Here is a 54,387-nt window from a genome sequence, read left to right on the forward strand (position 1 = left end):
GGTGAAGCCGGTGACGGAGTAGCCGGCCTTGATCAGGTTCTCCGCCATCGGGGAACCCATGATGCCCAGACCGATCCACGCGACCTTGGGAAGAGCACTCATTGAGGTAGGAAATCCTTTCCGTAACGGGATGTTGAGAGGGAGAGAAGGCCAGGCTCAGGCGTTGCGCAGCCAGCCGAAGGACTCATGGCTCGGGCGGTCGCCGGGCTTGTACTCCAGGCCGATCCAGCCGTCGTAACCGGCCTTCTTCAGGCGGCCGAGCAGGTCGGTGAAGTCCAGCTCGCCGGTGCCGGGCGCGCCGCGGCCGGGGTTGTCGGCGATCTGCACGTGCCCGGTCTTGTCGGTGTACGTGTCGATGACCTCGTTGAGGTCCTCGCCGTTCATGGCCAGGTGGTAGAGGTCCATCAGGAACCTGGCGTTGCCGAGCCCGGTGGCGGCGTTGACCTTGTCGACGACCTCGATCGCCTTGGGCGCCGAGACGATCGGGCAGAGCGGCGACTCGGGCTGGTTCAGCGCCTCGATCAGCAGCGTCGCACCGATCCGGTCGGCGGCGCGCGCCGCGAGCACCAGGTTCTCCAGCGCCAGGGTGTCCTGGACCTGCGGGTCCACGCCTTCGACCCGGTTGCCGTAGAGCGCGTTCAGCGCCGTGCAGCCCATCGTGCGGGCGAACTCCGCGGCGACATCGATGTTGGCGCGGAACCTGTCCGACTCCTCGCCGGGCAGCGAGAGCGCGCCGCGGTCGGGGCCGGGCAGCTGACCTGCGTAGAAGTTCAGCCCGACCAGCTGAGTACCGGCGTCATTGAGCGCGTCCCGCAGCGCGTCCAGCTCGGACTGCGCGGGCACCGGCGCATCGACCCACGGCCACCACAGCTCGACCGCCGTGAACCCGGCGGCAGCCGCCGCGGCGGGCCGCTCCAGCAGCGGCAGCTCGGTGAAGAGGATCGACAGATTGACGTCGAAACGGTTGTCGGTGAAGCCCATGAGGGGTGGGTTCCTTCCGGTGCAGTCGGTCCGGAGGCGTACGGGTACCGGCCTCCGGCGTACAGGTACGGGCCCCGCCCGTACGGCTGCGGGCCGCCCGCCCGCGGGGTGCGGGCGGGCGGCCCGTCGCGGTCAGCTCTTGAGCGGCACGATCGCGCTCGGCGCGTGCCACGGCTCGGTGGCGATCTCCTCGAACTCCGTGACATCGCTGATGTCCGCGGTCTTGCTCATCGCGATGTTGGTGATGCGCTCCAGGATCGCCTCGACGACGACCGGCACCCGGTGCTCGGCGGCGAGCTTCTTGGCCTGCTCGAAGGCGGCGCCCAGTTCGCTCGGGTCGGTGACGCGGATCGCCTTGCAGCCCAGGCCCTCGGCGACCTTGACGTGGTCCACGCCGTAGACGCCCAGCTGCGGCGAGTTGATGTTCTCGAACTCCAGGTTGACCTGGAAGTTGATGTCCAGGCCGATCTGCGCCTGGCGGATCAGGCCCAGGTAGGAGTTGTTGACGAGGACGTGGACGTAGGGGATGCGGTGCTGGGCACCGACCGCCAGCTCCTCGATCATGAACTGGAAGTCGTAGTCACCGGACAGCGCGACGACCTGCGCGTCGGGGTCGGCGGTGGCGACACCCAGCGCGGCCGGGATGGTCCAGCCCAGCGGGCCCGCCTGGCCGCAGTTGATCCAGTGGCGCGGCTTGTAGACGTGCAGCATCTGCGCGCCGGCGATCTGCGAGAGGCCGATGGTGGAGACGTACCGGGTCTCCGGCCCGAACGCCTTGTTCATCTCCTCGTAGACGCGCTGCGGCTTCATCGGGATGTTGTCGAAGTGCGTACGGCGCTGGAGGGTGGCCTTGCGCTCCTGGGTGGAGGCGGCCCACTCGGCGCGGTCGGGCAGCTTGCCCGCGGCCTTCATCTCCTTCGCCACCTCGACGAAGAGCTCCAGCGCGGCCTTGGCGTCGGAGGCGATGCCGTAGTCCGGGGCGAAGATCTTGCCGATCTGGGTGGGCTCGATGTCGACGTGCACGAACTTGCGGCCCTGGCGGTAGACGTCGAGCTTGTAACCGGTGTGACGGTTGGCCCAGCGGTTGCCGATGCCGAGGACGAAGTCGGACGCCAGGAAGTTCTCGTTGCCGTAGCGGTGCGCGGTCTGCAGACCCACCATGCCGGCGTTGAGCTCGTGGTCGTCGGCGAGGACGCCCCAGCCCATCAGCGTCGGGATGACCGGGGTGCCGGTCAGCTCGGCGAACTCCACGAAGAGGTCCGAGGCGTCGGCGTTGATGACACCGCCGCCGGCGATCAGCACGGGCCGCTCGGCCTCGTTCAGCATCGAGATGGCCTTCTCGATCTGAGCCCGGCTGGCGACCGGCTTGTAGACCGGCAGCGGCTGGTACGTCTCGGGGTCGAACTCGATCTCGGTCTGCTGGACGTCGATCGGCAGGTCGATCAGGACCGGGCCCGGGCGCCCGGAGCGCATCAGGTGGAAGGCCTGCTGGAAGACGCCGGGGACCTGCGCGGCCTCCAGGACGGTGGTCGCCGCCTTGGTGACCGGCTTGGCGATCGAGGCGATGTCGACGGCCTGGAAGTCCTCCTTGTGGATCACCGAGGTGGGCGCCTGCCCGGTGATGCACAGGATCGGGATCGAGTCACCGATCGCGGAGTACAGGCCGGTGATCATGTCGGTGCCGGCGGGGCCCGACGTACCGATGCAGACACCGATGTTGCCGGGGTGAGTACGGGTGTACCCCTCGGCCATGTGGGACGCGCCCTCCACGTGGCGGGCGAGGGTGTGGGCGATTCCGCCGCCGGCCTTCAGGGCCGCGTAGAAGGGGTTGATCGCCGCACCCGGCACGCCGAAGGCGTTCGTCACACCCTCGCGCTTGAGGATCTCCACAGCCGCACGCGCGGCGGTCATACGAGGCATCGAGTACTCCTGCGTCGTCATCGGTCTGTCAGGCGCGCTCCGGCCATGAGGCCCGGAACTCGCTACTTCCGTATAGCGGAAATATTGTTTTGCTTTATGGAAGAAGAAAGTAGAGCGCGTCACGGCAGGCGTCAAGACCGGACCGCCTCCTTCAGCCGAGCCGGGTCCGGGCAGTACGACGCCCTCCCCGGCAGGTGGGCCGGGGAGGGCGTGGAAAGTCTGGAGTCGAGGTGGGCGGCTCGGGAGGGTCAGCCGCGCTTGACGCGGCCGCGGACGGTGAGCACCGGTAGGGACGCGCGGGCGTGTCCGGCAGCCCGAACACCATCATCAGCACGATCGTGGCCGCCATGGCGAGGCCGAGGGCGCGGGAGGCGCGCAGCCCGTACCCGGAGAGCAGCCAGTACGCCTGCAACAGCCAGCGTTCCGCCTTGCGCCGCCCGAAACTGTACCGGCGCATCTCCATCTCGCCGCAATAGAAATCCGCCGCGCCCGGCTCGTCTTTCGCGTCTTCGCAAGCTTTACGGAGCTGACGGTAGGTCGTTGGTGAGCGTGGCGAGTCCCGGTACGCTCACCGGCGGTTCCGGCGGGTCACCCCCGGCGTGCCGCGCCGGGTGGCGACGACGGGGCAGCGTACGCCATTGCCGCTCTTCTTCGATGATCTGGCGCTTGGTGCACCAACGGGGAATTCCCCGGCTCCAGCGGACGCCCCGGGGAGCGGCGGAGAGCCGCCATTTCCCCTCGAATCTCAGCTGGTCGAGGTGGTGTGCGCCGGAGAAGCGGCAGCGGCTCGGGTCCACGTCGCTGAGCAGCAGCATCGAGGCGTCGACCCCGCGGATCGAGGCGATCGGCACTTCTATGTCATGGGCGTCCGAGAGCGCTTCCTCGGCGGGACGGCGGGGCGTGGACAGGTCGGTCGTCATGGAACTCGGGAACGGCAGCACGGCATTGGTGAGATCGACTGTCGCCCATCGCGCACGCAGTGCCAGGGCTCCCTCAAAACGCGCGGAACGGGCATCGATCCGCGCGGCCATCACGGATGGCCGCAGGGCGTTACGGAATTCCGCCTCGTACAGCGAGAGGTTTCCGTTCACAAATGATCGGGCCCACCCAAGCACCGGCGAAAACAGCTCGCAGGAAGCTCGCGTCACCGTGGAAAGCCGTCTTCCCGAACCACACCCGGCCGTCGAAATGGGCGCCACCGGACCACGCGCCGGCGCGGAAATCCGCCGACCCGAATCCGGCGTCCTCCGCGAACCGTACGCCACCGAATCCCGCGGCCCCAGCGAACGACGCCCCGCTGAACCAGCCGCCCCGCTCGAAACGCGCGCCGTCGAAGACCACCGACGCCCCGAAACGCGCCCCTCGAAGACGCCCGCGCCATCGAACCGTACGCGCGAGAAGTACGTGTCCTCCGTGAACCGCGCCTGCTCGAACACAGCGTCCCCGCACACCGGACGCCCCTCGTCGTCGCGCAACCGCGCCGGCAGATCCCTGATCGACTCCGCGTCGAACGTCACCCCGCGGCAGTCGGGATCCGCGCCGGGCCGCAGCACCGCCAAGTACGCGTCACGATCGGCGGGTTCGAGGTGTGCCAGGCACCGGCCCGCGTCGGTCCGTACGCCCCGGCACCCGATCGGATCGTCAGCGGACGCCCCGATCCCGCAGTGGTCCCAGCCCGGTGAAGTCGTGTCCATGCCGGTGATCCGACCAGCACGGCTCGCGCAGCGCAACGGGCCGGTACGTGGCGTACGTACCGGCCCGATTACGTGAGGTGCGTACCGCCCGGGAGCGTCAGCGGATCGGCATGCCCGCCAGCGTCCGGGCGATCACCAGGCGCTGGATCTCGCTGGTGCCCTCGAAGATCGTGTAAATGGCAGCATCCCTGTGCATGCGCTCCACCGGGTACTCGCGGGTGAAGCCGTTGCCGCCGAGGATCTGGATGGCCTGGCCGGTGACCTTCTTCGCCGTCTCACTCGCGAAGAGCTTGGACTGGGAGCCCTCCGCGGCGGTGAAGGGCTTGCCGTTGACCGCCATCCAGGAGGCGCGCCAGACCAGCAGCCGGGCCGCGTCGATCGAGGTGCGCATGTCGGCGAGCTGGAAGGCGACGCCCTGGTTGTCGATGATCGGGCGGCCGAACTGCTCGCGGGTCTTCGCGTACTCCAGGGCCTCCTCGTACGCCGCGCGGGCGGTGCCCACGGCCATGGCGCCGACGGCCGGACGGGAGGCCTCGAAGGTGGCCATCGCGGCGTTCTTCACCCGCTCGCCGCCCTTCTTGGCGCGCTCGCGGGAGCGGGCCAGCCGCTCGTCCAGCTTGTCCTTGCCGCCGAGCAGGCAGCTGCCGGGGACGCGTACGTCCTCCAGGACGACCTCGGCGGTGTGCGAGGCGCGGATGCCGTGCTTCTGGAACTTCTGGCCCTGGGAGAGGCCCGGGGTGTTCGGCGGGATGATGAAGGAGGCGTGGCCCTTGGAGCCCAGCTCGGGGTCGACGACCGCGACGACGACGTGGACGTTGGCGATGCCGCCGTTGGTCGCCCAGGTCTTGGTGCCGTTCAGCACCCACTCGTCCTTGGCCTCGTCGTAGACCGCACGCGTGCGCATCGAGGCGACGTCGGAGCCGGCGTCGGGCTCGGAGGAGCAGAAGGCGGCGACCTTCACGTCCTGTACGTCGCCGTACATCTGCGGTATCCAGGTACCGATCTGCTCCTCGGTGCCGTTGGCGAGGACGCCGACGGCGGCGAGGCCGGTGCCGACGATCGACAGGGCGATGCCCGCGTCGCCCCAGAACAGCTCCTCCATGGCCATGGGGATGCCGAGGCCGGTGGGGTCGAAGTACTGCTGAGCGTAGAAGTCGAGGGAGTAGATTCCGATCTTGGCCGCTTCCTGGATCACCGGCCAGGGCGTCTCCTCCCGCTCGTCCCACTCGGAGGCGGCGGGGCGCATGACGTCCGCGGCGAACCCGTGGATCCAGTCCCGGACTTCCTTCTGCTCGTCGTTGAGTTCCATGATGAACTCGGCCATGACCCCTCCAGCAGTGCGTTACTTGCGGTAACCGCAGTCTGTTACTCACGAGTAAGGACTGTCAACCTCAGCGACCGATATCTCCCCTCCGATGGCATGGTGTTACGTTGCGCGAACAGCACGAATTCACCAGGGCGGGGAGCCGGACGATGGAAATGACACAGGAGAGCCGCCGTACGGCCAGCGAGCGCCGACGACGCGAGCTGCTGGAGGCCGCCGACCGCGTGGTCCTCCGCGACGGGCCCGAGGCGTCGATGAACGCCATCGCGGCCGAGGCCGGGATCACCAAGCCGATCCTCTACCGCCACTTCGGCGACAAGGGCGGCCTCTACCGCGCGCTCGCCGTACGCCACACCGACGCCCTCCTCGCCGGACTGCGCGCCGCGCTGGACTCCCCCGTACCGCGAAGGGACCGGGTCGAGGCCACCCTCGACACCTACCTCTCGGCGATCGAGGCCCGGCCCCAGGTGTACCGCTTCCTGATGCATCCGTCCGACGAGGGCCAGACCCCCGACCGCGGCTTCGACGTCGGCCGGCACTCCGCTCCCCTGCTGCGCCGCCTCGGCGAGGAGCTGGCGCAGGTGATCGCCGAGCGGGTGGACCTGGGACCGGCCGGCGGCGAGCTGGCGCGGGTGTGGGGCCACGGCATAGTCGGCATGATGCACGCGGCCGGCGACTGGTGGCTGCGGGAGCAGCCGTGTTCGCGAGCGCAACTGGTACAGCATCTCGCGGACCTGCTCTGGGGACGGCTCGCCGCGGCGGGCGACCGCCCCGGCGGCCCCGGCTTCTAGGAACTACGCGCGCCCCGCCGCCCACGGCGCCTTGGCCGCTGCCCGCAGCGCGCGGCGGCGGCGCAGGCCCGTGAGGTGGTCGACGTACAGGCCGCCGTCCAGGTGGTCGCACTCGTGCTGCAGGCACCGGGCGAAGAAGCCGGTACCGGAGATCCGGCAGGGCTCCCCGTCCACCGTGACGCCCTCGACCACCGCCTCGTCGTGGCGCGGCGTACCGGCCTCGATGCCCGGCAGCGACAGGCACCCCTCGGGGCCGCGTACGAGATCGCCGTCCACCGCCACCAGCCGCGGGTTGACCACGTGCCCGAGGTGCCGTACGTCCTCGTCGTCCGGGCAGTCGTAGACGAACACCCGCCGGTCCACGCCGATCTGGTTCGCGGCGAGGCCGACACCCCGGGCGGCGTACATCGACGCGAACATGTCCTCCACCAGCCGGGCCAGCGCCGGCCCGAAGTCGGTGACCTCCTCGCACGGCGCGTGCAGGGTCGGATCGCCGAGCAGCCGCATCGGGCGGACACGGCCGGAACTGCCGGGGAGGGAGCGGTTTCGCATGACGGAAAGGGTACGTTCCGGCCGACGACCAGCGACGTTCCGGTCCCCGCCGGCGGCCCCGCAGGACCGCGCCGAAGATGGTCCGAACGGGAACCTTCACACTTCCTCACGGGTGGTCTGGTTCGGGCTCCGGCGCGGAAATCGATAGGCTGATCCCCAACCACAGCCTCCCGGCCGGCCGGGCCGGTACGGAGGGGCGTTCCACCGGCGGCCCCAGGGGGCAGGAGGGCGCCGGATGCAAGGAGGATCTAGGACGATGGCAGGCAACACGGACCCGCTGTCGCCGCGGGCCAAGCTGGCCGTGACGGCGGGCAGGGCCGCGGCGGCGGCGTCGCGCGCGGTAGGCCGCGGCAGCGGCTCGGTGATCGGTGGCAAGGTCGCACTCCGGCTCGACCCCGACCTGCTGGCCCGGCTCGCAACCCACCTGGACGTGGTCCTGGTGTCCGCGACCAACGGCAAGACGACCACCACGCGGCTGATCGCGGAGGCACTGCGGGCCAGCGGCCCGGTCGTCTCCAACGCACTCGGCGCGAACATGCCGGCCGGCATCACCTCGGCGCTGGCCGGAGGTTCGGACGCGAAGTACGGCGTCATCGAGGTCGACGAGAAGTACCTCGCGGGCGTCGCCCGGGACGTCACCCCCAAGGCCATCGCGCTGCTCAACCTTTCGCGTGACCAGCTCGACCGCGCCGCCGAGACCCGCATGCTCGCGGAGAAGTGGCGCGAGGGGCTGGCCGGCTCCAAGGCGCTCGTCGTCGCCAACGCCGACGACCCGCTGATCGTCTGGGCGGCCTCCTCGTCCGCCAACGTCGTCTGGGTCGCGGCCGGCCAGGAGTGGAAGGACGACGCCTGGTCCTGCCCGTCCTGCGGCGGCGTGATGCAGCGCCCCGGCGACGACTGGTTCTGCGGCGAGTGCGGCTTCCGCCGCCCGACGCCGAGCTGGGCGCTCTCCGGCGACCACGTACTGGACCCGCACGGCTCGGCCTGGCCGATCAAGCTCCAGCTGCCCGGGCGTGCCAACAAGGCCAACGCCACGACCTCGGCCGCGGTCGCCGCCGCGTTCGGCGTACCCCCGCAGATCGCCCTGGAGCGGATGTACGGGGTGCAGGCGGTCGCCGGCCGGTACGACGTGGTCTCCTTCATGCAGCGCGAGCTGCGGCTGCTGCTCGCGAAGAACCCGGCCGGCTGGCTGGAGACGTTCTCGCTGATCGACCCGCCGCCGACCCCGGTGATCCTCTCCGTCAACGCCCGCGGCGCCGACGGCACGGACACCTCCTGGCTCTGGGACGTCGACTACACCCGGCTCGCCGGCCACCCGATCTTCGTGATCGGCGACCGCAAGCTGGACCTGGCCGTCCGGCTGGAGGTCGCGGGCCTGGACTTCCAGGTGTGCGAGGACGTCGACGAGGCCGTACGCCAGGCGCCGCCCGGCCGCATCGAGGTCATCGCGAACTACACCGCCTTCCAGGACCTGCGCCGCCGCGTGGGCAACTGACCGGCTCCGCAACGGACAAGGACGAGCAAGCATGAGTGAGAACAGCCTGCGTCTGGTGTGGATCTACCCGGACCTGCTGAGCACGTACGGGGACCAGGGCAACGCACTGGTGGTGGAGCGCCGCGCGCGCCAGCGCCGGCTGGACGTCCAGCGCCTGGACGTCCGCTCCGACCAGCAGATCCCCACCTCGGGCGACATCTACCTGATCGGCGGCGGCGAGGACCGGCCGCAGCGCCTGGCGGCCGAGCGGCTGCGCCGGGACGGCGGCCTGAACCGGGCCGTCTCCAACGGCGCGATCGTCTTCTCGGTCTGCGCCGGGTACCAGATCCTGGGCCACGAGTTCATCAACGACCTGGGCGAGCGCGAGCAGGGCCTCGGGCTGCTGGACGTGGTGAGCACCCGCGGCGAGGGCGAGCGGTGCGTCGGCGACGTACTGGCGGACATCGACCCGCAGCTCAACCTCCCGCCGCTGACCGGCTTCGAGAACCACCAGGGCATCACGCACCTCGGCCAGACCGCCCGGCCGTTCGCGAAGGTGCGGTTCGGCAAGGGCAACGGCGTGGGCGACGGCTTCGAGGGCGCGTGGAACGACACGGTCTTCGGTACGTACATGCACGGTCCCGTGATGGCCCGTAACCCGCACATCGCCGACCTGCTGATCAAGCTGGCGCTGGACGTGAACGCGCTGCCGCCGGTGAACGACCACTGGTACGAGGCGCTGCGCCAGGAGCGGATCGCGGCGGCGACGCAGCCGGCCTAGGTCACTGTCCGGCGGCCGGGAGCGGCTGCGGGGCAACGTTTCGGCATGCGGCCCCCCTTGCCTTCAACGGGTGAGGGGGGTTTCGTGTGCCCGGGTTCGGGGGGCTGGTTAGGTGGGTGGTTCTCGATGGATGGGGGGCTCTCGACGGGTGGCGGGGCTCCCGTGGGTTTTCCGGGTCGCGGCGCGGCAGGGCGGGGTTTCGGACGTCCTGGTCCGTAGTGCGGGCAACGGCACTACGGGGGGGCCCGGCGCTTGTAGGGTGACGGCATCCAACCGGACGACGGGGTCCGGGCATCCGGTTGAATCGCAGAGGGTTTCTACGAGCAATGCGTATTGGTGTACTCACCTCCGGAGGCGACTGCCCCGGTCTGAACGCCGTCATCCGCTCCGTCGTCCACCGCGCCGTCGCCGACCACGGTGACGACGTCATCGGTTTCCAGGACGGCTGGCGCGGCCTCCTGGAGTGCGACTACCGCAAGCTCGACCTCGACGCGGTGGGCGGCATCCTGGCCCGTGGCGGCACCATCCTCGGGTCCTCCCGCGTACAGCCCGCGCATCTGCGGGACGGCGTCGAGCGCGCCCGCGGCCACGTCGCCGACCTCGGCCTGGACGCCATCATCCCGATCGGCGGCGAGGGCACGCTCAAAGCGGCGCGGCTGCTGTCGGACGCCGGGCTGCCGATCGTCGGCGTACCGAAGACCATCGACAACGACATCGCGTCCACCGACCTGACCTTCGGGTTCGACACCGCGGTCGGCGTCGCGACGGAGGCGCTGGACCGCCTCAAGACCACCGCCGAATCGCACCAGCGGGTGCTGATCGTCGAGGTCATGGGCCGGCACACCGGGTGGATCGCGCTGCACTCCGGCATGGCGGCCGGCGCGCACGCCGTCGTGGTGCCCGAGCGGCCCTTCGACATCGAGGAGCTGTCGGAGCGGGTCGCGGCCCGGTTCGACGCCGGCAAGAAGTTCGCGATCGTCGTCGTGGCGGAGGGCGCGAAGCCGCGGCCGGGCTCGATGGACTTCGAGGTCGGCGGCAAGGACATGTACGGCCACGAGCGCTTCGCGGGCGTCGCCCGGCAGCTGGCCGTCGAGCTGGAGCAGCGGCTCGGCAAGGAGGCCCGTGCGGTGATCCTGGGGCACGTGCAGCGCGGCGGCACCCCGACCGCTTACGACCGTGTGCTCGCGACCCGCTTCGGCTGGCACGCGGTGGAGGCGGCGCACCGCGGCGACTTCGGGATGATGACCGCGCTGCGCGGTACGGACATCACGCTGGTGCCGCTGGCCGAGGCCGTCGAGACGCTGAAGACCGTGCCGGGCGACCGGTACGCGGAGGCCGAGTGGGTGCTCTGAGCGGCGGAGATCGCTCCAGGTAGTCGCACCACGTACGAGCCGCCCCCGGTCACCGTTCGCGCCGGGGGCGGCTCTAGGCTGGTCGCGGAGCATTGGTGCGAATCAGGAGCGAGCGGATGGATCACAGCGGGCACGGCATGATGATGGATCTGCCGCCGTTCACGCTGGGGCGCGGGCTGGAGTTCGGCGGCGACGCCTTCTTCCTCGTCGGCTGCCTGCTGGGGCTGGCGCTGTACGGCTGGGCCGTGCTGCGGCTGCGGCGGCGCGGCGACACCTGGCCGGTGGGCCGGATCGTGGCCTGGGTCGTGGGTGTGCTGAGCGTCGCGCTGGTGATGTGCACGAAGCTGAACGACTACGGCATGGCCATGTTCAGCGTCCACATGGTGCAGCACATGGTGATCAGCATGCTGTCGCCGATCCTGCTGCTGCTCGGTGCGCCGGTGACGCTGACACTGCGGGCGCTGCCGACGGCGGGGCGCGGCCGCAAGGGGCCGCGTGAGCTGCTGGTGGCGCTGCTGCACAGCCGGTACATGCGGATCATCACGCATCCGGCTTTCACGATTCCGCTGTTCATCGCGAGCCTGTACGCGCTGTACTTCACGCCGCTGTTCGACTTCCTGATGGAGTCGCGGGCCGGGCACATCGCGATGATGGTGCACTTCCTCGCCGTGGGCCTGGTGTTCTTCTGGCCGATCATGGGCGTGGACCCGGGGCCGCACCGGCCCGGTTACGTGATGCGGATGCTGGAGCTGTTCGCGGGCATGCCGTTCCACGCGTTCTTCGGCATCGCGCTGATGATGGCGTCGGAGACGATGGTCAAGACGTTCCGGAACCCGCCGGCGTCGCTGGGTGTGAACGCGTTGTCGGATCAGCAGGCGGCGGGCGGTATCGCCTGGGCTTTCAGTGAGATTCCGTCGGTGCTGGTGCTGATCGCGCTGGTCTTCCAGTGGTACACGACGGAGAAGCGGCAGTCGGTGCGGAAGGACCGGGCGGCGGACCGGGACGGTGACAAGGAGCTGGCGGCGTACAACGCGTATCTGGCGTCGCTGAACGCACGCAGTCAGGGCAGCCGGGGCTGAGAACGGCCCGGTCGGGGGGCCGGGCGAGCGCGGCGGAATCCGGCGAAAGCTGGCGGTACGGGCCGCGGCCGGGGAACATGTTCCCAAGGCCGCGGCCCGTGGCATATCCGTGTCCGGGCTGCCGTGAGGAGGTCCAGGATGCCCGGATCGGCCAAGGCAATGGCAGGGTGCACGGTGGGCGGGCTGATTCTGGCCACGGCCTACACGGTGGCGCTGGGCAGCAGTGGCTGGCTGTGGTTCGCGTGGGTGGTGCTGGCCCTGGTGACGGTCGGGGTGGTGACCGGCAAGCGCTGGTGAGCCCGTGTGCGGCCGGTCCGGCGGGCGGCGGAGGTCAGCGGCGGCGCACGGTGGCGTGCAGGGGTGCGGCCGGCTGGAGGAGCAGGCCGACGCTCGGGTTCGGGTCGGCGGGTGCGACGTCGAGGTGGCACCGCTGGGCGAGGGTGGCGAGCAGGAGTGCGGCCTCGACCTGGGCGAAGCGGGCGCCGAGGCAGGTGCGCCGGCCGCCGCCGAAGGGGTACCAGGCGTGGTCCGGTACGGGGTCGGGGGCGTCGGGGTCCCAGCGTTCGGGGCGGAAGCTCGTGGGTTCGGGGAACCATCGCGGGTCGCGGTGGGTGGTCCACTGGCTGCACCACACGACGGTGCCGGCGGGGATGCGGGTGCCCGCGAGTGCGGCGCCGTCGAGGGCGACGGCGGGGATGAGCCAGGCTGGCGGGTAGAGCCGGAGCACTTCCTTGATGATCTGGCGGGTCCACTGCAGGCGGTCGTAGTCGTCGATGGTGGGCGGGCGGCCGGCGAGGACCCGGGCGAGTTCGGCGGTCAGCCGTTCGCGGGCCTCGGGTGCGCGGGACAGCAGGTACCAGGTCCAGGTCAGGGCGGTCGAGGTGGTCTCGTGTCCGGCGGCCCAGAGGGTGGCGGCCTCGTCGCGTACCTCTTTGGCCGTGAGCGGCCGGCCCTCTTCGTCGCGGGCGGCGAGGAGCCTGCTGAGCAGGTCGTCGCGGTCGGCGGTGTCGCCGGACCGCTGCCGGGCGCGGATGAGGCGGTGGACTTCGGCGTCGATGGTGGCGACGGCGCGGAGGAAGCGGCGCCGGCCGGGGGTGCGGACCCAGCCGGGGAGGAAGAGGCTCATGTTCCGCAGTTCGGCGCCGATGCCGTGCTCGGCCTCGGCCATCGCCTCGCCGAGCGCCCGGGTGCGGTCGCCCAGGTCGTTGCCGAAGAGGGTGCGCAGCACGATCCGCTGGGTGATCAGCGTCATCTGCTGCCGTACGTCGATGCGGTCGCCGTCGTGCCATTCGTCGGCCGCGGTCCGCGCGCATTCGACCATGGCCGAGGCATGGGCGCGTACCTGGCGGGGGCGGACGGTGGGCTGGACCAGGGACCGTTTGCGGCGCCAGTCGCTGCCCTTGCTGAGGATGAGGCTGTCGCCGATGAGCTGTTTGAAGGCCCAGCCGATCTCCAGCAGCTCGAAGGTGCGTTCCCGGGCTGCCAGGAATTCCGCGATGTGTTCGGGGTGGAAGAGGAACAGGCTGCGCTTGGGTCCGAGGGACCAGGTGACCGCGTCCCCGAAGTCGTCGCGCAGCCGGACGAGGAAGCCGAGGGGGTCCCGTCCGAAGGCGGGGAGGTTGCCGAGCAGGGGCGCGCCGCGCGGTCCGGGGACGGGCCTGAGGGGGATGGTGGACACGGGCATGGGAGCTCCCGGAACACGAGGAGGCGCGGAGGGGGCCGGTCCGATGTGCTTGCGGAGAGTATCGCAGGGTTTGCCCCGTTGATCATGGGTTCCACGCGGGCGCATCGGTATACGCCTTCGCGCCGGAGGGGGACGCGCGGGTAGCTTATTGCATGCAGGTTGCAATTGCAGGGACTAGGCGAAAGAGGCTGTCGTGAGCTCTCCGGTGGTGCTCGGGATCGAGTCGTCGTGCGATGAGACCGGCGCGGGGCTGGTGCGGGAGGGGCGGCTGCTGGGCCACGCCGTGGCGTCGAGCATGGCCGAACACGCCCGGTTCGGCGGGGTGGTGCCGGAGATCGCCGCACGGGCGCATGTGCACTCCTTCACGCCGGTCGTCCACGAGGCCCTGGACCGGGCCGGGCTGCGCATGGCGGACATCGGCGCCGTCGCGGTCACCACCGGGCCGGGGCTGTCGGGCGCCCTCCACGTGGGCCTGGCCGGCGCGAAGACGCTGGCGTACTCCCTCGGCGTGCCGCTCTACGGTGTGCACCACCTGGCCGGGCATGTCGCGGCCGACACCCTGGAGCACGGGCCGCTGCCCGATCCCTGCATGGTGCTGATCGTCTCCGGCGGGCACACCTCGCTGCTGCTCGTCCGCGACCTGGCCCGCGACCCGATCGTGCACCTGGGCGACACCGTCGACGACGCGGCGGGCGAGTGCTTCGACAAGGCGGCACGCGTCCTCGGGCTGCCCTACCCCGGCGGCCCCGCCATCGACCGCACAGCACGCGACGGTGATCCTCATGCGGTGGCGTTCCCCCGCCCGCTGACCGGGCCGCGCGACTCCCGCCACGACTTCTCCTTCTCCGGCCTGAAGACCGCCGCAGCGCGCTGGGCCGAGCGGCACCGCGCGCGGGGCGCGGCCGTGCCGGTCGCCGACGGTGCCGCCGCGCTCCAGGAAGCCGTCGCCGACGTGCTGACCCGCAAGGCGGTGGCCGCCTGCCGCGAGTACGGTGTCGCCACGCTGGTCGTGGTGGGCGGCGTGGCCGCCAACTCCCGGGTGCGGGCGCTGGCCGAGGAGCGCTGCCGGGCCGCCGGCATCGCCCTGCGGGTGCCGCCGCCGCGGCTGTGCACCGACAACGGCGCGATGATCGCCGCCGTCGGTGACCTGCTGGTGCGCGCCGGCGCCGCGCCCGCCCCGCTGGACGTCTCCATCGACCCCTCGGCGCCGCTCGTGCACGCGGCCCTGCATCCGGTCGCGCGCACGCCCGCACGAGCGGCATGACCACCGCCGCCGCCCTCCCGTCCGCCGGACCCACCCACCGGAGCGCCGAACCTTGCGTACCGCCGACATCCGCAGCCGCTTCCTCGACTACTTCGCCGCGCGCGGCCACACGGTCGTGCCCAGCGCGCCCCTGCCCACCCCGGACCCGACGCTGCTCTTCGTCAACGCCGGCATGGTGCCCTTCAAGCCGTACCTGACGGGCGTGACCGCTCCCCCGTGGCCACGGGCCACCAGCGTGCAGAAGTGCGTCCGGACACTCGACATCGAGGAGGTCGGCAGGACCACCAGGCACGGCTCGTTCTTCCAGATGAACGGCAACTTCTCCTTCGGCGACTACTTCAAGGAGGAGGCCATCGAGTACGCCTGGGAGCTGTCCACGGCCGCACCGGCCGACGGCGGCTTCGGCCTGGACCCGGACCGCGTCTGGGTCACCGTCCACCACTCCGACGACGAGGCGCGCGTCCTGTGGCGGCGGATCGCCGGGCTGCCCGACGAGCGGATCGTGGCGCGCGGCGACGAGGACAACTTCTGGTCGATGGGCGTGCCGGGGCCCTGCGGGCCGTGCTCCGAGCTGTACTACGACCGCGGCCCGGCGTTCGGCCCCGAGGGCGGTCCGGCCGTCGACGAGGACCGCTTCATGGAGTTCTGGAACCTCGTGTTCATGCAGTACGAGCGCGGCGAGGGCGGCGGCAAGTCGGGCTACCCGATCCTCGGCGAGCTGCCCCGCCGCAACATCGACACCGGCATGGGCCTGGAGCGCATGGCCACCCTGCTCCAGGACAAGGACAACCTGTACGAGATCGACGAGACCCGGCCCGTGCTGGACCGGGCAGCGGAGCTGGCCGGGGTGCGGTACGGCGCCGAGGAGGGCGCCGACGTCCGGCTGCGGGTGGTGGCCGACCACGTGCGCACCGCGCTGATGCTGCTGGCCGACGGCACCACGCCGGGCAACGAGGGCCGCGGGTACGTGCTCCGCCGGATCCTGCGCCGCGCCGTCCGGTCCATGCGCCGGCTCGGCCACCACGACCCGGCGCTGCCCGAACTGCTGCCCGTGGCCCGGGACTGCATGGCCCCCAGCTACCCGGACGTCGCCGAGTCGTTCGCCCGGATCGCCGACCAGGCGTACGGCGAGGAGGACGCCTTCCGCGCCACCCTCAAGCAGGGCACCACCGTCCTGGACACCGCGATCTCCGAGGTGAAGCGGCAGGGCCGGCGGGCGCTGCCCGGCGACCGGGCGTTCCTGCTGCACGACACGTACGGCTTCCCCATCGACCTCACCCTGGAAATGGCCGCCGAACAGGGCGTGGAGGTGGACCGCGAGGGCTTCACTGCGCTGATGACCGAGCAGCGCGAGCGGGCCCGCGCCGACGCCCGTGCCCGCAAGGCCGGTGCCAGCGCCGACACCTCGGCGCTGCGCGGCGTGCTGGACGCGCACGGCCCGACCGACTGGCGGGCCTGGGAGGCCCTGGCCACCGAATCCCGCGTACTGGCCGTCCTCGGGGCCGAGGGCCCGGTGCCCGTGGCGCGGACCGGTGAGATCGTGACCGTCGTCCTGGACCGCTCGCCCTTCTACGCGGAGTCCGGCGGCCAGGAGAGCGACGCGGGCACGCTGTCGGGGACATCGGTGGAGGCCGAGGTGCTCGACGTCCAGCGTCCGCTGCCAGGGCTGGTCGTCCATCAGGTGCGGGTCACCGCGGGCGAGCTCGCCGCCGGGGACGCGGTGCACGCGGCCGTCGACGCCGAGTGGCGGCTCGGCGCCCGGCAGGCGCACTCCGGCACCCACGTCCTGCACGCCGCCCTGCGCGAGGTCCTGGGCCCCACGGCCCTCCAGTCCGGCTCGTACAACCGGCCCGGCTATCTGCGCCTGGACTTCCCCCGGCGCGGCGCCCTCGCCCCCGCCGTGCGCAGCGAGGTGGAGGAGGTCGCCAACCGGGCCCTCCGCCGGGATCTGCCCGTGGAGGTGAAGTGGATGCCGCTCCCCGAAGCCAGGGAGCTGGGGGCGCTCGCCCTGTTCGACGAGACGTACGGGGACAACGTCCGCGTCGTGGAGATCGGCGGGGCCTGGTCGCGGGAGCTGTGCGGCGGCACCCACGTCGCGCACGCCTCCCAGATCGGCACCATCGCGCTGACCTCCGAGGGGTCGGTCGGTGCCGGGATGCGCCGGCTGGAGGCGGCGGTCGGCATCGAGGGCTTCGCGTACCTCGCCCGGGAGCGGGACCTGGTCACGGGGATCGCCGAACAGCTCGGGGCGCCGCGCGCCGAGCTGCCCGACCGGATCGCCGGACTGCTGGACCGGCTCAAGGCCGCCGACCGGGAGAACGCCCGGCTCAAGCAGCAGGCCGTCGCGCAGCGGGCCGGCGAGCTGTCGGCCGGTGCGGTGGACGCCGGCGGGGTGCGGGTCGTGACCGCGACCGCCGAGGGCGGCACGGACGAGGCCCGGTCCCTGGCCACGGCCGTACGCGACCGGCTGTCGGCCGCGGTGCCGGGCGTGGCCGGTGTCGGTACGGCTTCCGGGGTGGTCGTCATCGCGCTGAACAAGGCCGCGCGGGAGGCGGGCCTGGACGCGTCCGCGCTGGTCAAGCAGCTGCTGGGCGGCCGGGGCGGGGGCTTCGGCGAACTGGCGCAGGGCGGCGGCGTGCCCGCCGAGCAGCTGGCCGGCACGCTGGCGGAGCTGCCCCGCCTGGTCGGCGACCGCTGACCCGCCTCGTCGGCGATCATTGATCAGGCACCGGCCGCTCGGCGGCCGGTGCCTTCGGCTGCCTGCTGGTTACAGCGCCGAGACCGTCGTCAACTCGCGCTCCGCCTCGCGCTGCCGGGCGGCGAAGGGGCACTGCCAGTCGGCGGGCTTGGGGCGGCCGGAGTAACGGCGGGCTTCGGAAAGCTGCTCGTACTCGTACAGGTTCGGATTGATATCGCCCTGCAGCTTGATGTCCTGCTTGCGAATCTTGTCCGCCAGCCGGTCCCACATGCCCGCGCCCTTGATGCTGGCGAACTGCTCGTGGGAATTGAAGGCCAGCATCGGGAAAGGAGGCCGACGGCCCCAGCGACGGTGGGTCTCGTGCAGGCCGATCACGAAGAAGGGATGGCCGGCCACGGAGAACGCGAACTCACCGGACTGCGGATCGGACGAATAGCCCTCGGCCCAGCGATGACTTTCCGCGTCCTGTTCGTGGAGCAGCTGCAGCTGTTCCCAGAGCAGCTCTTCGAACCGCAGCTCATCGACCCCGCGGGGTTCCTCGAAGGTCGCGATGAAGCTGGTGAAGGTGCGGGCGCTCCAGTCCGCCGAGCCGACGAATTCCGCGAGATCCAGCGCCATCAGCCGGGCGGATTCCTCGGTGCCCATCCGGTCGTAGTGCCGGTGCGTGATACCGCCCCGACGCCAGGCCGAACGGCCCGCCAGGCAGGAGAACCGGTCACCCAGTATGAACTCCTCGACCTCGCCACGCGCATCCGTCGTCATGGCCAGCCTTCCTTCCAATTACGTGCCTCCTCAGCGGGAGCCGTTCCTGCGTGCGTGCAAATGCGCCCACCCTGTACCGGCGGCTCCCGGGATCCGCGTGCGAGGGCAAGTCGTCGCCGCACGCGGGCAGGACCGAGTCCGCTGGAAACGGGGAAGGGTCGCTGAGTGATTGTGACGGCCAAAGGCCGGTCAAAGAAAATCCGCGGGAAAATTGCCCACGACGAATCGCTCACATCTCGGGACGACCACGGCGTTTCACGGACGGTGAGCGGGCGGTTCGGCGTGGCGGACGGGCCGAAACGGGCAGGCGTCCCGCGAACGGGTCCCTGTGCGGGGAGCCGTGGAGTGAGAGCCCGGTGCCGTCCCTGAGACCTTCCGGCGGCAGGCCGCGGGTCAGGTGGCGCTGCGCTCGCTCTCGCTGCGGAGTTCGCGGGCGACGGCACGGTTGCGGGCGTCGTCCGGCCGCCCGGCGGCGCTGCCGGGGCGGCCGGCCCTGAGCAGCTCGCGCCATCGTTCGGGGCTCCAGTCGGCCGGCCGGGTCGTGGCGAGGAAGTGCTCCACCGTGGCCAGGAAGCGGGTCGGATCCGCGGTGAAGGGGAAGTGCCCGGCGCCGTCGAAGACCTCCAGCCGGCTGCCGGGCATCGCGGCGTGCGCGCGATGGGCGTGCCGTACGGGGATCACGCCGTCCCGGGCGCCCCACAGGAGCAGCGTCGGCATGCCCTCGGCCAGGTAGCAGCGGTCCAGCATGGTGACGACCTGGCCCCGCCAGTCCACCACCGCCCGCAGGGTGTGCACGAAGGCGCTGCGGGACGCCGCGTCCGGCAGCGCGTCGACCAGCCGCATCAGGACCGCCGCGTCCTGGCCCAGGTCCGTGCCGAGCGCCCTGAGCAGCCCGAGGGCCAGCCGGGTCTGGCAGCGCATGCCCGGAAGGCCGAGCACCGAGAGCAGCGCGGCCGCCACCGGCATCGACACGACCCGCAGGACGGGAGTGACCTCCCGCCCCACTCCCCCGGCGCTGACCAGCACCAGACGCTCGGTGCGCTCCGGGAACTGGTACGCGAACTGCATCGCCACCCCGCCCCCGAGCGAGTGCCCGATGAGGCTCACCCGGTCGATGCCGAGCACGCCGAGCAGGTCGCGGATGCCGTTGGCGTAGGCGGCCACGGAGTAGTCGGCGCGTGGCTTGTCCGAGGCGCCGTGGCCGAGCAGGTCGGGGGCGATGACCGTGTGGTTCCGGGCGAGCGCCGGGATGATGCCGGCCCAGGTCGCCGAGGAGTCGCCGATGCCGTGGACGAGGACGACGGCCGGGCCGCGGCCCGCGCAGCGGTAGGCGCGGCGGTAACCGTGCACCACGTGGTAGCGCAGCTCCACGTCCTCGGGCACGGCGGCGTGCAGCCGCCCCGCGCGGGGCGGACGCGGTCCGATGGCCACGGGCACCACCTTCCCGGGCGGCCGGCAGGGTCCGCGTACGAGCGTAGAAGCTGCCGCGCCCCCGCACCGTTACCGGAGCGTTTCCCGTCCGCTCCGCCGCCCGGCCCGCGAGGCCCGCCGCGGTGCGGGCCGGTACGCACGGCGTGCCTTCCGGCCGTGCTCCTGCGTGGCGGGAGGCGCCGGACGGCGTGTTCGCCCCGGACCGGCGGGCGCGGCGCGTGTGCGGCCGAAGTACGCCGTAGCGCTCGACGCTCCTGGCCGGGGATATGACGAATAGCTGTGCACGATCTGATGGTTCGCCTCACTCGTCCGGGCGAGATCGACTGACACCCCCGCACGAATGGCGCAACGCTCATCGCACGGCCGGGTCACCCACTGCTCGGCCCTGGATTCTCTCGACAAGGAGTTCCGCCATGAGCGTTCGCCGTTTCCTGACCGGTGCCATCGGTGCCGCGGCCCTCGTCCTCGGCATGTCCGTCGCGGCCGCCCCCGGTGCGGCCGCCGATCCCTGCGGCTTCTACGAGACCGGCAGCGACGCGTACTACAACCACTGCACGAACGACGGCTCGCACGTGGTCATCGAGGTGGAGGTGTGGGGCCCCAACTACGAGCGCTGCGTGGGCCCCGGCGTGACGTGGCTGGGCTCCTCCGGGAAGATCGACGGCGCGCACTACGTCGGCCGCACCTGCTGATCCGGTACGACGGCGGGGCCGGCCGGCGGAAGCCGGCCGGCCCCGGTCTCGCGCCGGTACCGGAGTAGGGCTGACGCGGCGTGCGGGTTCAGTCCTTGCGGCCCGTGGCGGCGACCGTGACGCCCAGGCCGATCATGGCGAGCCCGCCCACGCCGCCGACCGCCGCGAGCCGCCGCGGCGAGCGGGCGAACCAGCTCCGCGCCGCGGCGGCACCCAGTCCCCACACGCTGTCGGAGGCCACCGCGATGGCGTTGAAGACCAGCCCGAGCAGCAGCATCTGCGCCACGACGTGCCCCTGCCCGCGGTCCACGAACTGCGGCAGCACGGCGGCGAAGAACACGACCGTCTTGGGGTTTGCCACCCCGACCGCGAACCCCTCGCCCAGCGTGCGCAGGCTGCCGTGCGCGGGCCCGTCACCGGCGAACGCGGCCGTCAGGGAGCGGCGTTGCCGCACCGCCTTCACGCCGAGGTACACCAGGTACGCGGCGCCCACGAGCTTCAGGGCCGTGAAGACGAGGAGCGAGCGCTCCACCACGGCGCCGATCCCGAAGGCCACGGCCACGACGAGGACGTACGCGCCGAGCGTGTTCCCCACGACCGTGGTCAGCGCGGCCCGGCGCCCCTGCGCCAGCGCCCGTCCGATCACGAACAGCACACTGGGGCCGGGCACCACTATCAGCAGCAAGGACATGAGCGCGAAGGCCGGCAACCGGTCGGTGGACACCATGGCGCTCATATAAGCAGCCGGGTCACCAGAGGGGGAGCGAATTCTGTTCGCCCGCCGGGCGCGGGCCGGACAACCGCCGCTCCTCCGCGCCGATGCGGACGTCGTTGATGCTCGCCTCCCGGCGGCGCATCAGCCCGTTCTCGGCGAACTCCCACAGTTCGTTGCCGTAGGAGCGCCACCACTGGCCGGCCGCGTCATGGCACTCGTACTGGAAGCGGACCGCGATCCGGTCGCCCTCGAAGGCCCACAGCTCCTTGCGCAGTACGTAGTCCAGCTCCCGGGCCCACTTCTCCCGCAGGAAGGCCGTGACCTCGTCCCGCCCGGTGAGGTACCGGTCCCGGTTCCGCCAGACGGTGTCCTCGGTGTAGGCGAGCGCGACGCGTTCGGGATCGCGGGTGTTCCACGCGTCCTCAGCAGCCCGGACCTTCTGTCGCGCGGTCTGCTCGTCGAAGGGCGGGAAGGGGGGCCGGGCTGCTGACATGGCGGTCTCCTGTCGTCGTGCGTCTTTCGCGCACCGGTGCACACCGGTGGAGAACGTGCGTTCTCCACGTCTCTCGACTAGCTTAGAGAACGCACGTTCTCCGCGGCCAGTGAATGGCCGGGGAGGGGACACAGGAGACGCCGTGAATCATGACGAGGCCCGCACCCGGCTGCTCGACGCCGCCGACCGGCTGTTCTACGAGCGCGGCGTCCAGGCCGTGGGCATGGACGAGCTCCGCGCCGCCGCCGGGGTGTCGTTGAAGCGGCTGTACCAGTGTTTTCCCGCCAAGCGTGAGCTGGTGGAGGCGTATCTGCGGCGCCGCGACGAGCGCTGGCGCGCCGCTTTGGCGGAGTACGTCGCCGCGCACGGGGCCACGCCGGCGGACAGGGTGCTGGCGGTGTTCGACTGGCTGGCGGAGTGGTTCGCGGGCCCCGGCTTCCGCGGCTGCGCCTTCGTCAACGCCTACGGCGAGCTGGGTGCGGTCTCGGACGGCGTGGCCGGGGCCGCGCACGACCACAAGTACGCCGTCCGGGGATACACGACCGGGCTCGCGGCGGCCCTGGGAGCAGCCGAACCGGACGTACTGGGCGGGCAGTTGGCGCTGCTGATCGACGGCGCCGTCACCACGGCCGCGATCAACGGCGACCCGTCGGCCGCCCGCCTCGCCCGTGACACGGCCGCGGCCCTGCTCGTGGCCGCGGTGCCCGCCGGTTCCTAGCCGCCGGCCCGCGCGGCCGGGAAGATCCGGTCCAGGTGGTGGTCGAGGACGGCGGTGGCGGACCGTGGACTGCGGTGGCCGACGAGGACGCTCGTACCGAGCCCGGCGGACAGGGCGAGCAGGCCGGCCGCCTCCATCCGCGCGTCCAGGCCCTCCGGCGTGCGCCCGGCGTCCCGCGCCTGCTGGAGCAGGCCGGTGAGGGTGTCCTCCGCCGCCTCTGGGTTCTTCAGGAACGGCTGGGCGGCGAGCGCCTCGTCGGTCACGGCCAGCACGGCGTACGAGGTGTAGAGGAGGTGGAAGGTGCGGCTCTCCTCGTCGGTCGGCAGCGCCGCCTTCAGCAGCGCCTCGACCGTCGCGCGCGGCCCGGGCTCGGCACCGGCGGCCCGGACCCGGGCGGCGACCCGCGCGCCGAACCCCTCGACCAGGTGCTGCAGCCCGTGGAGCAGCAACTTCTCCTTGGTCTCGAAGTAGTACTGCACCAGCCGCAGCGACACCCCCGCCTCCGCGGCCACGTCGCGCATGCCCACCGCGTGCAGTCCGCGGCGCCCGGCGACCCGCACCAGGGCCTCGGCGATCTCGGCGCGCCGTACGTCGTGGTCCACGCGTTTGGGCATTGCCGCGCCTCCGCTCACCGATGTGTCCGCCTGCCGTCGTGCGGCGGGCCGCACCGGAGCGGACCCGCCTTTTGATGATACGCACGTACCATCATCATGGTACGGTCGTATCACAAAAACTGGATGCTCCCCGGAGGTGGCCGACCATGCCCGAGACCACGACCCGCACCCGGAAGGACGTCGGCCGCTATGTGAACGCGGCCCTGCGCGACCGCTACTTCGCCGCCTGCGACGCGGTGTTCGCGCTGGGGGCGCGGGCGTGCGCGGAGACGGACGTGGAGACGGCCTTCGGCACCACGCACGTGTACCGGTACGCCCCCGAGGACCCCGCCGCGCAGGCCCGCACCCCGGTCGTCCTGGTGCACGGCGCGGGCAGCTGCTCCGCCATGTGGTACCCCAACACCCCCGCGCTCAGCGCCGATCGGCCCGTCTACGCGATCGACACCCCCGGCGACCCGGGCCGCAGCGTGCAGCGCGCGCCACTGCACCGTCCGGAGCGGGCCGCGCAGTGGCTGGAAGAGACGCTGGCCGGGCTCGGGCTGGACCGGGTGCACCTCGTCGGCGCCTCCTACGGCGGCTGGCTCGCCCTGAACCAGGCGCACCGCGGGCCCGGCCGGCTGGCCTCGGTCACCCTGCTCGATCCGGGCGGCCTGGAGAAGGTGGGGCTGCGCTTCTTCGTCTGGATCTTCGCCGGCCTCTTCGCGACCTTCGCACCCGAGGCGCTCCGTCCGCGGCTGGCCGCCTGGCTGGAGCAGCCGGTCCTCGTCGTGCCGGAGCTGCGCGCGATGATCAGGGCCGGCGTCCGCGCCCACCGCATCCGCCGCCCGGCCCCGCTGCCGCTCACCGACGACGAACTCCGCACCGTCCGCACCCCGCTGCTCCTCCTGATGGGCAGGCGGAGCCTCCTCGTGCATCCGCGGCGGCAGGTCGAGCGCGTCCCGCGGCTGGTGCCGGGCGCCTGTGCCGAGATCGTCGCGGACACCGGCCACGGGCCGTGGATCGATCACGCGGAGCGGATGAACGCCCGGATGCTCGCCTTCATGGACACGGTCGACTCGCGGCCGGCGGCCGGGTAACCGGCCCGCGCCCGGGGCCACTTCTTCGAGAGCGCTCTCACCAACTTATTGACAGGCTCGCGCCAACAGCGCTTCACTTCCCGAAGACACGACAGGTCCGGACCATATCGGACCGCACCCACCCGCACCGGTCGGCGTCCCTCGCGCCCCTCGTACGGCCGAGCCCTCGCCCGGCCGCGCGGTCCCCCTCTCCGCCCCCACACCCCGAGGGAGTCAGATGTCCCTACGCGTGCCCATACCGAGACACCGGCGCTTTCTCCGCGGCACGGCGCTGGCCGCCGCCGCGCTCACCGCCGCGCTGAGCTGGGCGCCCGGCTCCGCCGTCGCGGCGGCCCCGCCCGCCGAACGCACCGCGTCCACTCAGGCGGTGACCTTCGAGGACAACTTCGACGGCCCGGCCGGATCGGCCGTGGACGGCGGCAAGTGGCAGCTGGAGACCGGCGACAACGTGAACAACCACGAGCGCCAGTACTACACCGCCGGCAACTCCAACGCCGCCCTGAACGGCCAGGGTCAGCTGGTCATCACCGCGCGCAAGGAGAACCCCAACAACTACCAATGCTGGTACGGCCGTTGCGAGTACACCTCGGCCCGGCTGAACACCTCCGGGAAGTTCACCGCACAGTACGGCCATGTCGAGGCCCGGATGAAGGTGCCGCGCGGCCAGGGCATGTGGCCGGCGTTCTGGATGCTCGGCAACGACATCGGTCAGGTCGGCTGGCCCAACAGCGGCGAGATCGACATCATGGAGAACGTCGGCTTCGAGCCCGGTACGGTGCACGGCACCATCCACGGCCCCGGCTACTCCGGCAGCGGCGGCATCGGCGCCGGGTACACCCTCCCGAACGGGCAGGCCTTCGCCGACGCCTTCCACACCTTCGCCATCGACTGGGCGCCGGACTCCATCACCTGGTCGGTGGACGGCAACGTCTACCAGCGCCGCACCCCCGCCGACCTCGGCGGCAAGCAGTGGGCGTTCAACAAGCCGTTCTTCCTCATCCTCAACCTCGCCGTCGGCGGCTACTGGCCCGGCGACCCCGACGGGTCGACCTCCTTCCCCCAGCAGCTCGTCGTCGACCACGTCAAGGTCACCACCTCCGACAGCGCCGGCACCACCGGCACCTTCCGGGGGCTGTCCGGCAAGTGCCTGGACGTGGCGAACGCCAGCACCGCCAACGGGACGAAGGTGCAGCTCGCCAACTGCAACGGCAACGCCGCGCAGCGCTGGACGACGGGCGCCGACAGCACCGTACGGGCGCTCGGCAAGTGCCTCGACGCCGCGAGCGCCGGTACGGCTGACGGCACCCGCGTACAGCTGTGGGACTGCAACGGCACGGGCGCGCAGCGGTGGTCGTACAACGCGTCGAGCAACGACTTGGTCAACCTCCCCGCGAACAAGTGCCTGGACGTCGTCGGCAACAACCCGGCCGACGGCACGCCGACCCAGCTGTGGACGTGCACGGGCGCCGCGAACCAGAAGTGGTCACTGGTGACGTGAGAAAGCGGTCACCGGCGGCGCAGGGAAACGGGAGTCCACACCGCTGGTGACAGGTGGCAGCGACGCGCTGCCGCGTACCACTGTCTTCAACAGTCGTACGCGGCAGCGCGTTCGGCATGTCACCACTCCAGCGGGGTCGGCCCCTCCGCCCCACCCTCACCGGACAGCCGCTCGGCCACCGCGGGCGGCAGTGGCGTGGACCCCAGAAGGCCCGTGACGAGCGAGACGGTGAGCCGGTGCCAGTCGCCGGCTCTGCGCAGCATGGGGTGGTCGCCGCCCCGCATCGTCACGGTGCACGGGCGAGCGCCCGCCTCGGCGGCCCGGGCGGCGAACCGCCAGGAGTCACGCGGATCGGTCGTACGGTCCCGGTCTCCGTGCACGAGGACCAGGCGGCGGCCGTCCAGCTGCGCCACCGGCTCACCGGCGGGGCACCACGGGGCGAGGGCCACGACGGACCGTACGAGCGGGTGCCCGGCGGCCCGCAGCGCCGCACGGCCGCCCATGGAGTGCCCGACCAGCACGACGGGCACCTCCCCCGCGAGTTCGATCAGCTCGTCGACCGCGCGCCGGGCGTCCAGCGCCGCGTCCTCCCGGTCGCCGTTCCACCCGCGGTGGCGGTACCGCACCTCCCCCACGAACACGCTGTCCTGCGCCGTCGCCCGCGCGATCGCCCGGGTGAAGGGGCGCATGCGGGCGGCCGCCAGGTTCCCCCGCCGGGGCGCGTCGAGCCCCTCTTCCCGCCCGCCGTGGAGCACGAGCACAGCGGCCGCCGCCGTCCGGGCCGTGGCGGCCCGCGTCACCAGCGCGGAATCCACGCCGCGCACCCCCGTCTCCTGCACCGTTCCCGCCTCGCCTCGCTCGTCGACATCTGTCGGCCAGTCCTGCCCACCATGTCAGCACCTCAAGCAGAACGCTCCTCCTGGCGCCACCCGCTCCTGCCACCCTTTTGTAACTACTAGTATGTACATTCCTGACCCGGGCTCCCGCCCCATCCCCGAGGAGAAACCCCATGCCACTGGTCCGTATCGACGCGATGGGCACCGCCGGCGAACACCTCGACGCGCTCGGCCGCGCCGTGCACGACGCCCTCGTGGAAACGCTCGGCTTCCCGCCCGACGACCGCTTCCAGATCCTGACCGGCCACGACGGCACGCACAGCACACTGCGCTACGACGACTACCTCGGCGTCCACCGCGACGACGGCATCGTCTACGTCGCCCTCACCATGCGCGCGGGACGCACCGCCGAGCAGAAGAAAGCGCTGTACCGGCGCATCGCCGAACTGGCCCAGGAGTACGCCGGGACCGAGCCGCGGAACGTGTTCATCACCCTCACCGAGAACGCACCGGTCGACTGGTCACTCGGCAACGGCGAGGCGCAGTACGCCGCTTCCCCACCGGCTTGACCGGGCCCTCACGGCGTCAGGACGCGTCGGCGAGCCGGCCGCGGAGCATGGACTCCATGACCGCCAGGTAGCGGTCCGTCCGCCGGCGGCCGAGGACGAACGGGTTCGGGCCGTCGGGGGCTGCGCGGAGCTGCTCGGCGCGCTGGAGGCCGTGGTCGTTGGGGTGATTGGAGAGTTCCACGTCGGCGCCCGCTCGGCGCGTCCGGTGCCGGAAGGTGCGGAGGGACGCCAGGTAGGCGCGGAGCTCCGCGGGCGTGCCGGGCGGGTTGGTGCCGCCCCACAGCATGGCCGTGTGCCGCGCGCGGCCGGCCCGTACGGGGAGGACGGGTGAGACGGTGCCCGGGGTGTGGCCGGGAGTGCGGTGCAGCCGGATCGTCGTGCCGCCGAGCGTGAGGCGCTGTCCGTCCGTGATCTCCAGGTCCCGGTCGGGGGCGTGGTCCGGGCGGGTGCGGGCGACGAGGTCCCAGTCGGCGGGCGTCATCAGCACGCGAGCCCCGTAGCGGTCGGCCAGGTACTGCGCGCCGCCGATGTGGTCCCCGTGGCCGTGGGTGGCGATGACGTACTTGATGGTCTGCGGGCGGGCGCCCAGTTCGCGGAGCCCGCCGACGATGACGCTCTCGGCCTCTGCAGGGGAGGTGAGCGCGTCGATCAGTACGATCCCGTCGTCGGTCAGCACCGCCATGGCGGAGACCCAGCCCGCGCTCAGGAAGGCGAGATTGTCGAAGAGCCGGAGCGGGGCCGGCGCGGGCGGCCGGGGGAACTCGACGCCGGGGGTCAGTGCGGAGGCGACGGCACGCAGGACCGGGTCGCGTCCGGCGAGCCTGCGCGCCCGGTCGTAGTGCGCCTGCGCGTCCTCCTCCGCGGCCACGGCCGGCGCGGCGAGGGCAGACGTTCCGGCACCGGCTCCGGCGGCGAGGCCGAGGGCGGCCAACTGTCCGAAGCGACGCCGCGAGAGCTGTCGGCCGGCCGATCCGTCAGGGCGGTACGAGGACGTCATGGGCAGCTCCCGGGCCGTGACCGGCAGGTGAGTGGCGACCGTCCCGGCACCTGCGCCGAGCCGCACTCACGATACGGGAGCCCCGCGGTGGACGGGCGTGTTCCGCCTCCCCGACATCACGGCCGTGGGTTCGTACGGTGCCAGCGGGGGCGGGCGTCGAGGCCGCTGCGGCCGGCCACGGACGCGCAGCGGGGGCAGACACGTTGGACGCGGTCCGCGGCGCCGCCGGACTCGGGGAGGATGTCGGGCCATCCGACGTGCGGGAAGCGTGCCAGCTGCGAGCGGCTGAGGGAGAGGCCGCACACGGTCTGGTTCAGGCCCTGTTCCCAGGCGTGCACCTCGCCCGCGGGAAGCCGGCGGCGGCCGTCCTCCTCGTCCGTCCACTGCCCCGATGCCGCTACCGCGTACCGCTTCACCGCCGCCATGTGCTGCCGCTCCTCCTCCCGTCGCTCGGGGTACGGCTCCGCCGGGTGTCCGGCGGAGCCGCGGCCCGGAGCGTCGTCCGTCCGCTCACGGGTGCCCGTCAGCGGGTGACGACATGCCGCTCATCGGGGACGCAGTGCGTCATGGTGAGGCCGGAGACGTCACGCGGCGGATTGTCGCCGAGGTTCGACAGCCGCTTGCGGTCCTCGTCCGTCAGGTCCTGGCCGGCCAGCGGCTTCAGGTGGGTGACATCCTGCGGACCGATGCCCAGGCCCTTGCCGACCCGCAGGCCCAGGTCGTTCTCGACCAGCAGGAAGTGCCACACCATCCGCTCCTGGACCGCGCGGTCGGCCTGGGAGATCAGGGTGATGAAGTTGTTCACCAGCTCGTCGCGCTCCCAGTCCTCCATGAGGCAGTACCGCTGGCCCGCCTGGAGGTAGTCGTTGGCGCGCGGGATGCGCTTGCGGGTGAGCCGGCCCCGGATCTCGGGCCCCTGCTCGTCGTGGGTGGGGTACTGGCCCTCGTGCAGCCCGCCGGTGATCGACGGCTCGTAGTTGACCTCCGGGTTGCCCCCGTGCTGGTCCTGCTCGTACGCCATGAGGCCGTCGCGCTGGTTGGTGTGCACGGTGGCGTTCTTGGCGCGGTTGACCGGCAGCTGAAGGTAGTTCGGGCCGACGCGGTACCGCTGGGTGTCGCTGTAGGAGAAGGTGCGTCCGACGAGCATCTTGTCGTCGGAGAAGTCCAGTCCGTCGACGAGGACGCCGGTGCCGAAGGAGATCTGCTCGTTCTCGGCGAAGTAGTTGTCCGGCATGCGGTTCAGCACCATCCGGCCGACGGGCTGCGGCGGGAAGTCCTGCTCCGGCCAGGTCTTGGTGTCGTCCAGCGGGTCGAAGTCCAGCTCGGAGTGGTCGTGGTCGTCCATCATCTGGACGAGCAGCTCCCACTCGGGGTGGTCGCCGCGGCCGATCGCCTCGTACAGGTCCTTGGTCGCGTGACCGAGCTCCCCGGCCTGTACGTTGGCCGCGTCCTCCTCGGTCATGCTGCGTACGCCCTGCTTGGGCATCCAGTGGTACTTGACCAGGACGGTCTTCCCCTCGCCGTTGACCCACTTGTAAGTGTTGACGCCGAAGCCCTGCTGGTGGCGGTAGTCGGCGGGGATGCCGCGGGGGCTGAAGAGGTTGACGAGCATGTGCATCGACTCCGGGGTCTGCGACATGAAGTCGAAGATCCGGGCCGGCTTCTGCTCGTGCGTGACCGGGTCGGGCTTGAGCGCGTGGATGACGTCGGGGAACTTGATGGCGTCCCGGATGAAGAACACGCCCAGGTTGTTGCCGACCAGGTCCCAGTTGCCGTCCTCGGTGTAGAACTTCACCGCGAAACCGCGCGGGTCGCGGGCGGCCTCGGAGGAGTCCCGGCCGCCGATGACGGTGGAGAAGCGCACGGCCACGTCGGTGCGCTTGCCGGCCTCCTGGAACAGCTTGGCCCGGCTGTACCGGCCGATCGGCTCCTCGCCCCACTTCCCGTAGCTCTCGAAGTAGCCGTAGGCCGTCACACCGCGGGCGTGCACGACGCGCTCCGGGATGCGCTCGCGGTCGAAGTGGCTGATCTTCTCCAGGAACTGGTAGTTCTCCAGAGTGGCGGGTCCGCGCGCGCCGACCGTCCGCTGGTTCTGGTTGTCGTAGACCGGGTGGCCCTGACGATTGGTCAGCACGGGGCGGTCGTCGCCGGGGGCCGGCCCCTGGCTTGCTACGTCTGTCACTGCTCTCGGTTTCCTTCAGCACTCGAAGACGCTCGGTCCGCGCCGTATGGGTAGGGCTCGGGTGGAACAGGGGTACCCATTCGGGCGGAATCAGTGCAGAAGTTCACCATCTTGGCCTGCACCCGGTCGGCGCAGCGGCGCTATCGGTCACAGCGGGGCACTGCCCATGTCTCGCGCACCGGTCAGGAACAGGGCGGGCCGGGCGGCGTCCCGGCCGGCAGGAGCCTGCGCTCGGCCGCGGTGTAGTCGCGCCCGGCGGCGGCGCGCAATGCCCGGAACTGGGGGCCGGGGCGGAGGGTGAAGGTGCGGCGGTGGTCACGGTTCCGGTCCGGAATCCGGTGCGCCGAGCGCAGCTCTCGGGGTGTACGCGGCCTCGGGTGAACCGGGCCTCACCGTCAGCGCGGTCACCAGAGCCAGCGGCGTCAGCCCGGGCAGCCTGTACCACCACTTCGGCAGCATCGACGGCCTGGTCACGGCGCTCACGCTGCGCTGGCTGGGGCGGCTGCTCGACCGCCTGTCCGGGGCCCTGGAGCGGACCCGCACCGCCCGCTCGGGCATCCGGGCCGTCGTCCGTGCCTACCTGGATTTCCTCCGGGAGCATCCGGACGCGGCGCGGCTCGTGCACTCCGCGAGCGCCGACCGTTACGGCATGGCGCACGCCCCGCAGATCCGTGCCGCCCCGGAGGCCCGGCTGTCGCCGATCGCCGGCTGGATCCAGGGCCGTACCGACGCCGGTGAACTCGCCCCGCTGCCCACCCCGCTGCTGGAGTCCCTCCTGCTCGGGCCCGTGATCGGGGTCGCCCGCCGCTGGCTCTCCGTCGGGGACGTCGACCTGGACGAGGCCGTCCGCACCCTCCCCGACCGTATCTGGCAGTCCGTGCGCCCGTGAGCGCCGCCGCCCCGGCCGGGCGGTTCAGGGGGCGGGCTGCACGAGGCCGGTGAGGACGCGGTGCATCGTGCGCGTGAACAGCTCCTGCGGGTCCGCCGCGGCGTCCGTTGCCGGGTCCGCCACCGGGCCCGCCGCCGGGTCCGTCGCGGTGTCATCCGCCAGGGCGGCCGCGAGGTGCGGGTGGTCGCCGCGGGCCGCCGCTTCGTTCAGGTAGGCGGCCTGTGCCGTCCGGCGGTCGGTGTCCGTACGGGCCCCCTGGAGCTCCGTCCGGGCGAACTGGGCGATCAGGGCGTTCATCAGGGCGACGGCCTCCACCTTCGCCCGGCCCGGCAATCGGGCAGGCGCCAGCGCCCGGAGCGCGTATTCCAGGTAGTCCAGGCCCCGGGGGCCGAGCCGGAGCGGTTCCGGCGGGATGTCGGACAGCCAGGGGTGCCGCAGGTGGACGGCCTTGGTCCGGACCGCCAGGGCGACCAGGTCCGCAACGGGGTCGCCGGAGAGAGGTTCCGCGAGGTCGATCTCGCCGGCCACCGCGTCCGCCATGAGGTCGAGCAGGTCCGCGCGGCCCGAGAGGTAGCGGTAGAGCGATGCCTGGCCGGCGCCCAGCTCCTTGGCCACCTGACGCATCGTCACCGCCGCCAGACCGCCGCGGTCGGCCAGCGCGACGGCGACCGCGGTCAGCTCCGCGCGGCTGTGCGCGGCCGCCGGGCCGCGGGTGCCGCGTTCGGGCCGCGCCCAGACCGTCACAGGTTCCCCGGACACTCGCCCACCCGCCTTCTCCCGGCCGTCCCCGGATTTCGGCGCCTGCCTCTTCGATTCATCCCTCTTCGGCACATCCCTTACCCTAAAACTGAGAACACCGTTCGCAGTTACAGGGAGGGACTCATGTCCTCATCACCGACGCGCCCGTGGAGCCCGGTACGCCGGGCCGAGAACGGCACGGTGCGACTGGCCTACGACCGGCTGGCCGAATGTGCCGACGGCGAGCCGTTGCTGCTGGTCATCGGCCTGGGCGCCAACCGGCGGTGGGTGCCGGACGGGCTGTGCCGGACGCTGGCCGCACAGGGCTTCGCGGTGGCCCGTTACGACCAGCGCGACGGCGGGGAGTCGACCCACCTGCCGCCCACCGCCACCCGCAATCCGATCTCGGCGCTGCTCCGCCGGCGCGGAACGGCCTACACCGCCGAGGACATGGCGGACGACGCGGTCGCCGTCCTGGACGCCCTCGGCTGGCAATCGGCACACCTGCTGGGCGTCTCGCTCGGCGGCGCCGTCGCACAGCGCGTGGCGCTGCGGCACCCGGGCCGGGTGCGGACGCTGACCACCATGGCCTCCGTTCCCGGCGACGTCTCGGGGCTGCGGACCCTGCGGTACGTACGGCTGGGGACGCTGGCGAAGTTCGCCCGCCTGAGGTTTCCCGACACACGGGAGGGGGCCGTGGCGGCCGGCGTCGCCGTCTCCCGGCTGCTGGCCTCGCCGCGCCGCGCCTTCGACGAGCGGGCCGCCCGGGAGGCGGCCGAGGGCAACGCCGACAGCGGCGTGCACGACCAGGAGGCGCAGAGCCGGCAGATCGGCGCGCAGTGGCACGGCCCGCCGATCAGCGCGCTCGCCCTGCCCATGCTAGTCCTGCACGGCGCGGACGACCCGCTGATCAAACCCGCCGCGGGCAGGGCGATCGCGGCCCGGGTCCGCGGCGCCCGGCTGGTGCTCCTGCCCGAGGTCGGCCATGAACTTCCGGCGCCAGCGTGGGACAAGGTCGCCACGGAGATCCGCGCCCTGGCCGACACCGCACCGCGGACTCGGAAGCGGAGCTCACGGAACCCGCTTCCGGACCGTTGACCGGCATACCACCTTCGGCCTAGTTTCATGACAGCTAAAGCGTTAGCAGACACTTAGTTCAGTAACTGGCGGGAGCTGTCATGGTCATCCGTCCCTCCGAGCCCTCGCTCACCGTTCCCGCCGATCCGTTCGGGCCGCCCGGCGGCGCCCCCCGCCGGGCCTGGCTCGTCACCGCGCTGATCGTCGCCTTCATGGTGGTCAACCACGCGGACAAGGCCGTCCTGGGCCTGGCCGCGGTGCCGCTGATGGACGAGCTGGGCATCGGCAGGAGCACGTACGGGCTCATCGCCGGCTCCTTCTACCTGCTCTTCAGCGTGTCCGGGCTGGTGGTGGGGTTCCTTTCGGCCCGCGTTGGCACGCGCGGGATCCTGTTCACGCTGACGATGCTGTGGGCGGTGGCGCAGCTACCGGCGCTGATCGCGGCCGCGGTGCCCGCGCTGATCGCCGGCCGGGTGCTGCTCGGCGCCGCCGAGGGGCCGGCGGCCGCGATGTCCATGCACGCCCTGTACAAGTGGTTCCCGGCCGACCGGCGGGGGCTGCCCTCCGCCCTGCACATCAGCGGGGCCGCACTGGGCACGCTGCTCGCCGCCCCCTTTCTGACCTGGCTCATCAGCGACTTCGGCTGGCGTGCGGCGTTCGCCGCGCTGGCGGTCATCAGCTTCGCGTGGGGGCTGGTCTGGCTGCGGGCCGGGCGCGAAGGACCGTTCGGCGACGACGGGAAACCCGCGACGGCGAAGACCGCACCGGGACCGACGCCGCGGCCCGACGGCGCCCCGCTGCCGTACCGGAAGGTGCTGCTCAACGGCACGGTACTGGGCGGCATCTGCAGCGCGTTCGCGGCGCAGTGGGCCCTGGCCCTCGCCAGCGCCTGGCTGCCCGCCTACCTGAGAACGCAGACGGGCATGGGGGCGGCGCAGGTGGGCCTGATGGTCAGCGGCGTCTCGGCCCTGAGCTTCGTCCTGCTGCTGACGGTCTCGCCGTTCACCGACGCGCTCAAGACGCGCGGCGCCTCCAGCCGCGTGGCGAGCGGCCTCCCGCAGGGGCTGGCCGTGCTGGTGTCGGGCGGCGCCATGGCGGCCTTCCCCTTCACCAGCCCCGGTCCCGCGCAACTCGTACTGCTCGCACTGGCTTTCGGCTGCCACGCGGTCGCGCTGCCGCTGCACTACGTCACCACCGCCGAGGTGGTGCCCACCCGGCAGCGGGGCGCGGTCTTCGGCATCGTCGCCGCGACCGGCACCCTGCCCGGACTGTTCGTCCCGTACCTGACGGGGCATCTCATCGACGGCGCCACCTCGGAGGCCGCCGGGTACGCCCACGCGTTCCTGCTGGCCGCCGCGGCGATGGCCGTATGCGGCGTACTCGCCCTCACACTCGTCCGCCCGGAACGCGACGCCACCCGCCTGAGTCTCCCGACCGACTCCCCCGGCCGCTCCTGACGGCCTCGCCCGGCGCCCCGTCGGCCCCGGTCGGCGGGGCGCGGCGTCAGACCGCTACATCAGGCCGGCGGGGCGAATCCCGTGGCCCAGTAGCGGCCTCGCAGTGCGAGGTCGAGCAGCATGCGGACGACCTCCTCGGCCGGCATCGGTACCGTCTCGTGCTCGACCCACCACTGCAGTACGGCGATCTGTTCGCCGACCCACGCCCGGGCCAGCAGGCCGGGGTCGATGCGGGGCTGGACGTCGTTGCGTTCCGAACGGGTGCGGAACTCCTCGGCCGTGACGCGCGCGCAGGCCTCCGTGAACATGCGCAGCGGCTTGCCGTCCCCCTCGCCGCGCAGCACGATCCGGTACAGGTCCCGCTCGTCGCGGGCGTGCCGGAGCATTTCGAGCACCGGCCTGCCCGTGAACCCGACGGCGCTCTCGGCGACCGCGGGACGCAGCCGGGCCTCCAGCTCCGCGAGCAGGTCGGACGTCACCCGCGCGAACAGTTCGTCCTTGTCGCGGCAGTGGCTGTAGAAGGTCGCGCGGGCCACGTCGGCGCGCCGGGTGATGTCCTCGACGCTGAGTGCGGCGAAGCCGCGTTCCAGTACGAGTGCCACCAGGGCGTCGCGCAGCGCCTTGCGGGTCTTCCTGACCCTTCTGTCCTCGGCCATCGCCTCTCCGCATCCCCGTGCCGGCACCTGTTTCGGCGCGCTCACGGCAGGGCCGGAGCGCGGTCTCCAGTCTAGGGACCCTTGACATTGAATTTGTTACTGAACACTCTGTCTGAAAACAGTCAGCATGAAGCCTGGAGTTGTCCGATGAACCTCGGCGTCTACCTCACCCGCAGCGCCCGCCACTGGCCCGATGCCGACGCGCTGGTCTGCCGGTCCCGCACCTGGTCGTACCGGCTCCTGGAGGAGCGGGCCGGCCGGCTGGCCTCCGCGCTGCTGGCACGGGGGCTGCGCCCCGGCGACGCGGTCGCCTCGCTCGCGTGGAACCGCGGCGAGCTGGTGGAGATCGAGTTCGCCCTCTACAAGGCCGGGCTGATGCGCGTACCGGTCAACGCACGCCTCGGCCGCCGGGAGGTCGGGCACATCCTGCGGGACGCCCCGGTCCGGGTGCTCGTCTTCGACACCGCCCACCGGGAGGACGCACTCGCGGCCCTCACCTCGGCCGGCACCGGCTGTCTGCCCGTGGAACTGGGGGACGACGAGATCGGCGCGGCGCCCACGCCCACGGCCACGGCCACGGCCACGACGGCGGACCTCGCCGCACCGGACGATGCCACGCCGGAGGCCACCGGGGTGCTCCCCTACGAGCGGCTGGTCGCCGAGGGAAGCGGCGACGCCGTCCGCGTCGACACCGCGCAGGACGACCCGTGCGTCCTCAACTTCACCTCCGGATCAACCGGTGCGCTGAAGGCGGCGGTGCAGACGTTCGGGAACCGGCTGGCCAACATGCGCAAGCAGCTGATGAGCGACGACTCCCGCCCCCGGCCCGGTTCCCGCTACCTGGCCTGCGGGCCGATCACCCACGCCACCGGCATGGTCCTGCTCGCCCAGGTCTTCGGCGGCGCCACCACCCACGTCCTGCCGGCCTGGAGTCCGGAGGCGTTCCTCGACACCGTGGAGCGGGAGCGCATCACCGCCACGTTCCTCGTACCGGCCATGCTCAACGGCGTACTGACCCACCCGGGCGTGGCCGACCGCGACCTGTCCAGCCTCGACAGCGTCCGCATCGGCGGCGCCCCGGTCTCCCCCGCGCGGCTCCGCGCCGCGGTGGAACTCTTCGGTCCCGTGGTCGCGCAGGGGTACGGCCTGGGCGAGACCACCAGCGTCGTCGCCGGGATACCGAGCGCGGACCTCGCACGGGCCATCACGGAGGACCCCGAGCTGCTCCAGTCCTGCGGCCGCGCCGCCTACGACTCCGAGATACGGGTGGTGGACGAGGCGGGCCGGGACCTGCCGCCGCGCGAGATCGGCGAGATCATCGTGCGCGGCCCGGACTGCGTACGGGAGTACTGGCGCGCACCGGAGCTGTCCGCCGGGGCTTTCCGCGACGGGTGGGTGCACACCGGCGATCTGGCCTGGATGCGGGAGGACGGCTATCTCTTCCTCGTCGACCGCATGAAAGACATGATCATCTCCGGCGGCTTCAACATCTACTGCACCGAGGTGGAGACCGTCCTCTACGAGCACCCCGCCGTGCAGGAGGTCTGCGTGGTCGGCGTGCCCGACGAGCGCTGGGGCGAAGCCGTGCACGCCGTCGTCGTCACCCGCGCCGGCCGCACCGTGACGGCCGAGGAGCTGACCGAGTTCTGCGCCCGGCACCTGGACCGGTTCAAGAAGCCCCGCTCGGTGGCCTTCGTGCCCGAACTGCCCCACAACCGCAACGGCAAGCTCGACCGCAGGGCGGTCCGCGAGCCGTACTGGGCGGGCGCCGACCGCCGCGTGAACTGAGAAACGCCCGCCTCGCGAGACCAGGAGACACCCCGTCCATGCACCCCGACACGCCCCTCTCCCCGTCCTTCTCCCTGCGGCCCGAGTACGCGGAGCCGCGCCTCGCCGCCCTCGTCGGCCGGCTCCGCGACTATCTCGACGGCGAACTCGCCGCGTACGAAGCCGACCGCGGCCTCACCCGCGAGTCCCGGCTCACCCGCGCCGACCTCGAACCCGTCTGGAGGCGCAGCCGCGAGCTGGGCTTCTACGGCATCCACCTGCCCGAGCGGTACGGCGGACAGCACCTCTCCCACACCGAACTGGCCGCGCTCAAGGAGGAGGTGGCGGCGAGCGGACGTGTCCTCGGCCACTCCGTCCTGGGCGACATGGGCGGACCGCTGCGCGCCGGTGACATCATGCGCCACGCCACGGAGGAGCAGCTCGACAGCCATCTGCTGCCGGTGGTGCGCGGCGAGCGGGCGTGCTGCTTCTCGCTGACGGAGACCGACGCGGGATCCGACGTGCGCGCGATGCGCACCACCGCCGTACGCGACGGCGACGGCTACCGCCTGACCGGTCACAAGGTGTTCAGCTCCGCCGGGCCGTTCGCCGACTTCGCCATCATGGTGGCCCGCATGGCCGACACCGAGGACGCCTTCTCCGCTTTCCTGGTCGACCTCGACAGTCCCGGCTGCGAGGTGCGGGAGGGGGCGACGCCGATGTCCGGCGAGCACATCGAGAGCGACATCGTCCTCGACGACTGCCGGGTGCCGGCCGGCAACCTGCTGGGCAAGGAGGGCGAGGGCCTGCGCATCGCCCTGGGCCGGGTGACGGTCAACCGGCTGCTGCACTGCCCGACCGCGCTCGGCGCCACCCGGCGCGCGCTCCGCCTCACCCTCGACCGCGCGCGCGACCGCACCGTGGCCGGCGGCCGTCCGCTGGGCTCCTTGCAGGCGATCCAGCACCAGCTGGCCGACATGGCGACCGAGTTCTACGCGGCGCGCGCCATGACGTACGCCGCCCTCGCCTCGCTGGACCGCGGCGCCGACGTCCGTACCGAGGCCTTCATGTGCAAGCTGTTCGTCGCCGAGTCCGCCTTCCGCGTCCTGGACCGCGCCGTGCAGATCCACGGCAAGGAAGGGCTCACGCAGGGCAACGAGATCGAGTTCCTGTTCCGGAAGATGCGGATGTTCCGCGTACTGACGGGTACGTCGGAGATCCAGCGCAACGGCATCGCGAAGAGCCTCGCCGCCCTGGGGTGACCCCACCGCACCGATCCGGTATCCGTCCGGTTGTACGTGGTTACAGCTACCCGTTCACGCGCTTACACTTCTGACCCTCACAACACAGCTGACCTGCGGAAACACTGGTGTTGCCCGTGGTCGGCAGAGGGAGGGACAAGGGCGTGTTCTACCAGGTGCTCAAGTACGTCTTCCTGGGCCCGCTGTTGCGGGTGGTCTTCCGGCCCAGGGTGGAGGGGCTGGAGCACATACCTGAGGAAGGGGCGGCGATCATCGCCGGCAATCACCTGTCCTTCGCCGATCACTTCGTGATGCCCGCGATCGTGCCCCGCAGGGTCACGTTTCTGGCCAAGTCCGAGTATTTCACCGGGCCTGGCCTGAAGGGGCGGCTGACCGCGGCGTTCTTCCGGGGCGTCGGGCAGATTCCGGTGGACCGGTCGGGCGGGAAGGCGTCGCGGGCGGCGATCCGGTCGGGGGTCAACGTGCTGCGCAAGGGGCGGCTGCTGGGGATCTACCCGGAGGGCACCCGGTCGCACGACGGGCGGCTCTACAAGGGCCGTACCGGCGTCGCCGCGATGGCGCTGGAGGCGGGGGTGAAGGTGGTGCCGTGCGCGATGATCGGCACGTTCGAGGCCCAGCCGGCCGGGCGGCGGCTGCCGCGCGCCATCCGCGTCACGATCCGTTTCGGGGAGCCGATGGACTTCTCCCGGTACGCGGATCTGTCGTCCGAGCACGCGGCACTGCGGGCCGTCACCGACGAGATCATGTACGAGATCATGAAGCTGTCGGGGCAGGAGTACGTCGACCTGTACGCACCCGACGCGAAGGCCGCACAGCAGCAGGCGTCCGGCCACCAGCACTAGCGAACGGGGCACCCGGGAGAATCCCGGGCGCCCCGTGCTGTGCCGTGCTGTCGGTGACCGCTACGGCTTGGGCGTGGCGTGCGGAGTGCAGGTCACGTCCTTGGCGTCGGTCTTCCCGTCCACGAAGTACGCGTCCACGCGGTCGTTGATGCAGGGGTTGACCTGGCCGGTGACGCCGTGCGAACCGGCGTCCTTCTCGGTGATCATGCGCGAGCCCGCCAGGCGGCGGTGCAGCTCGACGGCGCCCTCGTACGGGGTCGCGGCGTCCCGCTCGCTCTGCACGATCAGCACGCTGGGCAGGCCCTTGCCGGTCTTGACGTTCACCGGGGTCTGCTGCTTCTCCGGCCAGGTGGCGCAGGGCAGGTTCATCCAGGCGTTGGACCACGTCATGAACGGGGCCTTCTCGTGGATACGGGTGTTGTCCCGGTCCCAGCGCTGCCAGCTCGTGGGCCACTTGGCGTCGTTGCACTCCACGGCCGTGTAGACCGCGTTGCCGTTCTCCGACGCGATGTTGCCGGCCTTGTCGCTCATGTCGGGCGCGGCGTTCTCGATGATCGGCTTCTCGTCACCGGCGACGTACGCGCTCCACGCCTTGGCGACCGGCGCCCACATCGAGTCGTAGTACGGGGCGTTCTGGAAGAAGCCGGTGAGTTCGGCCGGGCCGACCTTGCCGCCGAGCGGCGACTTCTTCGCGGCCGCGCGCAGCTTCTCCCACTGCGCCTGGACCTTCTCGGGGGTGTCGCCGATGTGGTACGTCGCGTCGTTCTTCGCGACCCACTTCTTCCAGTCGCCCCAGCGGGTCTCGAAGGCGAGGTCCTGGTCGAGGTTGGCCTGGTACCAGACCTTCTCGCGCGAGGGGTTCACGACCGAGTCGACGAGCATCCGGCGCACGTGGTCGGGGAAGAGCGTGGCGTAGACGGCGCCGAGGTACGTGCCGTAGGAGACGCCGAGGTAGTTGAGCTTCTTGTCGCCCAGGGCCGCGCGCACCACGTCCAGGTCACGGACGGTGTTGGGCGTCGTCATGTGCCGGAGCAGGCTGCCGCTGCGCTCCTTGCAGCCCTCGGCGTACTCCGCGGCGAGCTTGCGCTGGGCGCGCTTGTCGGCCTCACTGTCCGGCACCGGGTCGGCCTTGGGCGCCTTGACGAACTCCTGCGGGTCCGCGCAGGAGATCGGGGACGAGTGGCCGACACCGCGCGGGTCGAAACCGACGAAGTCGTAGGCCTTGGCCATCTTGGCGTAGATCGGGTTCTTGGTCGTCACCCGGGTCGGGAAGCGGAGGCCGGAACCGCCGGGACCGCCGGGGTTGTAGACCAGGGAGCCCTGGCGCTCGCCCTTGGTGCCGGTGCTCTTGGCCCGGTCCACCGCGATCTTGATCTTCTTGCCGTTGGGCTTGGCGTAGTCGACCGGCACGGTCACGAACCCGCACTGGATCGGGGCGTCCAGGCCCCAGTCCTTGGGACAGGTCTGCCAGTCGACACCGGCATCGGCGGCGCGCGCCGCGGCGAGCTTCACACCGCGGTCCTCGGCGGAGCCGCGCTGGTGGTTCACGCCGGCGCTGGCGGGCGTGGCGGCGATGGCGCCGGCTATGAGCGCGCCGGCCACCAGGCTCCCGGCGGCGCCGAGCGCTGCTGTACGTCTCACGTGGTTGTTCCCCCTGCATGGTGCGCCACTTGTGGCGGCGATGATCACAGAGCTGCAGGGGGATCCTGTCTCGTACATCCGTCCGATGAAAAGACCGGGCGGCCTATTCTTTACCAACCCGTAGGAATCGCGGCCGCATCGAGCAGGCGCCGGACGGCCAGTACGTCCGGTGCGACGGCGGTGACGAGAGCGGCCGGCCCAGCGAGCGGCGTGACCACGGCCTGGCCCGCGCCATCCGGCGCCTCCAGGATCCGTACCGGTACGGGCTGTTCCTCGTACGCCGGGTCGACGACGAGGAGCTGGCCGACGGCGCGGTGTCCGGCGAGGACCGCGGCCGTGTCCCAGCCGGGCACTCCGGGGCCGTACGCGGTCTCCTGGTCCAGCAGGACCCGGCCGGCGCGCCGGACCGTCAGCCGGGCCGCGAGCCGGCCGGTGTCCTCACCGGCCCGGCCGAGCACCTGCTCCTCGCGCAGCACCAGCCGGGCGGTGGCCGCGAGATCGACGGTGGTGGTCTGGATCAGATCGCTGCCGGCCGCGGTGATCAGCGGTTCGGGCAGCCAGTCCAGACGGGCCCCGTCGGCCACGTCCAGCGCCACGTCGTAGCGGGCCGTCGCCGGGTGGTGGCCGGGCAGCGCGAGGGTCGCGGCCGCCGCCGTGACCCGCAGGTCGCTGCCGGGCCCGGCGGCCGCCTCGATGCGCAGGTGGTCGCCGCCCACCGGAGCGCTCATGGCGCCGACCACGCAGACCCGGGCAGCGCCGTCGTGCGAGGTCAGCCGGCGCAGGGCCAGCGGGCCCTCGCCGTCCAGCACCGGCAGCCGGGACTCCCCCGACGGGGCCGCGACCGCGGTGATCCGGGCGGTGGCGCGCAGCTGCCGGGCGGCCGGCGGTACGGCGGCGGGTGCCACGGGCGCGGCGGGGGCGGGGGCGGGCGGCGCAAGGGTCATGCCGGGCCCGCGGTCCACTCGGCGAGGCGCTCGCGGACCCAGTCGGCGACCGGGGCCACCCCGTTCTCGGACTTGATCGCGGTGAAGGCGACGGGCAGCTCACCGCGCTGGGCCTTGGCGTCCCGGGCCATGCCCTCCAGGTCCGAGCCGACGTACGGGGCGAGGTCGGTCTTGTTGATGACGAGCAGGTCGGCGGTGGTGACGCCGGGGCCGCCCTTGCGCGGGATGTCGTCGCCGCCGGCCACGTCGATCACGAAGATCTGGAAGTCGACCAGGCCCTTGGAGAACGTGGCGGTGAGGTTGTCGCCGCCGGACTCCACCAGGATCAGGTCCAGCGGGCCGATCTCGTCCTCAAGGTCCTCCACGGCCTCCAGGTTGGCGGAGATGTCGTCGCGAATGGCGGTGTGCGGGCAGGCGCCGGTCTCCACGGCGGTGATCCGCTCGGGCGGCAGGACCGCCTCGCGCAGCAGGAACTCCGCGTCCTCGCGGGTGTAGATGTCGTTGGTGACGACGGCGATGGAAAGGGTGTCGCGCAGAGCGCGGCAGAGCGCCGCTACGGTGGCGGTCTTGCCCGAGCCGACCGGGCCACCGAGGCCGATGCGCACGGCGCGGCGGGTGCCGTCGGGGCGCTTGGGGTCGGCGGCGCTGTAGGTGTGCCGGTGGGGGAACTTCTCGTCGAGGTCGTGGTCGAGGTGCATGGTCACTCCGTGTGGTGCGTGAGTTGTGGTGGCGGTGCGGCGCCGCGTGCCCTCAGGACGCGAACAGCCGTACCGGCCAGGCGGCGTGCTGCTGTGCGGTGATGTCCAGCAGCGGCGCCGAGCGGGCGGGCAGCGCGCCGGTGCCCTCTCGGGGCACGTGCTCGGCGGCGGCGACGGCCTCGGCCACGACCCCGTCGAGGTCGGGCGCGAGCCGCGCGAGCACCGCGGTCGCGTCGAACGGGTCCAGGCTCAGCAGGCGGACGACGGCGGTCGCCGGACCACTCACGGTCTCGTAGCCGACGGCGTACGCGGCGTCCTCGGGCGTCAGCCCGGCCGAGCGCGCGGCGAGCCCGAGGACGACCGGCTGGTGCGCGCCCTTGGGGCGGGCCGCGGCGAGCGCGTCCAGCTCGGGCGAGGGCCAGGTCGCGCGGGCCGCGCGCATCATCTGGCGGCCGAGCTTGCGGGCGACGGTGCGCAGCGCCGGTACGGGCGTACGGGCATCGGCCGCGTCGTCCAGCGTGAGCGGGTCGCAGCCGGCCGCGGCGGCCGCCGCCAGTCCGGCGGCGACCAGCCCCGCGGTGTGCAGCCGGCCGCGGCAGAACTCCTCCAGCGTCGCCGCGTCCCTGATGCGGCCCGCGGCGACGGCCGGTTCGGCGCCGCCGGAGTGCGCGTGGCCGCCGGCGGGGAAGCGGCCGTCGGCGAGGACGAGCAGCGCGGCTCGGCTCATCGGCGGTCCTCGGGCAGGGGCGTGTCAGCGGTATCCATCAGAACAGGAAGTACCGCTGGGCCATGGGCAGTTCGGCGGCGGGTGCGGGCTCGACCACCTCGTCGTCGATGGTCACCGTGAAGGTGTCGGGGTCGACCACCACCCGCGGCAGCGCGTCGTTGTTGCGCATGGACGACTTGCCGACCTGCCGGGTGGAGCGGATCGCCGTCAGGTCCTTGGCGATGCCCAGCCGGCCGGCCAGCCCGTCCTCGACGGCCTGCTCGGAGACGAAGTTGAGCGAGTTCGCGCCGGGCGCCTTGCCCATCGCGCCGAACATCGGGCGCGGCAGGACGGGCTGCGGGGTCGGGATGGACGCGTTGGCGTCGCCGACCTGCGCGTACGCGATCTGGCCGCCCTTGATGACCAGCCGCGGCTTGACGCCGAAGAAGGCCGGGTCCCACAGCACGAGGTCGGCGAGCTTGCCGGCCTCGACGGAGCCGACGACGTGATCGACGCCCTGGGCGATCGCCGGGTTGATGGTGTACTTCGCGACGTACCGCCGTACCCGGTTGTTGTCCGCCGCGAAGTCCCCGGCCAGCGCGCCGCGGCGCTTCTTCATCACGTGCGCGGTCTGCCAGGTCCGCATGACGACCTCGCCGATGCGCCCCATGGCCTGGGCATCGGACGACATCATCGAGATGGCGCCCATGTCGTGCAGGATGTCCTCGGCCGCGATGGTCGAGGGGCGGATGCGGGACTCGGCGAAGGCCAGGTCCTCGGGGACCGCGGGGTTCAGGTGGTGGCAGACCATCAGCATGTCGAGGTGCTCCTCGACGGTGTTGACGGTGTGCGGCCGGGTCGGGTTGGTCGAAGCGGGCAGCACGTTCGGCTCCGACACCATGGCGATCATGTCGGGCGCGTGGCCGCCGCCGGCGCCCTCGACGTGGAAGGCATGGATCGAGCGTCCGGCGATGGCGCCGATGGTGTCGCCGAGGAAGCCGGCCTCGTTCAGGGTGTCGGTGTGGATCGCGAGCTGGGCGCCGCTCTCCTCGCAGACGTTCAGGCAGGCGTCGAGCACGGCCGGGGTGGCGCCCCAGTCCTCGTGGATCTTGAAGCCGAGCACGCCGGCCCGCAGCTGGTCGCGCATGGAGGCGACCGACATGGTGTTGCCCTTGCCGAGCAGCCCGACGTTGACGGGGAAGGCGTCCATCGCCTCGAAGAGCCGGGCGACGTGCCAGGCGCCGGGGGTGATGGTGGTGGCCTTGCTGCCCTCGGCGGGGCCGGTGCCGCCGCCGATCATGGTGGTGACGCCGGAGGCCAGCGCCTCGTTCGCCTGCTCGGGGCAGATGAAGTGGACGTGGGTGTCGATGGCACCGGCGGTGAGGATCTTGCCCTGTCCGGCGATGATCTCGGTCTCCGGGCCGATGACCAGGTCGGGGTGGACGCCGTCCATGGTGTCGGGGTTGCCGGCCTTGCCGAGCGCCACGATCCGGCCGTCGCGGATGCCGACGTCCGCTTTGACGATGCCCCAGTGGTCGATGACGATCACGCCGGTGATCACGGTGTCCGGCGCGCCGTCCGCGCGGGAGAGCCGGGACTGGCCCATCGACTCCCGGATGACCTTGCCGCCGCCGAAGACGGCCTCGTCGCCGCTGCGCCCGGGGCCGCCCGCCCAGTCCTCGCTGATCTCGATCAGCAGGTCGGTGTCGGCCAGCCGCACCAGGTCACCCGCCGTGGGGCCGAAGAGGTCGGCGTACGCGGCGCGGGAAAGTTCAGCCATCGAGGGTGCCTCCGGTCTCGCCACGCAGGCCCGCGACGATCCGCTTGCCCCCGAGGGGCACGAGTTCGACCTCGGTGGGGATGCCGGGCTCGAAGCGCACGGCCGAGCCGGCGGGGACGTTCAGGTGCTTGCCGTGCGCGGCCGCACGGTCGAAGTCGAGGCCGGGGTTGGCCTCGGCGAAGTGGTAGTGGGAGCCGACCTGCACGGGGCGGTCGGCGATGTTGAGGACGGTCATGCGGGTGACGGGAAGGCCTTCGTTGAGGCGTACCGGCTCGTCCGCGTGGATGATCTGTCCCGGGATCATCTTCGGCTCTCCCTGGGTCAGCTGATGGGGTCGTGAACGGTGACGAGCTTGGTGCCGTCCGGGAAGGTCGCCTCGACCTGGACGTCGTGGATCATCTCGGGGATGCCCTCCATGACGTCGTCCCGGGTGAGGACCTTGCGCCCGGAGGACATCAGCTCGGCGACCGTCCGGCCGTCGCGCGCGCCTTCCAGGATGTGCACGGTCAGCAGGGCAATGGCTTCGGGGTGGTTGAGCCGTACGCCGCGGGCCCGGCGCTTTTCGGCAACGTCCGCCGCGACATGAATCATCAGCCGTTCTTGTTCATGCGGGGTCAGTTGCATATTCCACCTCACAAATCTTGCGCCCGGACCGCATCGGCCCAGGTCACGGGGTAGGCACACCCGCTAAGTAGATGTATCACACATTCAACAAAGGAAAGGCAAACCAATCTCCAGATAAGTTCCATGGATCGGCACGGACTTCGCAGGCTAGCTCCGCCTGATGTCGTCCGCGTTACCGCGGTGAATCCCTTGTTAAATCTGGAGACCGGGCCCCTCGGCGGCATTTCCCCGCCCGGTCGGCACGTCCCCCGAAAGAGACAAAACAGACTGGCGCTCCGCTGCCCGGAACAGCGCGTTCGTTATCCGCTCTTGACTGCCCATCGACAAGTCACGATGCTCATGTCCGCGCGCTCGCACGCCTCACGCGTCGCGCACGCGCTTCAACACAACAGCAAGCTCCGCAACACCACCCCCCACACCAGTATCGGAGCCACATCGTGACCCGTACCGTACGAATACGCCGGGCCGTCCTCGCGGCGGGCGCCTGCACCGCCGTCGCCGCCACGCTCTTCACCGCGGCCGGCGCCCAGGCCGGTACCGCCCCGCTCGCCGCGCCGGACATCCCGGTCTCCGCCGTCAAGGGCGACCTGGACCAGCTCCAGTCCATCGCCGACGCCAACGGCGGCAACCGCGCTCACGGCCGGCCCGGCTACAAGGCGTCCGTGGACTACATCAAGGGCAAGCTGGACGAGGCCGGATTCAAGACCCAGGTCCAGGAATTCACTTCGGGCGGCAGCAAGGGCTACAACCTCATCGCCGACTGGCCCGGCGGTGACGAGGGCAAGACGGTGATGGCCGGCGCCCACCTGGACTCCGTCGACGCGGGTCCGGGCATCAACGACAACGGCTCCGGCTCGGCCGGCATCCTCGAGGTCGCCCTCGCGGTCGCCAAGGCGGACCTCAAGCCCGCCAAGCACCTCCGCTTCGGCTGGTGGGGCGCCGAGGAGCTCGGCATGGTCGGCTCGTCGCACTACGTGGACGGGCTGTCCGAGGGCGACCGCGCGAAGTTCGACTCCTACCTGAACTTCGACATGATCGGCTCCCCCAACCCCGGCTACTTCGTCTACGACGACGACACCCGGCTGGAGAAGGTCTTCAAGGACTGGTACGCGAGCAAGAACATCGCCACCGAGATCGAGACCGAGGGCGACGGCCGCTCCGACCACGCGGCGTTCAAGGACGCGGGCATCCCCGTCGGCGGCCTCTTCTCCGGCGCCGACTACCGGAAGACCGCCGAGCAGGCCAAGAACTGGGGCGGCACGGAGGGCGAGCCCTTCGACGCCTGCTACCACCGGTCCTGCGACACGACGAAGAACATCGACGAGAAGGCGCTGGACACCAACACCGACGCCATCGCGCACGCGATCTGGGAGCTCAGCTCCTGACGCCCGCTCCCCCGCCGGGTCGGCTCAGCGGCTGACCCGCCTCACCCCTCGTGGCCCGGTCGCCGATCCCCGGCGGCCGGGCCGCGGTGCTCCGCGGCGATGCCGAACCGCCGTCGTTCGCCCGGAGCGGACGCCGGCAGCTGCCGGACCGTGGAGACGGTGCTGATGACCTCCTCCTCGGCACCCGCTTCCGCGCGGTCGAGATCTTCAAGCCTCTGCAGGTCAGCAGCGGACACCAGCGCGACCAACGGCTTGCCGTGGCGCGTGACGACCACGCGTTCGGAGCCGTACACCACGCGGTTGATCAAATCCGCGAGCTCCGCACGGGCTTGCGTCACCGGAATCTCGTAGGTCATGCTCCCCATTCTAACGGGATGTACGTCCTGTACATTTTCTACAAACGAAAAGAGGAGGAGCCCTCATGATCGAACCGACGGCCCGCCATGTCCTCCCGGAGTTCACCGAGCGCACGACGCAGGGCGCACGCACGCTCGATCCGTACTCCAAGCTCTTCGACGAGCGCATCGTCTTCCTCGGCACGCCGATCGACGACACCGCGGCCAACGACGTGATGGCACAGCTGATCCACCTCGAACACGCCGCTCCCGACCAGGCCATCTCGCTCTACATCAACTCCCCCGGCGGCTCGTTCACCGCGATGACCGCGATCTACGACACGATGCAGTTCGTCACCAGCCCCATCGAGACGGTCTGCCTCGGCCAGGCCGCCTCCGCCGCCGCCGTCCTGCTCGCCGCCGGCCACCCCGGCCGCCGCCTCGCGCTCCCCGGCGCCCGGGTCCTCATCCACCAGCCGTCCTTCAGCGAACCGATCGAGGGGCAGGCCACCGACCTGGACCTCCAGGCCCGCGAACTGCTCCGCACCCGCGACCTGTTGGAGGAGCTGCTCGCCCGGCACACCGGCCGGCCGCGCGAGCAGATCGCCGCCGACATCGAACGGGACAAGATCCTCGACGCGCGGCAGGCCGTGGCCTACGGGCTGATCGACGACGTCACCCGCGGGCGCAAGGCCTCGGCGGGCCTGTCCGGCGGGGCTCCGGGTGCGGGCTCCGGTACGGCTCCCGGCGCGAGGTGAGGGAATGGCCGCCCTCCCTCCCGAGCTGCCGCCGCTGCCCGCGCTGACCAGGGCCGAAGGCGCCTTCATCGACAGCTACCTCCAGGTGCTGGACCTGCTGGGACGGATCAACCCGGCCCGCGGCAACGGCACGTATCAGGGACTGCGGGCCGCGCAGGCACTCGTCGGCCGGGCCGCGGATTTGCGGGACGCGCTGGCGCTGATGCACGAGCGCGGCGAGACGGAGCTGCACGCCGACACCCTCACCCGCGCGCTCCGGGTGCTGGACGGGGAGCGGCGGGCCGGTCTCGTCGCCGTCCCGCCGCCTGCTGAGGAATGACGGGACGATTCCGTTCCCTGGGGCCTCCGGCACCCGATCGGTCTCCGCCCGTTGGAGTGCCTCCGGGTGCGACTGATGCGGGGCTCGACTTGCGCGCCGCGCCGACGTGTCGGATTGCGGACCGTACGACAGCGCCGGTACGGGGGTGCGTACGGCCCTCGGTCCGCTCGACGCACGGCGCCTGTCCACCCGAATGGATCAAGCGTGACGACCCTCACACCAGGCATGTTCCACTCCGGCTTCACCGGTGCCTTGCGCAACGATCCCTCCGACGACAAGCCCCCGCCACAGCGGCGGGGCGGTCCGGGCGGACGCCGAATCCTGCCGCCGTACCCGGACGTCTGGTCGATACACGTGGACCGGCAGGAGCGGAGGACCCGAGCACGACGGGGCCACCGGCCGACCGCTCTTGCGGCCGGCGGTCCCTTGGGGTGAAGCCGGTGCCCGCCTTCGGGCGGCAGCACATCCGGCCGGGCATCTTCGCCTGCCCGAACCCGACAGGTCTTCCTTCGCAGGCGGCTGACGAAGGAGTGCGCATGTCTGCGCGCGATGATCATCCTGCTTCCGGTGTGCCCGCCCTGGTGTCCCGCGCCGCGGCGGTTTCGGTGCTCACGCTGGCACTGGTGGGAGGCGGGGGCCTGGTCCCCGGCAGCACGGCGGACGCGACGGCGGCACCCGCCGCGGCGTCCACGGCGGTGTCCGCGACGGCCGCGGTCACCGCGGCCTCGTCGGGGTCCGGCCACCGGGCGCTGCGGATCGCGGCGTCGAAGAAGGGATCGCCGTACCGCTGGGGAGCCACGGGCCCGCACAGCTTCGACTGCTCGGGGCTGACGCAGTACGCGTTCAAGCGCGTGGGAAAGCGGCTGCCACGCACGGCGGATTCCCAGTACCGCCACGTCCGGCACGTCAGCGCCTCCGCACGAAAGCGGGGTGACCTGGTCTTCTTCCACTCCGGTCGCTCGGTGTACCACGTGGGCATCTACGCCGGAAAGGGCCGCATCTGGCACGCCCCCAAGCCCGGCGCCTCGGTCCGCAAGGAACGCATCTGGACCCGAAGCGTCTGGTACGGCCGCGCGTAAGGGTCCATAGGCCGACAGGGGCCCCGGGGAGCCGAACCGCGGCGGCTTCCCCGGGTTTCCGAGCCGGACCACCGAGATCCCTTACGAAAAGCCCCCGTCCCGCCGTCCGTTGTCCGGTGGTCCGGTCCGGCCGCGCAGGCCGGCGGAGGTGCGATCGCTTGCGCATCCGCTCCCTCACCGACCACCGTGCGACGAACAGCGCGACGCTCGCTTCCAGCAGCCCCGCCCGTCGAAGACCGGCGGCCGCATGCGCCACGTCCTGGCCGGACTCCGCCGCCGTGCGCAGATCCGCAGGCTTCGCGTCGCCTCCGATGCGCGCCGCGAGCCGCTCCGCCTTGTCCGCGTCCCGCCCCCCCCGATGGTGACCTCGTGCCCGGCCCCCGCACCCGGTGGGCACCACTCGGTACGTGACCGACGCCTTCCTCGCCGACTGCCGCGCCCGCCTCGCCTTCGACCTGCTGCCGAACACCTGGAACGCCGTGGTGCTCTGGGCACTGCGCGAGGGGCCCCAGCCCCGGTCGAACTACGGGAGCGGATCGGGGGCATCAGCCACCGCACGATACGAATATCTGTGTGGACAGGGCGGGTTGGTTGTCGTAGCTTCCGCTGGCGGCCATGAGGGTGCCGTTCGGGGCGGGGCCAGGGGGGCTTCGACGATTACGGGGGGGGACGCGCCATGTTGTGTTCGGGCTGTCGGATGATGACGGCTGATACCGCGGGCGGTTTATGTGAGGTGTGTGCTGAGGAGCCCGCACCCGTGTCCATGCCCGTTCCCGCGCCCGCGGAAAAGGCGGTGACGGCAAGTGGCGGGAGACGCGGGGCGCTTGTTTCACCGGTTCGGTGGGCGGCGGTTGTGGTGGTACTGCTGGGCGTGTTCATTGCGGTGGACGTGCTGATACTGGCCGCCGACGGGCGGTATTTGCGTGTGCTGGGGGAATTGGCGGCGGAGAAGGGGGATTTTGACGGCTCGGCCCTCGAGTCCTTCGGGGCGGAGTTCGCTGCGGCTGAAGAGGATTACTCGTTTTACGGGAATCTCTCCTCCCAGCTTCTGCCGGTCGTCGCGGTGGCGTTCCTCTTCTGGTTCTTCCGTACCAGAATCAACGGCGAGGTCTTCGCTCCCGACGGTCACCGGAGGGGGCGGCTCTGGACGGTCGGCGCGTGGGTCACCCCGATCGTCAATCTGTGGTTTCCGCGGCAGCTCGCCGGGGACATCTGGAAGGCCAGCAGCCCACCCGGGAGCCGAGTTTCGTATGTCGTGGTGAATGCCTGGTGGGGGATGTGGGTCGCGACGAATCTCCTTGGTGTTGTCGGCAGTTCTCAGATGCGCGGAGCCGACGGGTTCGGGGAGTTGCGGGCGGCGGTGCGTACGCTGTTTCTGTCCGATCTGCTGGACGCGGCCGCCGCTGTCCTCGCGATCGTGTTCGTGTGGCGGCTCACCGCGCTGCAGCACGTACGGATCAACACGCCCACCCCGCTCCCGGAACCGGCGTAGGCGCGCCGCATGGGCCACGTGTGGGGCGAGGTGCTGGACGCCGCTGCCGGCGGTGCGTTTCCGGCTGCTGACGGGAGCGTCACCGTGCTGCCGCCGGTGTCGGAACGCGACAGCGGTGTCCTCTCGTTCTCGGGGTGCGCGTTCGTGTGCGCCGACGTCTCCCCCGACTGGGTGCGACGGCGGATCACGCCGGGGGATCCGGCGGCTCCGTTGAGCCCGGGGTTCCTGGCCGCGCTGGCGGACCGTACCGGCCGTACGGTCGAGGGCATCGACATGCTCATGGTCGCCGAACCGCTCCCGGGGCCGCCGCCGTTGGCACTGCGGGAGATCCGCGATCCGGCGCACCCGCGTCTCGCACGCGCGTTGCGCCATCGCGACGACGTACGGGCGTGGACCGTCGGCCTGACCGGCGACCTGACTGTTGACTTGGCCGCCGACCTGGCCTTGGAAGGGGCTGCCGACGGAGACGGGCACTGCGTCGTGGTGCTCGGCCGCGGTGTCGCGGGGCGGTGGGAGGTGGCGTTCGAGGTGCCCGAGGCCGCGCGCGGACACGGGCTCGGCCGGCGGCTGGCGGTGGCGGCCCGTCATCTCGTACCGGCGGACCGGCCCCTATGGGCTCAGGTCGCCCCGGCGAACGCCGCCAGCGTGCGGGCGCTGCTCGCGGCAGGCTTCACCCCGGTCGGCGCCGAGGCACTCCTCGCGGCGAGGGAGAGCGGAACGCCGAACGCCGTCGACTGCACGACGGACGCCCGTCGCACGATGGACACCGGCTGAACGGCGGACACCGGCCGCATGTGGAACACCGGCCGGGTCTCGGCCGGGAAGGGCCTCGCGTGCACACCATACGGACACCCGGACAGCCCTCCGGACCCCAACCGCGTGCGGCGAATGATCTCGGCCGCATTGGCGGCGGTCGCTCACGCCGCGGTCCTCGCTCACCCCTTCGCACCGCGGGGAGCGGCTCGCGGGGCCGGGGTCGGCCAGGGGAGGGCGACCCAGACCGTCTTGCCGCCGGCGTCGGTAGGTTCGATGGTGATCTTTCCGCCGGATTCCGCGACGAGGGTGCGGATGATGACGAGCCCGCGGCCGTTGTCCTGCTGGACGGCGGCCGGGAGCCGGCGCGGCATGCGGGGGTGACTGTCCGTGACACCGATGGTCAGGACTTCGTCCCGGTCGAGGTGGAGGACGACGGTGAAGGCCGGGGATCTGCCGAGGGTGTGGACGACGGCGTTGGTGGCCAGTTCGGAGACGATGAGCAGCACGGTGTCGTGGAGGTCCGCGCGTTCCGCGCCACCCGCTTCGTCCCACCCCGAGAGGACTCCAGTAACGTATCTGCGCGCCGTTGGTACGGACTCCGGCGCGCTCGGCAGGGTCAGTGATGCTTCCTGGTGGTCTGCCATCGCCGCGCCCGTCCCTTTCCCGCCCGAGGCCGTCTCTTCGCTGGGCAGGGGCATGATCAGGTCCGAAAATCGGCCCCGTGCCGCTGCTTTGCGCCAGACTGCCACCCATGCTGCCCCTGCCGTGAGCCATCCACCAAGATATGCATATATCTGTCGCTCGAAGCGGTGAACTCTGCTACGCGAGACCGTATTTGGGCGGCACACTGACGCATCGGTGTCAGTTATGACGAGTCGCGGTTATCCGTGAGGAGGGTTCATGCACCACGGTCCCGCAGTGCGCCGTCGCAAGCTCGGTGCGGAGTTGAGGCGCCGTCGGAATCTGGCCGGGCTCACCAGCGGCGAGGCCGCCCGCCTTGTGGGCTGGCACCAGTCGAAGGTGAGCCGGATCGAGACCGGCCGGAGCGGAGTGCGTCCGGCCGACGTGGAACGGCTGCTGGACGCGTATGACGTACGCGACGAGGAGTCGCGTGCACTGCTGGCCGCGCTGTGCGGCCAGGACGCGGGCGGCGGGGGCGGAGGGGACGCGGGACGAGGCTGGTGGCACACCTACCGTGACCTGCTGCCGCCGCAGTACCGGGATTTCATCAGCCTGGAGGCCGGCGCCTCGCACGCGCGGACGCTGGAGACGACGGTGGTACCGGGGCTGTTGCAGACCCCGGACTACGCACGGGCGGTCACCCGGGCGGCCCTGGCCGACCTGCCGCAGAGCAGAATCGATGCGCTGGTCGGTGTCCGCATGGAGCGTCAGAACGTGCTGCACGGGGACGATCCACTGAATCTTTCAGCCGTGTTGGACGAGGCCGTCCTACGCCGTCCGGCGGGTGGTCCGGAGGTGATGAAGGACCAATTGCGGCATCTGCTTCAGGTCATGGAACTGCCGCACGTGCGGCTGCAGGTGCTGCCGTTTGCAGCCGGTGTCCACATCGGCATCACCGGCCCTTTCGTTATCTTCTCCTTTCCGCTCATTGCTGACTTGGATGTGGTGGTTCTCGACCATTTGACGAGTAGCCTCTACCTCGAACGCAAAGAGGACCTCAGGGCGTACAGCGATGCATTCGACACGCTGCGGGGGCACGCCCTCTCATGCGAGGAATCATCGGCTTTGATTGCCCAGATCGCAGACGGCTGAGTGGCCTGGTCTGGGCGCGTTGAGGAGGCTCCAACATGACGGCATCGCCGCGGTACGTACCCGCCAGCACCGCCCTTACGGGCGCGTGCTGGGTGCGCAGCACGCGCAGTACGGGAATGAACAACTGCGTCGAGACCGCCCGGGTCAACGGTGAAACTCTCGCCGTTCGCGACTCGAAGGACATTTCGGGGCCCGCGTTGCTGTTCGCGGGCTCCGCGTGGCGGGCTTTTGTCGACGCCCTGCACACCGGTGAGCCCACAAAGGCGGGCTGATCCGGACACCTTCGAGGAACCGGTTCAAGAATAAAATTCGGCGACCGGTTCCGGGGAAATAGTTCAAGCGGTCGGTGCGGTCGAAAGGATCGCGCCGACCGCTTCGTCCATCTGGCGGTCGGTCAGGTCCCCGCGGGCGGTCAGCCGCAGCCGCGAAATGCCGTCGGGAACGGACGGCGGGCGGAAACAGCCGACGGCCAGACCGGCCGCGCGGCAGTCCGCCGCCCACTGCACCGCCTGCTCGGGGGAGGGGGCGCGCACGGACACCACGGCGGCGTCCGGGAGGACCGCCGCGAGCCCCGCGGCCGTCAGCCGCCGATGAAGCGTACGGGCCACGGCACGGGCCCGGCCGGCCCGCTCGGGCTCCCGGCGCAGCAGTCGGAGCGCGGCGAGCGCGCCACCGGCCGCAGCCGGCGCCAGCCCCGTGTCGAAGATGAACGTACGGGCCGTGTTGACCAGGTGCTCGATGACCTTCGCCGGGCCGAGCACGGCACCGCCCTGACTGCCCAGGGACTTGGAGAGGGTCATGGTGGCGACCACGTCCCGGTCCCCCGCCAGGCCCGCGTCCCACAGCGCGCCGCGCCCGCCCTCCCCCAGGACGCCCAGCCCGTGCGCGTCGTCCACCAGCAGCGCCGCGCCGTGCGCGCGGCAGGCGGTGGCGTACGCGGCCAGCGGCGCGGCATCGCCGTCCACCGAGAAGACCGAGTCCGAGACGACCACGGCGCGGCCCTCGTGGTCCGGTTCGGCGCGCGCGGCGTCGAGCGTCTTGTGCACCGCCTCGGGGTCGCTGTGCGGCACCACGGCCGTACGGGCGCGCGAGAGCCGGCAGCCGTCGATGAGCGAGGCGTGGTTCCCGGCGTCGGAGACGACCAGGGAGCCGCGCCCGGTGAGCGCGGTGACGGCCGCGAGATTGGCCGCGTAACCCGAAGAGAGCACCAGAGCCGCTTCAAAACCGCAGTA

56 protein-coding genes, 1 pseudogene and 1 riboswitch (1 of these 58 only partly in view) are annotated in these 54,387 nt (G+C 71.7%); of the genes and pseudogenes, 28 read left to right on the forward strand and 29 right to left on the reverse strand.

The window, feature by feature from the left end; translation table 11 throughout:
• The 6 genes from ACIGQF_RS00005 to ACIGQF_RS00030 all read right to left on the reverse strand — a co-directional run.
• Window positions 1-102 (reverse strand): NAD(P)-binding domain-containing protein (locus tag ACIGQF_RS00005; protein WP_399704722.1); only part of this gene is annotated, 102 nt, incomplete at its 3' end.
• A gap of 54 nt (window positions 103-156) precedes the next feature.
• The gene (locus ACIGQF_RS00010) at window positions 157-981 is read right to left on the reverse strand and encodes a TIM barrel protein (protein WP_399703269.1); all 825 of its coding nucleotides are present in this window, start codon (window positions 979-981) and stop codon (window positions 157-159) included.
• A gap of 132 nt (window positions 982-1,113) precedes the next feature.
• Window positions 1,114-2,901, reverse strand: a complete 1,788-nt coding sequence (gene gcl / locus ACIGQF_RS00015; RefSeq protein WP_399703272.1) for a glyoxylate carboligase — start codon at window positions 2,899-2,901, stop codon at window positions 1,114-1,116.
• A 518-nt stretch (window positions 2,902-3,419) separates the two neighbouring features.
• On the reverse strand, window positions 3,420-3,821 hold the full coding sequence (locus tag ACIGQF_RS00020) for a hypothetical protein (protein ID WP_399703275.1): 402 nt from the start codon (window positions 3,819-3,821) through the stop codon (window positions 3,420-3,422).
• Between the two features lie 130 nt (window positions 3,822-3,951).
• Complete coding sequence (locus ACIGQF_RS00025; protein ID WP_399703278.1) at window positions 3,952-4,350, reverse strand: pentapeptide repeat-containing protein; 399 nt, start codon at window positions 4,348-4,350, stop codon at window positions 3,952-3,954.
• Window positions 4,351-4,692: 342 nt separating this feature from the next.
• Window positions 4,693-5,919, reverse strand: a complete 1,227-nt coding sequence (locus tag ACIGQF_RS00030; protein WP_361561453.1) for an acyl-CoA dehydrogenase family protein — start codon at window positions 5,917-5,919, stop codon at window positions 4,693-4,695.
• Between the two features lie 149 nt (window positions 5,920-6,068).
• Between ACIGQF_RS00030 and ACIGQF_RS00035 the strand changes: the two genes are divergently transcribed.
• Window positions 6,069-6,710 (forward strand): TetR family transcriptional regulator, encoded by a 642-nt coding sequence (locus tag ACIGQF_RS00035; protein ID WP_399703281.1) that lies wholly within the window; start codon window positions 6,069-6,071, stop codon window positions 6,708-6,710.
• A 3-nt stretch (window positions 6,711-6,713) separates the two neighbouring features.
• Here the strand turns inward: ACIGQF_RS00035 and def are convergent, their stop codons facing one another.
• A complete protein-coding gene (gene def, locus ACIGQF_RS00040; RefSeq protein ID WP_399703283.1) occupies window positions 6,714-7,262 on the reverse strand; it encodes a peptide deformylase in 549 nt (182 codons plus the stop codon).
• Window positions 7,263-7,518: 256 nt separating this feature from the next.
• Between def and ACIGQF_RS00045 the strand changes: the two genes are divergently transcribed.
• The 5 genes from ACIGQF_RS00045 to ACIGQF_RS00065 all read left to right on the forward strand — a co-directional run bounded on the left by ACIGQF_RS00045 (window position 7,519) and on the right by ACIGQF_RS00065 (window position 12,245).
• Window positions 7,519-8,757, forward strand: a complete 1,239-nt coding sequence (locus ACIGQF_RS00045) for a MurT ligase domain-containing protein (RefSeq protein ID WP_361561456.1) — start codon at window positions 7,519-7,521, stop codon at window positions 8,755-8,757.
• A 31-nt stretch (window positions 8,758-8,788) separates the two neighbouring features.
• On the forward strand, window positions 8,789-9,517 hold the full coding sequence (locus ACIGQF_RS00050; RefSeq protein WP_399703286.1) for a type 1 glutamine amidotransferase: 729 nt from the start codon (window positions 8,789-8,791) through the stop codon (window positions 9,515-9,517).
• Between the two features lie 326 nt (window positions 9,518-9,843).
• Window positions 9,844-10,869 carry a 6-phosphofructokinase gene (locus tag ACIGQF_RS00055; protein ID WP_399703289.1) on the forward strand — a complete coding sequence of 342 codons (1,026 nt, stop codon included), beginning with the start codon at window positions 9,844-9,846 and terminating at the stop codon, window positions 10,867-10,869.
• Between the two features lie 116 nt (window positions 10,870-10,985).
• Window positions 10,986-11,948 carry a cytochrome c oxidase assembly protein gene (locus tag ACIGQF_RS00060; RefSeq protein ID WP_399703291.1) on the forward strand — a complete coding sequence of 321 codons (963 nt, stop codon included), beginning with the start codon at window positions 10,986-10,988 and terminating at the stop codon, window positions 11,946-11,948.
• 174 nt (window positions 11,949-12,122) lie between these two features.
• Window positions 12,123-12,245: a hypothetical protein gene (locus tag ACIGQF_RS00065; protein WP_399704792.1), complete on the forward strand. Its 123-nt coding sequence runs from the start codon at window positions 12,123-12,125 to the stop codon at window positions 12,243-12,245.
• A gap of 34 nt (window positions 12,246-12,279) precedes the next feature.
• Here ACIGQF_RS00065 and ACIGQF_RS00070 read toward each other — a convergent pair whose 3' ends face one another.
• Window positions 12,280-13,632 carry a cytochrome P450 gene (locus ACIGQF_RS00070; RefSeq protein ID WP_399703293.1) on the reverse strand — a complete coding sequence of 451 codons (1,353 nt, stop codon included), beginning with the start codon at window positions 13,630-13,632 and terminating at the stop codon, window positions 12,280-12,282.
• Window positions 13,633-13,825: 193 nt separating this feature from the next.
• Here ACIGQF_RS00070 and tsaD point away from each other — a divergent pair, with 193 nt between their 5' ends.
• On the forward strand, window positions 13,826-14,896 hold the full coding sequence (gene tsaD / locus ACIGQF_RS00075; protein WP_399703295.1) for a tRNA (adenosine(37)-N6)-threonylcarbamoyltransferase complex transferase subunit TsaD: 1,071 nt from the start codon (window positions 13,826-13,828) through the stop codon (window positions 14,894-14,896).
• Window positions 14,897-14,948: 52 nt separating this feature from the next.
• Window positions 14,949-17,594: an alanine--tRNA ligase gene (alaS, locus tag ACIGQF_RS00080; protein ID WP_399703298.1), complete on the forward strand. Its 2,646-nt coding sequence runs from the start codon at window positions 14,949-14,951 to the stop codon at window positions 17,592-17,594.
• A 69-nt stretch (window positions 17,595-17,663) separates the two neighbouring features.
• Here alaS and gntA read toward each other — a convergent pair whose 3' ends face one another.
• Together gntA and ACIGQF_RS00090 are read right to left on the reverse strand one after the other, a co-directional pair.
• Window positions 17,664-18,356, reverse strand: coding sequence for a guanitoxin biosynthesis heme-dependent pre-guanitoxin N-hydroxylase GntA (gene gntA / locus ACIGQF_RS00085; protein ID WP_399703302.1), 693 nt, complete (start codon window positions 18,354-18,356; stop codon window positions 17,664-17,666).
• A gap of 393 nt (window positions 18,357-18,749) precedes the next feature.
• A complete protein-coding gene (locus ACIGQF_RS00090) occupies window positions 18,750-19,787 on the reverse strand; it encodes an alpha/beta fold hydrolase (protein ID WP_399703304.1) in 1,038 nt (345 codons plus the stop codon).
• A gap of 413 nt (window positions 19,788-20,200) precedes the next feature.
• Here ACIGQF_RS00090 and ACIGQF_RS00095 point away from each other — a divergent pair, with 413 nt between their 5' ends.
• Window positions 20,201-20,479 (forward strand): DUF6355 family natural product biosynthesis protein, encoded by a 279-nt coding sequence (locus ACIGQF_RS00095; protein ID WP_361561466.1) that lies wholly within the window; start codon window positions 20,201-20,203, stop codon window positions 20,477-20,479.
• Between the two features lie 88 nt (window positions 20,480-20,567).
• On the opposite strand, the gene ACIGQF_RS00100 is transcribed toward ACIGQF_RS00095, so the two are convergent.
• Complete coding sequence (locus tag ACIGQF_RS00100; RefSeq protein WP_399704725.1) at window positions 20,568-21,206, reverse strand: LysE family translocator; 639 nt, start codon at window positions 21,204-21,206, stop codon at window positions 20,568-20,570.
• A 22-nt stretch (window positions 21,207-21,228) separates the two neighbouring features.
• Entirely contained in the window at window positions 21,229-21,687 is a 459-nt protein-coding gene (locus tag ACIGQF_RS00105; protein WP_399703306.1) for a nuclear transport factor 2 family protein, read from the reverse strand.
• Window positions 21,688-21,829: 142 nt separating this feature from the next.
• On the opposite strand from ACIGQF_RS00105, the gene ACIGQF_RS00110 reads away from it, so the two are divergent.
• Window positions 21,830-22,405 carry a TetR/AcrR family transcriptional regulator gene (locus ACIGQF_RS00110; protein WP_399703309.1) on the forward strand — a complete coding sequence of 192 codons (576 nt, stop codon included), beginning with the start codon at window positions 21,830-21,832 and terminating at the stop codon, window positions 22,403-22,405.
• Here ACIGQF_RS00110 and ACIGQF_RS00115 read toward each other — a convergent pair.
• Window positions 22,402-23,019, reverse strand: coding sequence for a TetR/AcrR family transcriptional regulator (locus ACIGQF_RS00115; RefSeq protein ID WP_399703312.1), 618 nt, complete (start codon window positions 23,017-23,019; stop codon window positions 22,402-22,404). The two genes, ACIGQF_RS00110 and ACIGQF_RS00115, sit on opposite strands and share 4 nt — an antisense overlap.
• Window positions 23,020-23,165: 146 nt before the next feature.
• Here ACIGQF_RS00115 and ACIGQF_RS00120 point away from each other — a divergent pair, with 146 nt between their 5' ends.
• On the forward strand, window positions 23,166-24,095 hold the full coding sequence (locus ACIGQF_RS00120; protein ID WP_399703315.1) for an alpha/beta fold hydrolase: 930 nt from the start codon (window positions 23,166-23,168) through the stop codon (window positions 24,093-24,095).
• Between the two features lie 217 nt (window positions 24,096-24,312).
• The gene (locus tag ACIGQF_RS00125) at window positions 24,313-25,593 is read left to right on the forward strand and encodes a family 16 glycosylhydrolase (protein WP_399703317.1); all 1,281 of its coding nucleotides are present in this window, start codon (window positions 24,313-24,315) and stop codon (window positions 25,591-25,593) included.
• 119 nt (window positions 25,594-25,712) lie between these two features.
• Here ACIGQF_RS00125 and ACIGQF_RS00130 read toward each other — a convergent pair whose 3' ends face one another.
• Entirely contained in the window at window positions 25,713-26,408 is a 696-nt protein-coding gene (locus ACIGQF_RS00130; protein WP_399704728.1) for an alpha/beta hydrolase, read from the reverse strand.
• 194 nt (window positions 26,409-26,602) lie between these two features.
• On the opposite strand from ACIGQF_RS00130, the gene ACIGQF_RS00135 reads away from it, so the two are divergent.
• Complete coding sequence (locus ACIGQF_RS00135; RefSeq protein ID WP_399703320.1) at window positions 26,603-26,998, forward strand: tautomerase family protein; 396 nt, start codon at window positions 26,603-26,605, stop codon at window positions 26,996-26,998.
• A gap of 16 nt (window positions 26,999-27,014) precedes the next feature.
• Here the strand turns inward: ACIGQF_RS00135 and ACIGQF_RS00140 are convergent, their stop codons facing one another.
• The 3 genes from ACIGQF_RS00140 to ACIGQF_RS00150 form a co-directional block, all read right to left on the reverse strand.
• Window positions 27,015-28,061, reverse strand: a complete 1,047-nt coding sequence (locus tag ACIGQF_RS00140) for an MBL fold metallo-hydrolase (protein WP_399703322.1) — start codon at window positions 28,059-28,061, stop codon at window positions 27,015-27,017.
• 50 nt (window positions 28,062-28,111) lie between these two features.
• Complete coding sequence (locus tag ACIGQF_RS00145) at window positions 28,112-28,420, reverse strand: hypothetical protein (RefSeq protein ID WP_399703325.1); 309 nt, start codon at window positions 28,418-28,420, stop codon at window positions 28,112-28,114.
• Between the two features lie 98 nt (window positions 28,421-28,518).
• Window positions 28,519-30,177, reverse strand: coding sequence for a catalase (locus tag ACIGQF_RS00150; protein WP_399703328.1), 1,659 nt, complete (start codon window positions 30,175-30,177; stop codon window positions 28,519-28,521).
• A 361-nt stretch (window positions 30,178-30,538) separates the two neighbouring features.
• Between ACIGQF_RS00150 and ACIGQF_RS00155 the strand changes: the two genes are divergently transcribed.
• On the forward strand, window positions 30,539-31,066 hold the full coding sequence (locus ACIGQF_RS00155) for a TetR/AcrR family transcriptional regulator (protein WP_399703331.1): 528 nt from the start codon (window positions 30,539-30,541) through the stop codon (window positions 31,064-31,066).
• A 24-nt stretch (window positions 31,067-31,090) separates the two neighbouring features.
• Here ACIGQF_RS00155 and ACIGQF_RS00160 read toward each other — a convergent pair whose 3' ends face one another.
• Window positions 31,091-31,825 (reverse strand): TetR/AcrR family transcriptional regulator, encoded by a 735-nt coding sequence (locus tag ACIGQF_RS00160; RefSeq protein WP_399703334.1) that lies wholly within the window; start codon window positions 31,823-31,825, stop codon window positions 31,091-31,093.
• Window positions 31,826-31,948: 123 nt separating this feature from the next.
• Between ACIGQF_RS00160 and ACIGQF_RS00165 the strand changes: the two genes are divergently transcribed.
• Window positions 31,949-32,902 (forward strand): alpha/beta fold hydrolase, encoded by a 954-nt coding sequence (locus ACIGQF_RS00165; protein ID WP_399703337.1) that lies wholly within the window; start codon window positions 31,949-31,951, stop codon window positions 32,900-32,902.
• Between the two features lie 80 nt (window positions 32,903-32,982).
• Window positions 32,983-34,338, forward strand: a complete 1,356-nt coding sequence (locus ACIGQF_RS00170) for an MFS transporter (RefSeq protein WP_399703340.1) — start codon at window positions 32,983-32,985, stop codon at window positions 34,336-34,338.
• Between the two features lie 59 nt (window positions 34,339-34,397).
• Here the strand turns inward: ACIGQF_RS00170 and ACIGQF_RS00175 are convergent, their stop codons facing one another.
• Complete coding sequence (locus tag ACIGQF_RS00175; RefSeq protein ID WP_399703342.1) at window positions 34,398-34,994, reverse strand: TetR/AcrR family transcriptional regulator; 597 nt, start codon at window positions 34,992-34,994, stop codon at window positions 34,398-34,400.
• Between the two features lie 147 nt (window positions 34,995-35,141).
• Between ACIGQF_RS00175 and ACIGQF_RS00180 the strand changes: the two genes are divergently transcribed.
• The 3 genes from ACIGQF_RS00180 to ACIGQF_RS00190 all read left to right on the forward strand — a co-directional run bounded on the left by ACIGQF_RS00180 (window position 35,142) and on the right by ACIGQF_RS00190 (window position 38,865).
• Window positions 35,142-36,782: an AMP-binding protein gene (locus tag ACIGQF_RS00180; RefSeq protein WP_399703345.1), complete on the forward strand. Its 1,641-nt coding sequence runs from the start codon at window positions 35,142-35,144 to the stop codon at window positions 36,780-36,782.
• 38 nt (window positions 36,783-36,820) lie between these two features.
• Window positions 36,821-38,023, forward strand: coding sequence for an acyl-CoA dehydrogenase family protein (locus ACIGQF_RS00185; protein WP_399703348.1), 1,203 nt, complete (start codon window positions 36,821-36,823; stop codon window positions 38,021-38,023).
• A 143-nt stretch (window positions 38,024-38,166) separates the two neighbouring features.
• Complete coding sequence (locus ACIGQF_RS00190) at window positions 38,167-38,865, forward strand: lysophospholipid acyltransferase family protein (protein ID WP_399703350.1); 699 nt, start codon at window positions 38,167-38,169, stop codon at window positions 38,863-38,865.
• Between the two features lie 60 nt (window positions 38,866-38,925).
• Here ACIGQF_RS00190 and ACIGQF_RS00195 read toward each other — a convergent pair whose 3' ends face one another.
• From ACIGQF_RS00195 to ACIGQF_RS00225, 7 genes are all read right to left on the reverse strand, one after another.
• Window positions 38,926-40,506 carry an alpha/beta hydrolase gene (locus ACIGQF_RS00195; protein WP_399703353.1) on the reverse strand — a complete coding sequence of 527 codons (1,581 nt, stop codon included), beginning with the start codon at window positions 40,504-40,506 and terminating at the stop codon, window positions 38,926-38,928.
• Window positions 40,507-40,616: 110 nt separating this feature from the next.
• Complete coding sequence (locus tag ACIGQF_RS00200) at window positions 40,617-41,450, reverse strand: urease accessory protein UreD (RefSeq protein ID WP_399703356.1); 834 nt, start codon at window positions 41,448-41,450, stop codon at window positions 40,617-40,619.
• Window positions 41,447-42,148 carry an urease accessory protein UreG gene (gene ureG, locus ACIGQF_RS00205; protein ID WP_399703360.1) on the reverse strand — a complete coding sequence of 234 codons (702 nt, stop codon included), beginning with the start codon at window positions 42,146-42,148 and terminating at the stop codon, window positions 41,447-41,449. Before ureG ends, ACIGQF_RS00200 begins: the two co-directional genes overlap by 4 nt.
• A 52-nt stretch (window positions 42,149-42,200) precedes the next feature.
• Window positions 42,201-42,875, reverse strand: a complete 675-nt coding sequence (locus tag ACIGQF_RS00210; RefSeq protein ID WP_399703362.1) for an urease accessory protein UreF — start codon at window positions 42,873-42,875, stop codon at window positions 42,201-42,203.
• Between the two features lie 37 nt (window positions 42,876-42,912).
• Window positions 42,913-44,634 (reverse strand): urease subunit alpha, encoded by a 1,722-nt coding sequence (locus ACIGQF_RS00215; RefSeq protein ID WP_399703363.1) that lies wholly within the window; start codon window positions 44,632-44,634, stop codon window positions 42,913-42,915.
• Complete coding sequence (locus ACIGQF_RS00220) at window positions 44,627-44,938, reverse strand: urease subunit beta (protein ID WP_399703366.1); 312 nt, start codon at window positions 44,936-44,938, stop codon at window positions 44,627-44,629. The genes ACIGQF_RS00215 and ACIGQF_RS00220 overlap by 8 nt, the downstream gene beginning before the upstream one ends.
• Window positions 44,939-44,955: 17 nt before the next feature.
• Window positions 44,956-45,258, reverse strand: coding sequence for an urease subunit gamma (locus ACIGQF_RS00225; RefSeq protein ID WP_030257914.1), 303 nt, complete (start codon window positions 45,256-45,258; stop codon window positions 44,956-44,958).
• 437 nt (window positions 45,259-45,695) lie between these two features.
• Between ACIGQF_RS00225 and ACIGQF_RS00230 the strand changes: the two genes are divergently transcribed.
• Window positions 45,696-46,643 carry a M28 family metallopeptidase gene (locus tag ACIGQF_RS00230; RefSeq protein ID WP_399703369.1) on the forward strand — a complete coding sequence of 316 codons (948 nt, stop codon included), beginning with the start codon at window positions 45,696-45,698 and terminating at the stop codon, window positions 46,641-46,643.
• Between the two features lie 41 nt (window positions 46,644-46,684).
• On the opposite strand, the gene ACIGQF_RS00235 is transcribed toward ACIGQF_RS00230, so the two are convergent.
• Window positions 46,685-46,999: a type II toxin-antitoxin system Phd/YefM family antitoxin gene (locus ACIGQF_RS00235; protein ID WP_361561490.1), complete on the reverse strand. Its 315-nt coding sequence runs from the start codon at window positions 46,997-46,999 to the stop codon at window positions 46,685-46,687.
• A 65-nt stretch (window positions 47,000-47,064) separates the two neighbouring features.
• On the opposite strand from ACIGQF_RS00235, the gene ACIGQF_RS00240 reads away from it, so the two are divergent.
• From ACIGQF_RS00240 to ACIGQF_RS00265, 6 genes and pseudogenes are all read left to right on the forward strand, one after another.
• Window positions 47,065-47,736 (forward strand): ATP-dependent Clp protease proteolytic subunit, encoded by a 672-nt coding sequence (locus tag ACIGQF_RS00240; RefSeq protein ID WP_399703373.1) that lies wholly within the window; start codon window positions 47,065-47,067, stop codon window positions 47,734-47,736.
• Window positions 47,737-47,740: 4 nt separating this feature from the next.
• Window positions 47,741-48,055, forward strand: coding sequence for a hypothetical protein (locus ACIGQF_RS00245; protein ID WP_361561492.1), 315 nt, complete (start codon window positions 47,741-47,743; stop codon window positions 48,053-48,055).
• Between the two features lie 302 nt (window positions 48,056-48,357).
• A riboswitch (cyclic di-AMP (ydaO/yuaA leader) is annotated at window positions 48,358-48,588 on the forward strand.
• 3 nt (window positions 48,589-48,591) lie between these two features.
• On the forward strand, window positions 48,592-49,134 hold the full coding sequence (locus ACIGQF_RS00250; RefSeq protein ID WP_399703375.1) for a C40 family peptidase: 543 nt from the start codon (window positions 48,592-48,594) through the stop codon (window positions 49,132-49,134).
• Between the two features lie 407 nt (window positions 49,135-49,541).
• Window positions 49,542-49,696: pseudogene (locus ACIGQF_RS00255) on the forward strand (winged helix-turn-helix transcriptional regulator); the annotation flags it as partial.
• 201 nt (window positions 49,697-49,897) lie between these two features.
• On the forward strand, window positions 49,898-50,626 hold the full coding sequence (locus ACIGQF_RS00260; protein ID WP_399704731.1) for a DUF4328 domain-containing protein: 729 nt from the start codon (window positions 49,898-49,900) through the stop codon (window positions 50,624-50,626).
• 9 nt (window positions 50,627-50,635) lie between these two features.
• Complete coding sequence (locus ACIGQF_RS00265) at window positions 50,636-51,400, forward strand: GNAT family N-acetyltransferase (RefSeq protein ID WP_399703378.1); 765 nt, start codon at window positions 50,636-50,638, stop codon at window positions 51,398-51,400.
• A gap of 161 nt (window positions 51,401-51,561) precedes the next feature.
• Here the strand turns inward: ACIGQF_RS00265 and ACIGQF_RS00270 are convergent, their stop codons facing one another.
• Complete coding sequence (locus ACIGQF_RS00270; protein ID WP_399703380.1) at window positions 51,562-52,026, reverse strand: ATP-binding protein; 465 nt, start codon at window positions 52,024-52,026, stop codon at window positions 51,562-51,564.
• A 256-nt stretch (window positions 52,027-52,282) separates the two neighbouring features.
• On the opposite strand from ACIGQF_RS00270, the gene ACIGQF_RS00275 reads away from it, so the two are divergent.
• Window positions 52,283-53,155, forward strand: a complete 873-nt coding sequence (locus ACIGQF_RS00275; RefSeq protein WP_399703382.1) for a helix-turn-helix domain-containing protein — start codon at window positions 52,283-52,285, stop codon at window positions 53,153-53,155.
• A gap of 35 nt (window positions 53,156-53,190) precedes the next feature.
• The gene (locus tag ACIGQF_RS00280) at window positions 53,191-53,427 is read left to right on the forward strand and encodes a DUF397 domain-containing protein (protein ID WP_361561497.1); all 237 of its coding nucleotides are present in this window, start codon (window positions 53,191-53,193) and stop codon (window positions 53,425-53,427) included.
• A 63-nt stretch (window positions 53,428-53,490) separates the two neighbouring features.
• On the opposite strand, the gene ACIGQF_RS00285 is transcribed toward ACIGQF_RS00280, so the two are convergent.
• Window positions 53,491-54,387: the 3' portion of an 8-amino-7-oxononanoate synthase gene (locus tag ACIGQF_RS00285; protein ID WP_399703385.1), read on the reverse strand. Its footprint extends 291 nt past the window's final position; 897 of the gene's 1,188 nt are visible here — the last part of the coding sequence; its start codon lies off the right edge, out of view; it ends in the stop codon at window positions 53,491-53,493.

The sequence above is a fragment of the Streptomyces sp. NPDC053560 genome, assembly GCF_044544605.1.
GTDB lineage: Bacteria > Actinomycetota > Actinomycetes > Streptomycetales > Streptomycetaceae > Streptomyces.

Excerpts from the sequence above, each read along its gene's own strand:
- ACIGQF_RS00010 (WP_399703269.1), bottom strand. The coding sequence starts at position 981 with ATGGGCTTCACCGACAACCGTTTCGACGTCAATCTGTCGATCCTCTTC.
- gcl (WP_399703272.1), bottom strand. The coding sequence starts at position 2,901 with ATGCCTCGTATGACCGCCGCGCGTGCGGCTGTGGAGATCCTCAAGCGC.
- ACIGQF_RS00020 (WP_399703275.1), bottom strand. The coding sequence starts at position 3,821 with ATGACGACCGACCTGTCCACGCCCCGCCGTCCCGCCGAGGAAGCGCTC.
- ACIGQF_RS00030 (WP_361561453.1), bottom strand. The coding sequence starts at position 5,919 with ATGGCCGAGTTCATCATGGAACTCAACGACGAGCAGAAGGAAGTCCGG.
- ACIGQF_RS00035 (WP_399703281.1), top strand. The coding sequence starts at position 6,069 with ATGGAAATGACACAGGAGAGCCGCCGTACGGCCAGCGAGCGCCGACGA.
- def (WP_399703283.1), bottom strand. The coding sequence starts at position 7,262 with ATGCGAAACCGCTCCCTCCCCGGCAGTTCCGGCCGTGTCCGCCCGATG.
- ACIGQF_RS00045 (WP_361561456.1), top strand. The coding sequence starts at position 7,519 with ATGGCAGGCAACACGGACCCGCTGTCGCCGCGGGCCAAGCTGGCCGTG.
- ACIGQF_RS00050 (WP_399703286.1), top strand. The coding sequence starts at position 8,789 with ATGAGTGAGAACAGCCTGCGTCTGGTGTGGATCTACCCGGACCTGCTG.
- ACIGQF_RS00055 (WP_399703289.1), top strand. The coding sequence starts at position 9,844 with ATGCGTATTGGTGTACTCACCTCCGGAGGCGACTGCCCCGGTCTGAAC.
- ACIGQF_RS00060 (WP_399703291.1), top strand. The coding sequence starts at position 10,986 with ATGGATCACAGCGGGCACGGCATGATGATGGATCTGCCGCCGTTCACG.
- ACIGQF_RS00070 (WP_399703293.1), bottom strand. The coding sequence starts at position 13,632 with ATGCCCGTGTCCACCATCCCCCTCAGGCCCGTCCCCGGACCGCGCGGC.
- gntA (WP_399703302.1), bottom strand. The coding sequence starts at position 18,356 with ATGACGACGGATGCGCGTGGCGAGGTCGAGGAGTTCATACTGGGTGAC.
- ACIGQF_RS00095 (WP_361561466.1), top strand. The coding sequence starts at position 20,201 with ATGAGCGTTCGCCGTTTCCTGACCGGTGCCATCGGTGCCGCGGCCCTC.
- ACIGQF_RS00100 (WP_399704725.1), bottom strand. The coding sequence starts at position 21,206 with ATGGTGTCCACCGACCGGTTGCCGGCCTTCGCGCTCATGTCCTTGCTG.
- ACIGQF_RS00105 (WP_399703306.1), bottom strand. The coding sequence starts at position 21,687 with ATGTCAGCAGCCCGGCCCCCCTTCCCGCCCTTCGACGAGCAGACCGCG.
- ACIGQF_RS00115 (WP_399703312.1), bottom strand. The coding sequence starts at position 23,019 with ATGCCCAAACGCGTGGACCACGACGTACGGCGCGCCGAGATCGCCGAG.
- ACIGQF_RS00120 (WP_399703315.1), top strand. The coding sequence starts at position 23,166 with ATGCCCGAGACCACGACCCGCACCCGGAAGGACGTCGGCCGCTATGTG.
- ACIGQF_RS00125 (WP_399703317.1), top strand. The coding sequence starts at position 24,313 with ATGTCCCTACGCGTGCCCATACCGAGACACCGGCGCTTTCTCCGCGGC.
- ACIGQF_RS00135 (WP_399703320.1), top strand. The coding sequence starts at position 26,603 with ATGCCACTGGTCCGTATCGACGCGATGGGCACCGCCGGCGAACACCTC.
- ACIGQF_RS00145 (WP_399703325.1), bottom strand. The coding sequence starts at position 28,420 with ATGGCGGCGGTGAAGCGGTACGCGGTAGCGGCATCGGGGCAGTGGACG.
- ACIGQF_RS00165 (WP_399703337.1), top strand. The coding sequence starts at position 31,949 with ATGTCCTCATCACCGACGCGCCCGTGGAGCCCGGTACGCCGGGCCGAG.
- ACIGQF_RS00170 (WP_399703340.1), top strand. The coding sequence starts at position 32,983 with ATGGTCATCCGTCCCTCCGAGCCCTCGCTCACCGTTCCCGCCGATCCG.
- ACIGQF_RS00175 (WP_399703342.1), bottom strand. The coding sequence starts at position 34,994 with ATGGCCGAGGACAGAAGGGTCAGGAAGACCCGCAAGGCGCTGCGCGAC.
- ACIGQF_RS00180 (WP_399703345.1), top strand. The coding sequence starts at position 35,142 with ATGAACCTCGGCGTCTACCTCACCCGCAGCGCCCGCCACTGGCCCGAT.
- ACIGQF_RS00185 (WP_399703348.1), top strand. The coding sequence starts at position 36,821 with ATGCACCCCGACACGCCCCTCTCCCCGTCCTTCTCCCTGCGGCCCGAG.
- ACIGQF_RS00200 (WP_399703356.1), bottom strand. The coding sequence starts at position 41,450 with ATGACCCTTGCGCCGCCCGCCCCCGCCCCCGCCGCGCCCGTGGCACCC.
- ureG (WP_399703360.1), bottom strand. The coding sequence starts at position 42,148 with ATGCACCTCGACCACGACCTCGACGAGAAGTTCCCCCACCGGCACACC.
- ACIGQF_RS00210 (WP_399703362.1), bottom strand. The coding sequence starts at position 42,875 with ATGAGCCGAGCCGCGCTGCTCGTCCTCGCCGACGGCCGCTTCCCCGCC.
- ACIGQF_RS00215 (WP_399703363.1), bottom strand. The coding sequence starts at position 44,634 with ATGGCTGAACTTTCCCGCGCCGCGTACGCCGACCTCTTCGGCCCCACG.
- ACIGQF_RS00220 (WP_399703366.1), bottom strand. The coding sequence starts at position 44,938 with ATGATCCCGGGACAGATCATCCACGCGGACGAGCCGGTACGCCTCAAC.
- ACIGQF_RS00225 (WP_030257914.1), bottom strand. The coding sequence starts at position 45,258 with ATGCAACTGACCCCGCATGAACAAGAACGGCTGATGATTCATGTCGCG.
- ACIGQF_RS00235 (WP_361561490.1), bottom strand. The coding sequence starts at position 46,999 with ATGACCTACGAGATTCCGGTGACGCAAGCCCGTGCGGAGCTCGCGGAT.
- ACIGQF_RS00240 (WP_399703373.1), top strand. The coding sequence starts at position 47,065 with ATGATCGAACCGACGGCCCGCCATGTCCTCCCGGAGTTCACCGAGCGC.
- ACIGQF_RS00245 (WP_361561492.1), top strand. The coding sequence starts at position 47,741 with ATGGCCGCCCTCCCTCCCGAGCTGCCGCCGCTGCCCGCGCTGACCAGG.
- ACIGQF_RS00250 (WP_399703375.1), top strand. The coding sequence starts at position 48,592 with ATGTCTGCGCGCGATGATCATCCTGCTTCCGGTGTGCCCGCCCTGGTG.
- ACIGQF_RS00260 (WP_399704731.1), top strand. The coding sequence starts at position 49,898 with ATGCCCGTTCCCGCGCCCGCGGAAAAGGCGGTGACGGCAAGTGGCGGG.
- ACIGQF_RS00265 (WP_399703378.1), top strand. The coding sequence starts at position 50,636 with ATGGGCCACGTGTGGGGCGAGGTGCTGGACGCCGCTGCCGGCGGTGCG.
- ACIGQF_RS00270 (WP_399703380.1), bottom strand. The coding sequence starts at position 52,026 with ATGGCAGACCACCAGGAAGCATCACTGACCCTGCCGAGCGCGCCGGAG.
- ACIGQF_RS00275 (WP_399703382.1), top strand. The coding sequence starts at position 52,283 with ATGCACCACGGTCCCGCAGTGCGCCGTCGCAAGCTCGGTGCGGAGTTG.
- ACIGQF_RS00280 (WP_361561497.1), top strand. The coding sequence starts at position 53,191 with ATGACGGCATCGCCGCGGTACGTACCCGCCAGCACCGCCCTTACGGGC.